Here is a 57,671-nt window from a genome sequence, read left to right as displayed (position 1 = left end):
CAACACGGCTCCGGCCCAATAGTCTCCGTTCAGCATCAGCCACAGGCTTGCGGAAATCCAGACCGCTACCGTCCCGAAAGGGATCAGCGCGAAAAACGTGGTAAATGCGGCGAGAAGGACCGGCGCCCTGATGCCGACAATCCAGTACCCTATTCCGGCCATGACGCCTTGGGCTATAGCCGTCAGTACAATGCCGTAAACGACCGCCTTGACGGTCACTTCGGTGGTGGAAAGGTACTCGTCGGCGCGTTCGCCGAGAGCCAGCAACAACCCTTGACGCACCTCATAAATCAACCGGTGCCCGTCGCGGTAAACGAAAAACATCAAGAATACGGTGAAGAAAAGCTTCGCGCCCAGGTAGCCGACGCCTTCCAACATGCCCACGACTCTACCGGAAAGTCCGGTCAGCCAAGGCAATACATACCGGCGCATCAAGCCCTGCAAGTCCTCGAATTGATCGAATATGAACTGTAGCTCGGCGCCGAGAATGGGAATCTTGCTTAACCATTCGGGCAACTCCGGTTTCTGGTCCAGCCAGGCGGGGAGTCGCTGGAAAAACTCGACCATTTCGGCCTGAAGAATAATGGTCAGGCCGATAAACGGAATGATCAGCAAGGCGGCCAAAAGCAAAGTCATGGTAAGCGCGCTGAGGCTGCTCCGTCCTTCCAACAAGCGCGTTAGGCGAACGTGGAGAGGCCATGTCGCATAAACCAAGATCACGGCCCAGCCGATCGGCTGCAGGAAAGCGCTCATGACCTGGAAGATCAAGAACACCAGTACGGTCAAAAAGACGCCTAGCGTGATAAAGCGCAGAACTCTGTCGATGGTTAGTCTCCCCGACGTGATAGAGGCGGTTCCTTTTCCGTCAAACCTGCCTGTTTGGCTGAAGCCATATGCCCAAAAACATTGCGATACTCAGAAGCTCATGTAGGGCGGAATAGCGTACTCGCGTATTCCGCCGTTCCAGTCGGCGCATTACGCTAGCGCTAATGCGCCCTACGAAGGCTTCTGATAGCCGCCTTCGCAGCACGATACGCAGAAGCGTTTCTTTTCCCCGTCGAGTCGAAGCGCCGTCAACTCCCCTCCCCACAGGCAGCCGGTATCGATCCCGTAAACATCATCGTCGGCATAAAACCCTAAGGTCGACCAATGGCCGAAAACGATTTCGGCCCCGGCGCTTTTCCGTCCCGGCACCTTGAACCAAGGCATCAGATGAGACGGTTGCGTCCCGGGACCGCCTTTCTCCTTGAAATCGGTACGCCCGTAGCGGTCGCAGTACCGAACGCGCGTAAAACAGTTGGTGATGAAACGCAGCCTGTCCCATCCCTGCAAGGTCTCTGTCCAAAGATCGGGTTGATCGCCGTACATATGCCGAAACAGCTCAACGAAATCATCGCCCTGCAAACAGCTTTCCACCTCCTTGGCATAACGTTCTGCATCCTCCGCACTCCACTGGGGCGGCAAACCGGCGTGAATCAAGTAAAATGCTCCGTCTCGAAACAATAACGGACGGCGGCGCAACCAATCGACGAGGATGTCGCGATCGGGAGCGGTGAGGACATCGGAAAACGTGTCCTTGCGCTTTGTCCTCGACACGCCGTGTGCCACGGCGAGAAGATGCAGGTCGTGATTGCCGAGCACGGTAACGGCCCTGTCCCCCAAGGATCGGATAAACCGTAGAGTCTCCAGCGATTGCGGGCCGCGGTTGACCAAATCGCCCGTGAACCAGAGCCGGTCCTCAGCCGGATCGAAACGGATCTGGTCCAGAAGACGTTGAAGCTCGGCGAAGCAACCCTGTACGTCGCCAATTGCGTATATCGCCATCGATCAGTGCAAGGTTCGCGGAATGGCCAGGGTGAACGACGGTATTTCGGCATCGAAATGCTCACCGTCATCGGCAATCATTTGATATTCGCCTCGCATCGTGCCCACCGGCGTTTCGATCATGGCGGCGCTGGTATAGCGAAAGGATTCGCCCGGAGAAAGATGAGGCTGTTCACCCACTACCCCTTCCCCGCGGACTTCCTGTATCTTTCCGTGCGCATCGGTGATGATCCAGTGCCGGGATACCAATTTCGCGGGCACGTCGCCGGCGTTCCGGATGGTGATGGTATAGGCGAACACATAGCGGTTCGTCTCCGGGGAGGATTCGGCTTCCAGATAATCGGTTACGGCGTCGATATCGATACGATACTTGTTGTTCATGGCTTGGACTATGGTTACAGACGATTGTTTTTTTGCCGATAGTTTAAACGGAAGAGAGTTCTTCAAGCACCTTTCGCAACCGCCGATGCCCCGGGTACCAGGCCCAATGCCGTTAAGTTAAGCCGTCATGCCGGCAGGGAAAGGTCCGACTAAAGCGACCGTTTGCGATTGGAATGCCGGCATCCAGAGTACAGGGATGTGATCCGAGCCGATGCCATCCTTGGCTTCTAGATTCCGGCAATCCATGCCGGAATGACGAGGTGGGGCTTAACTTAACGGCATTGGTAGCAGGCCCCTCACCAGGCGGTGTGCTCAGCACTATCCGGCAATTTGAGGGAATGTCTTTCCGACCGAACCAAGTTTCGCTATGTTAAAAAAAGCCATGCTCGTTCTTGCCCTGCTCGCGTCGACAACCGTTCTGCAAGCGGAAGATCCGAATCAGGCACTGTTCGCCGCGGCCGCATCCGGGCAGCTGGAACGGCTGGATTCGCTGCTCGCCCAGGGCGCGGACGTCAACGGCAAAAACGGCGCCGGCCGCACGCCGCTGATGGCGGCGGCATTTTCGGGCAATGTCCGCGTGATCAGAAAGCTTTTGAGTTTCGGCGCCGATCCCGATGCAGCGGACCAGCGCGGGGTGACCGCGCTCATGGAGGCTGCCGCGCAAGGCTACGAGGATGCCGTCAGGGCGCTGATCGCCGGCGGAGCGGACGTTTCCGCAAAAGAAAATTCAGGACTCACGCTTATCGATCGAGCCAAGAAAAGCGGGCATATGCGGATCGCAGCGATATTGGAACAAGCCGCGATGGTTAAACCCGTCTCGGAAGGCAAAACGGATGACGGAACGTCCGCGAACAAAAACCCGGACAACGTCAAGAAATAACGGACCGAACCTAAGAGGACAGGATCGTGCACATTCATATTTTGGGCATCTGCGGGACATTTATGGGCGGTTTGGCGATCATGGCCAAACAAATGGGCCATCACGTCACCGGCTCCGACCAAAACGTTTATCCCCCCATGAGCACCCAGCTCGAGGAGCAAGGAATCGCGCTCATGAAAGGATACAGCCCGGAGAATCTGGACCCGGCGCCCGACCTGGTCGTGGTAGGCAATGCCATCTCCCGCGGCAATCCGGAAATAGAAGCGGTGCTCAATCGGGGACTCGCCTACACGTCGGGTCCGCAGTGGCTTTATTGCTATGTGCTGAAGAACTCCTGGGTGCTGGCCGTGGCCGGAACGCACGGCAAAACGACCACATCGAGCATGCTCGCCTGGATACTCGAAAGCGCGGGACTCAAGCCCGGCTTTCTGATCGGAGGCGTCCCACTCAATTTCGGCTTGTCCGCGCGTCTGGGCGACGGCCGGTTTTTCATCGTCGAAGCCGACGAGTACGATACCGCTTTTTTCGATAAACGTTCCAAGTTCGTCCATTACCGGCCGCGCACGACGATTCTCAATAACCTGGAATTCGACCACGCCGACATTTTTCCCGACCTCGCCGCAATCCAGCGGCAGTTTCACCACTTGATACGCAGCATTCCGGGAAACGGGCTCATCATCGCTCCGGAGACGGACAAAACCCTGGCCGAAGTCCTGCAAATGGGTTGCTGGACGCCGGTCGAGAAAACGACTTTGGAAGTAAATCCCGAGAACGCCGTTTGGCGTGCTGCTCTGTTGGCACCCGACGGCAGCCAATTCCAGCTTTACCACCAGGGACGGCCCAGCGGTGTCGTGGAATGGAGCCTGACCGGCCGCCACAACGTGATGAACGCGCTTTCCGCCATCGCCGCAGCTCACCATGCCGGCGTAAGCCCCGAAGAGGCCGCGGCCGCGTTGAGCATGTTCAAGAATGTCAGACGCCGACTGGAAGTACGCGCCCGCATCGACGGAATCACCCTTTACGACGATTTCGCCCACCATCCCACCGCCATCGCCACGACGCTCGAAGGCTTGCGCGCGCGTGTCGACAGCGCCCGCATCATCGCCGTGTTGGAACCCAGGTCCAACACCATGCGCATGGGCGTTCACGCCGATACGCTTGCCGATTCCTTGAAGGCTGCCGATCAATCCATCATTTTCCAACCCGAAGACCTCGGTTGGGACGCCGAGCAGGCAATTCAGGGAGCCGAACACATTAGCGTATGCCGCTCGCTGGATTCAATCGTGGAGCGACTGGCGAAAGACGCCCGCCCCGGCGACCATCTGGTTTTCATGAGCAACGGCAGCTTCGGCGGGATTCACAAAAAGGTCGAGGACGCTTTGCGCGCGGCTATGTAATGTACGCACCGCGCGCATTTGCCGCTCAGTGCCAAAACGGCTTGGCCTATCGGAAGTGTAAGGGTAGGAGCCGCAACCGGGTGCGATTCGGATCAATGGTGAGCAACGCACCTTCTTCCAGCTCGGCCGTCATTTGCAACAGGGCATCGCTAACCGGCTTGCCGATTGCGCCCGGGCTGACATCCTCGGCACGAATTTGCACGACGCTGGGTTTCTCGCCGTGGGTTGCCGCAAGAATCGCGCTGAAGTCCAGGTCGTGCGTGAGCACCACGTAGCCGTTAGCCTTGGCGAAGGCCATGATTTCCGCGTCCGGGGCATTGGCTGCGCCCAGTGTAGACCAGTGCGCCGCCTCGAAGCCCGCGTCAGCCAACAGGCTGACCCAGCGCGGTGACAGATTCATGTCGACCAATAACTTCATGCGCTCGCCAGCGTAATTTCCCGTTCTTCCGCACGCCACGCGGCGTAGCGTAGCGCCTGTAGGATATCCTCGCGTTCGAGGTAGGGATAATCCGCGAGGACCTCTTCGATGCTGTGCCCAGCTCCGATTTGGCCGACGATCATACCGACCGTTACCCGCATGCCACGGATGCACGCCTTGCCGCCCATGACGCCGGGTTGCTGAGTAATGCGGTTTAGTGATTCCATGTTCATCTCCTCATCTTAATTTATTGCGAGACTAGGCTATTGAGACCAAATTTCAAGAACTATTTTCGAACATGAACCTATGCGTTGCGCACGTTCCCCGGCTTAAGGTCATGGCGTAGAATGCTGGTCCAGGATTAAATATGCAGAAATCAGTATTGGAATTTACTCCATGAGAACCACGTTATTGACCCGGCCTATAAATATTGGCCGGGTTAATCCGGGGCAGGGATGCCCCGGCGCGGCGACAAGCCGCGTGAGCCCAGGCCGGGCGTGTACCGGGCCTGGGCGGCGGCCCGAAATACCAGGAGGGTATTTACGGGCCTGATTAATAGATATCGACGACCGCTTGCTGAGTGAGGCCAATGAACATGTCAGTTTGACTCGTTTGATCGAGGAAGGTCTTTCGATGCGACTGCGCACTTCGCAACGTTCTGGCAAGATGCGCCAGGTATTGCCGGTCTACGCCGGACGGGGTGGATTGCGGCCGACGATACGCGACACATTGACCCAGCGCACCCTACTCGAGGCGGCAGATGAAGCGGATTCGGCCCAGTGACGCCCGATGTCAATGTCCTTTTGGCCGCCTCTAGGCAGGATCATCCGCACCATCAGTCGGCCCTGGCTTGGCTGGAGATGCCCTAGCCAAAAGCGTCGAAGGGCAATCGTTGGCCATTTTGCCGGTGGTGGCTTCGGGATTCCTGCGCCTAGCCACGCATCCCAAGGTTTTTAGGTTTTTGTGGAGCCTACGCCCCTTGATGCGGCTTTGGCTTTCCTGCGTGCCGTGCTGGATTCGCCAGGGATGGTCCTACCTTCGTTGGGCGACGAATGGCCAGAGGTCGAGCAATTGTGCGTGCGACACAATCTGACCGGCAATGCGGTCCTGGATGCCTGGATTGCCGATGCAGCGCAAAGCCATCATTTGCACCTGGTGACTTTCGACAAAGGCTTTAAAGGCTTTCGTAAATTGCTGAAGTCCAGCATGGTGACGGTGCTCAAGGCGTGAGGTATCAGTACACAAATGCGTTCAATACGTTCCCTGCATGGCTTGTGGGTCCGCGATTCTTGGCCGCCCGGTGGGTTTGTAGGATGGGCTCAGATACGACAAATCAGCAGGACGACCGATTACTAGCCTCATTCCTGACGCTCATCCTTCGGGCCGTGCCTCGCACGTTCCAATCGACCAAAGCCATCTCAGGCTTTCGGCGCAGGGCAAACGTCGTTTACCACATTCGGCTCCCGGCGAATTGGTACGCGGCAAGCAGCGCGAAAAACACCGGACGGGGATTGTGCGGCATGAACCGCACCCGCATGGTTCGCGGTACATGGCTCGTAGATCGGTAATTCTTTGCCGACGACCGTATCTGAGGGCAAATGACCTTAAGGAGCTCTGAACAAGTGGATTCCGTTCATGCCCCTTCGATAGGCTCAGGAGAGCGTTCGACAAGTCTGTCCTGAGCCGACTCGAAGGACTTAATCAGAGCTTCCTTAAGGATCAAGAGCAGCCGTGTAGAGTATGGCACCAGGCTCGCTGCCCCGAACTGGAGGTCCTGGTTACCGTCATAAAAAGTATAAAAAAGGTTCTATAATTATTCTTTTTCTGCTATATCCCCAATATGGCTTTCGAATATGACCAGGACAAAAGCTCTGCTAACAAGCACAAACACGGAATTGATTTCGATGAGGCGCAAACTTTGTGGGACGATCCCGATCTTATCGAGATTCCAGCGAAGACAGTGGACGAACCGCGCTATTTGGTCATAGGCATGATCGGCGGCAAGCATTTGTCAGCGGTCGTCACCTATCGAAACGAGAACATCCGTCTGATTTCCGTCAGGCGCTCCCGGAAAGAAGAGATAGAAATCTATGAAAGCTTCGGATTTTGACGAGAAATTTGATGCAGGCGAGGACGTGACGGCCATGCTCGACCTTGAAAAGGCGCGCCGCCCCGGCCTGGAGCAGAAGCGCGTCAATGTGGATTTTCCCGTCTGGATGGTGCGTTCGCTCGATCGAGAAGCGCATCGGCTAGGTGTGACTCGTCAATCCCTAATCAAGCTCTGGCTAGCGGATAAGTTGCAACACCACTAAGAGCCTACCAGGCCGTTCGCCCTGAGCCTGTCGAAGGGCCTGTCCTGAGCCGAGTCGAAGGGTTTTTGGGACCTACCGGGATAGGCTCTAAGCCGTCGAAGAATAGCCAAATTTGCTTTGAGCCACCGAAAGACTGCCCTGCCTGGTCAATTTGGTACTGGGATTCCTTTGTCACCCCAACCTAAGCACTTCCGTCGTTGGGCGACGAATGGCCGGAGGTCGAGCAATTGTGCGTGCGACACAATCTGACCGGCAATGCGGTCCCGGATGCCTGGATTGCCGATGCAGCGCAAAGCCATCATTTGCACCTGGTGACTTTCGACAAAGGCTTTCGTAAATTGCTGAAGTCCAGCATCGTGACGGTGCTCAAAGCATAAGGTATAAGGTACGCATACCCCGTATGGCTCGTAGGTCGGCAATCCTTTGCCGACAAATGTGTTCAAAAGGACACACAATTGTCAGGGGCGAAGTGCAATCATTCGTGATTTTTATATGACAGGGCTATCCCAAAACTGGACGCAATGAAGCCTATTTCCGTCATCATCGTCAACTTTAACGCTGGCCATTTTCTTTCCGACTGTGTGCGCTCGGTGCTTGCATCCACCGTACCGATCGAAGCAATCGTCGTCGACAATCGGTCCACCGACGACAGCATGGATATTCTGCGCCGTGATTTTCCGGACGAAGATCGGTTGAAAATCATCGAAAATCAGGAAAACCTCGGCTTCGCCAAAGCGAACAATATCGCCCTGCCTGTCGCACAAGGCGACTATCTCCTATTCCTGAATCCGGACTGTCTGATTCGGCCCGACACGCTCTCCAGAATGCTAACCGTGATGGAGCAGCACCCGCAGACCGGAATGGCGGGCTGCCTGATCCTCAACCCGGATGGCAGTGAACAATCCGGCTGCCGGCGCGCCGTTCCGACGCCGTGGCGGACGTTTGTTCGGCTTACTCGGCTGTACAAGTTCTCGAAGTATCATCCAAAACTAAATAGCTTTATCCAGACAGATGTTCCCCTGCCGACCGAACCGGTCGGCATCGAAGCCATTTCCGGCGCGTTCATGCTGGTGCGACGCGGCGCCCTGGAAAAGGTCGGGCCTCTAGACGAAGGCTATTTCATGCATTGCGAGGATTTGGACTGGTGCATGCGATTCCGGCAGGCGGGATTCCAGATTCTTTTCGTACCCGACATCGAAATCCTGCACGTCGGCGGCGTTTGCAGCGCCTCGCGGCCGGCCTTGGTGGAATACTACAAGCACAGAGGGATGGTTCGCTTTTACAGAAAGTTCTTCCGCCATCAATATCCGACCGGTCTCATGTGGCTCGTTATGGCGGGTATCGGTATTCGGTATTTCATAAGATCGTTGGCCGTTATGATCAGTCCGAAAAAGAAGGGCGACATTGCCGACTCCTCGAATACACATCCTGAACCGGTCGAATCGGTCGAACATCCTCTCCCTAACCGGCGGGCAATCGTCACCGGAGCCACCAGCTTAATCGGCGATTTTTTGTTACCCGCTTTGCTTCGAGCCGGTTTCGAGGTTCACGCCATAAGCCGCAAACCGCCGATCCGGCCAGCTCATCGGCATGTTGTTTGGCATCGACAGGACATCAGTAGCGGCGGATTCGCTGACACCTACGGGGCCGAAATATTGATCCATTTAGCCCCTTTATGGACGTTGCCGCCTATACTGGACAGCCTCGCCGGAAGCGGAATAAAGCGCATCGTTGCCTTTAGTTCAACGAGTCTTTTTACGAAAGAGAACTCGGGTTCCGATCAAGAGCGGCAGATGGTAAATAAACTGAAAAAGGCCGAGGAAGATTTACAAGCTTTTTGCACAAACCGGCATATCGATTGGACGATCTTTCGTCCCACGATGGTCTACAGGTTGGGAAGGGATAAAAACGTCACGACCATTGCCCGTTTTATCAAGCGATTCCGGTTTTTTCCCTTGGTCGGAACCGGAGATGGATTACGCCAGCCCGTTCACGCAGAAGACTTAGCGCTAGCCTGTCTCGATGCAATAGATAATCCGAAAACATTCAACAAGTCTTATAACCTGAGCGGCGGAGAGATTCTTAGCTATCGGGATATGGTAAATCGAGTATCCCTACATATCGGAGCAAAATGCAGGATTATCCATATCCCTTTACCACTTATGCGATTTGCCCTAGGTTGGTTATCCAATTTACCTGGTTATGAGAAAGTGACGCCAGAAGCCGCGAACCGCATAAATTCGGACATGTGCTTTGACCATTCCGATGCAACTTTTGATATTAACTTTACACCACGCCATTTTCTAAAATATTGATTACATCGATCCAAGCATTTATGACAGATACCACATTATTTGTCAGGCTTATCCACTAATGACCACTTTATTGACGAAATTAGCAATCTTGTTTCGTAGCCTGAACAATTCGAGCGGTGCCAGAAGTCCCTTATCCATTATTCCTCTGATATCTAAAGACTTGACCTTCCGAGTACGTTGAATGGCTTTACGCTTTTTCAGCATGGCTGGAATGCCTTTTATAGCGTCTATTTTTGCATTTAATATCACTCGGCCCTGACCAAGAAGAGCAAACCAAATTATACTTGAGATATTCAAAATCAGATGTTGTGGAAGATAAATCCAAAATAAAACAGATGGCATATTTTTTATATATGTCCATACGATATTGCGATGGCCATGGTAAACCGAGAAGTCACTGTGCTGGCCCGTTGAAGCTGAACCAACGTGTGCAACTACAGCATCAGGTACATAAAGGCAGCGATATCCGGCAAGACGCATGCGGAAACCTAGATCTACATCCTCCACATAGCAGAAATAATCCTCATCAAAGCCACCCACATCTAGGAAGGCATCTTTATGATAAAGCGCCGCAGCCGCACAAGGAGAGAAAATCTCTTCGGGTTCCGCATAGCTATCTATTGCTGTAGACCCATGCCCCCGCCGCCACACTAATCCACTCGTATGATACGCGTCCCCGACACCATCTAGCAGTTTTGGGTTATTAGCGACTACTAAACGGCTTCCGAAAAACGAATATTCCGGATAATTAATTGTTGCCTTGAGTAGATTATCGAGCCAGTCCGGCTCCGGAAATGCATCTGGATTTAACAGAGCGATCCAATCGCACTCCTTGTCTTTTACTAGCTGGGCTGCCACATTATTCCCACCAGCAAAACCTTTATTTTCGCCCAAACAAATGATTTCAGCAGATTCCAGCGCAGATTGAGCGCTCACTAGAGAATCGTCAAATTCGCCATTATGTATAACTATCGTGCGAAACTCCTGGAATGTCTGCTTTTGGAGCGACGATAGGCATTTCCTTAAGAGGGTACCGGAATTCCAGCTGACGATGATGACAGCGATCTTAGACATAGAATCCATAATATGGAATTTGCTCAGCTATTGAAGAGCAAAGGAGTTCTCATGTTCACGGAGCCTCGGCATGAGACTACTTGATCTGCAAACCCGAATCTTCAAAATCAGCTATCACGCGCAGAACGGGTGGTAGCTGATTTGGTTCCTCTCCTTAGGGGCATGCCTTATAAGCGGCGAGCGTATCAGCCATTGACCCCATAAATCGGGCTTGACCGCCATCAAGATAAAGACCGCGATTACAGACACGCTCTAGCAAATCAAGGTTGTGTGAGGCCAGCACCAGAATGCGTGACTTGTCTACCAGTGCGCTCATGTGCGCCTCCGCTCTAGCACTGAAGGACTGGTCAGTCACGCTCAGCCATTCATCGAGCAGCAATATGTCAGGTTCGATGGAGATCGATAATGCGAAATTAAGCCGCATCAACATGCCCGACGAATAGGTGTGAACGGGCATAGCGAGATAATCTCCAAGCTCGGATATGGCCGCGACCTTCTCGGCGAATGCCTCATGATTGTGCCTGGCGACGCCAAGCAGAATGGCACGGGACCGAATGTTCTCGTATCCGGTAGCGTAAGGATCAAGTGCAACGGATGGATCGATAATCGCCGAGATACGGCCCTTGGCGCTCACATGCCCTTGTTGTGGTCGATAGATTCCAGCGAGGATACGCAACAAGGTCGATTTACCCGAACCATTAGCGCCGACAATACCTAGCCGGTCGCCCTCATGCAAATCGAAAGAAAGTGAAGAAATCGCCTGAACGACGAAATGATTACCCGCATCGCGCCCAAGCCGACCACCCGTGCCAAAGGAGATTAGCTCTTTTTTGAGGGACTGTCCGCCTACGCCATAGACTCGGAAAGCCAGCGAAACGGCTTCTACGGTAAGGTGCGTTCTAGACATTCTTACACCAAATAGGGAACGCGATGGCCAGCGCGGCGCATGAGCCATGCTGCGACAAATGCGGAAACGAGATTAGCGGAAACAAGGAAGCCCCAGGTAAGCATTTCCGGTGCGTGGCCAAGGAGAGGTGCGCGGATCGCTTCAATCATGTGATAAAAGGGATTGGCCTCAGCGAGAATTGCCTTGCGCGCCAGCATGTCTTTCAAAAACATGATCGGGGTAATAAACATAACCACTTGCACGATGCTGGTCACTATATGTGGTACGTCGCGAAAGCGTGCACAGACGATGGCGAGTAACAAGCCCATCGTGAACAGCAGGCTAAAGACGAGCAAGAGCCCTGGCAGAACGAGCAGTGTGTTGAAATTCGGCCAAATACCGAAGGCGATAGCGACGATGAGATAAACGATGAAATTATGCGCCATGAGCAGACCGTTACGTGTTAGCACCCGCAGCACATGGATCCCGAGCGGTAAGGGCAAGTTACGGATGATCTGAGCATTTGTAGTAAAGGCGGTACAGGAATCTGTCATTGCTCCAGCGATGAACCACCAGGCGAGGAAACCGGTCGTCACATGTGGCATATAGACATCGAGCGGCAAATCGAAAACCGTCGCATAAATGAGGGACAATGTAGCAACTAGAATGCCTAAATTAAGCACCAGCCAAAGCGGTCCTAAAAGCGAACCACGATAGCGCGAGCGTATGTCCTGACGCCCAAACCACAGCCAGACCGGCCAATGCATAAGAGCGGAGAAGAGTGATGTAGCAACAGACGGCATCGAATGGAACCTCGGGTCAAATGCGACCGGCTTTGAACAAAAGGCGGTTGAACCCACGCACCGAGACCGGAAGTGCTCTCGCCCTCAGATCCTCGCCCATCGCGGCAAGCTCTTCTTCCGAGTAACCACGCGCCAACCGAAGGATATCGGCAATCTGGTATGTTCCTCGAAAGGCAAGATCGCGTTTTATGGGCATGTTCAGGAGTTGATTGGCGACAAGACCAATAGTGTGCGTCGGATTGCCTAGTTCGCAGCTTTTGATAAGTAATTCATTCAAAAAATGTTTGATCCAATCGAAGGAAATGTCCTGTCTGTCAACAGAGCGACCGGTCTCAGACACAATGCCTAGGAACGTTCCAATCCTCCTTAACTGCTCAGGATATTGCATAACAAGCTGAGCATTTAAGAACAAGACAGACATGAGAGAGGTCATGTCCTTCGTATTAGTCTCATCAATCCGTTGGGAAAGAGATCTTGAGGTCACTACAGAAAATGGCAGGGAGGCCGCTTTCGTCAAAGCTCTACTCAAGCCAAACTCTCCCTTAACGATTGTGTGATGGCGGCCATCGAAGGGTAAATAGCTGTCCCAGTATTTCCTGAAGTGCACGCTGTTCAGCGCATTATTGTCGAGCATGATAAGAAACGATTGCGCATGATAAACCGGTACATAACTTTCATATAGGCATGCCCAGTGTTTGCCGCAATTCGTCACACTCTCAATCAACGCGGTCGTATGCTTGTTGAAATAGAGACTGTCGTTGACAAGGATGAGATTCTTTACCCTTCTTGCGAGAATCTGCCGCCTTAGTAAGGCCAGAATCAATGCTTTCCATACGCCAAAATCGCGGCCACGCATTTCACGGGGAATGATGTGAACTTGCGGAAACTCTTCTTTGAGCCACGCCGCGACCTCGTCCTTCGCGACGGCAACAACGACGGTGTAATGATTAGCAAGAAGTGCTTCTACAAGGTGGCGTATTGAGAATTGAAGGATATTAGTAGGGTGCGGCGTGACGAACGCGAGCCGTTCCGCTCCTGTCTCCTCAATCTTGTGGAAGAGGCCATCATAATTTTTCCGTTTACCGAAAAATACACGAGGTAAATCGGTGAGATATGACCAGATATCAAAAAGAAAGCAAATAGACACAAGCACGACGCGAAGGATAAAGCCCCTCATAGGATTTTGGTCTCAGGAAACGGTTATAGATCTAACGAGACTGGAGAAAAACCCTACTTTTGAGCAATTTCGGGTCGGTAACTCGTTGGTTGCACATAAACTGAATTTTCGAGTTAAGCGTTTCTCTACACTCTCAACATGTATCTATCAATCTCGCTTGGAAAAAACATATTAAAGCCTTTTACCAGAGATTTGTTTGATGTTTATTGGTGTTCTTTAGATGTGAAGATAGAGGTCCAATCAGGCAATACTGCTTCTGCTTGTGCTCGCGCAACCTTCCATAAAGAGATAGCTTCGCGACAGATGTCGGCATTCGAATCAAGGTTCAGCTGCAAAAGGGCGCGGCGAAAAATTCCCATCGCTTCTTCGGGTTTATTCATTTGCAAGATCGCTACACCGGCTTGTACCATGGCACGCAAAGCGAGAATCTTTGGCCTAGATGTATAGGCGAGATAAGGCCGATCTTCCGTTGGCCCACGTTGCACCCGCTCGAAAAGCACAAACGCAACTTCACGATCACCAGCAATCAACTTTGCACAGGCTTCCTCGAACACCGCGGGCCAATATAGCGATGCCGCCTCCTGTGAAAAAAGAGGAGCAACCCGTTGCGCATCTTCGCATAATGCGGCGGCGCATGCGAAGGCCTCAACTGCGTCCATGGATTCGATAGCATGGCCATGGCGGGCAGCCATTGCAGCGTAAAACAAAAAACAGGGAAGAAAGAACGGGGCAATTTGTGTGTATTCCTCAAACGAGGCGCAGCGGAGCAAAGTTTCGCGACACGAGTCCAAATCAGTAACATCGAGTCCGTATTCTTGCTTTATGCCGAAAACGATTTGTTTCCCAATAGGCAATGATTCTTCAAAATAGCCGTCATTAATCAACTCCTTAAATATACGATATGAAAAACCGAGACCAAGTGCACCACTATTAGTATTGGCAACTTTTTTGCGCAGGTATGTTATATAGCACTCTCGTTCACCCTGACTGTCGGTACAGAGTATCAACGGTGTATTTGAGGCAAAAGCAACTAGTTTTTCGTTTTCGACTCGTACTTCATGATAGGCAAATCCGCTTTTGTGCAGCAACTCTGTAAGAGCATGTTGGCTAAAAAGCCCTCTGTGCATACCAGGGCTTAGTGCCGCTAACATGATACTGCCAACATTATTCTCTTGGATAAAATCCGCATGCGGTGTCGTTAAAATAAGCACGCCATTATTTGCAAGATAGCCTTTGATGTCACGTAGGAATGATAGTGGATCGTCAGTATGTTCTATAACTTCCGATGAATTAACTCGATCAAAACGACGCCCCTTGATTTCTTCGATTTCTTCGTTCAGATACTTCGGATAGATTGTCACGCCAAGCAAGGATTCGCCAATCTTACCATAAGCTCCAGCTTCGAGACCAACTCCTTCGCCTCCAATAATTTCCTTCCAATAATCGAGAGTAAAACCGAATCCACAACCGACATCAAGTAAAGTCATATGCGCGGACGGATTTGTCTGCTGAATATTGCGTACCATGCTATCAATACCAGCTCCGACATGCAGATAATAGTCGGTGTAACAGACAGGAATGTAGGCATCTGCAGCGCTAGCCTCGTCGCAGAGATAGTCTCCAAATTTATCTGCCTTGGCAGTCAGTGAATTGCATCTTTTGCATTTATAAAAGGCAACGCAACCGAGTGATGGAACTACATGTGGCACGGTAATCACATGTGGCATGAACTCTTTTATGCCACAAGCAAAACACGTTAATTCTATTGCCGCGCCATCGCTCCATATAAATGAATAGGTATTATCAACCGCACTTGAACATCCCATATTTGTACTTAACTTTTCTGAATAATTCATTGCATTATTTCCGTTCGCGTCACGGGTTGTTTGGCCCCGATTTCAAAAAGCAGAGAATTTGTCCGTACGGTCGAGTAATCATATTAGATAGATTCTTCTGTTAGACTGGTAAGCTGAACCAATCATCGATTATCGGGCGCAATGCTTCAATATGAGGTCTATACTCCACATTGTCGGTGAGAATGTCAGCAAGAACTTGAAGTTCCTGCAAAAGCAACCTAGATTCTTCCGGCCTTCCTTCGAGATTTCGCAGCAGGGCAGCCTCGATGAAGAAATATAAGAGTGGATTTTGTGGTAGGCGCGCTCCGAGTAATTTTTGCCCATCACGGAGCCGCATCATTATTCCAGAAATAGTAGTTGCGGCGGCGCCGTACTTCCGTTCGATCAGCGCATCCAGTCGACACTTTGTGGATCGAGCATCGTCGAGATTCCCATCATTCATGAGCCGCACTGCGGCTGAAAGAAGGGGTATTTCGCCTTCGACGCCTTCGATGCGTTCTCCGGTATCGGTGAAGCGTAATGGACTATCGATATCCGCGAGTCTCTCATTTGCCAACTGTCGCCAAGTCGAGTAATCCTTTAGCGTATAGACTCTATAGATGCCTTGATCCATGCAAGGACCGCAGAGTAACGCCTTGGCACGCCTAGATTGAATTTCCGTAAATGACGAGGAGAGGTAGTCATGCGCGACGTTGTTAGCCCGATCAAACGATGAGCAACAAAGCTTAACAGCACCGTCTACATCGATATCAATCCGGTTTTCAACCAGTTCACAGGTAGTACTATCCTTTGCATGCGCCGAAGCAATTTTCAGCTGATCAGATATGGGCACCAACAGTTTTTCGACGATGTCACTATCGGCCTCAGGTAAATCACCCCGGGTTGCTTTAAGCATATTCTCAACAGGCATGTAGTAAGCAATGCCTGGTATAAATGTGAACCGCAATTCCTCGCACAACTGAGCCATAAAGACAATATCGTCGCCAGAATTGTGTGTGTAACAGTGGTAGTGTAGGAATACTTTGGTTCGGTAACCGTGGCGTGTAATGAGGTCAGAGAGAGTGCGTAAGTTTACTTTGACGTCCTCAATGTCGCCGTTTGTGTGGCTTTGTTTGTAGTTGTCTTGAAAGAAACCCGAAAGGCTGACGACGAATTCGTCGGGACCAGCGGCAATTGCAGATTCTAGGTTGCGCGTGAAGTTCAGGTTCGAAGACAGTCCGACCCGGAAACCAGCCTGCCGGCTCATTGAGACGAGTTGGCCGATCTTAGGGTGTATTAAGGGCTCACCCCAACTATAGAGTGCAAGAAATACATCGGAGTAGCGACCCAGCAGTTCCGCTTGAAGTTTCTCAAGAATCTTGCCGAACAGAGCTACGTCCATCGTCCCACCAATCGATCCCGCGACACGAGCCTTACCAAAATTGCCAACTGGGCACGACGGGCACCTCAGATTGCAGGTGCCGACGACTTCTAGGTTAACAGTAAACTGTCCTAGCATAATATTAAATCTTTCCAAGCTGGACGTTGCATCGCCCTATGTATTCAGCCAGTCAACTCTTGTTGAATTCAACCCAGGAAAGCCGCAGCATCACTTCATTAGGTTCTGTAACTTAAGACCCCACTACTAAACGGTAGGTTGGGTGGTGCAAATCCTTTGTAGTCCCACTCCATAATGTTGTTTCCAAGCGTGCCTCGCAACCGCGCTATATCTTGGGCCCACCATTGTGGTAGCACTCCAAAATAATGATTCAACGCACGAGCCTCTCGCTCAGACCAATCTGCAAGCCACTCGATAACTCGGGAATCCACCTGGACCGGCTTATCCGTACTATTGACCGGCGGCAAGAACCCACCCGATGGCAAAACAAAACCAGAAACTAGAAAATCTGCTAAAGAAGAAATGAATTCGTCCTGATGATTTACGATATCGTCAAGGAATCCGACGAATATCCGATTTTCAGGTATATGGTTAACCCATTTTTTTAAGTTTTCATTCGAACTAGAGTGCGCAAGCATACCTTCGAAAGAACAGCGTACACCATAGTCAACATCTCTGCCGTTCAGAAGCTTTTGAAAAAGTTTCCAATCAGATATTAGTTTCGCCACGGGTTCCTTATGTTTATTTCCCCAGCAAAAATGCGAAACCAGGCGGCTTAAAGGATTGCGAAGCAGGAAGATAATCCGCACATGTGGCATCTTCTGCGACAAAAGACTAATTATTTCATCTGGGCACGCATCATACGTAGGGGTTATGTCTACAAAGCTTTTTGGTGAAGGCCAGCGAAATAGTTCGTCATACCAACTCCAGTCGCGATCGCCAAAAAGGAAAACTCTCCACCATTTAAGCTCTGTTATTGTCGCTTCACACAATGGATATCCCTTGAGAGCATCGAATTGGTCAACAAGAGCGTTCAATTCGGGTCGCCAGATGGCTTCACTGAGACCTAGAAAAGCCTGATTTCCACGATTTACGTCGAAGTTTAGGCGTTGATCTATGGTTGTTGCTCCAACTTGTCCATACACGTCAAGAAAGTGCAGTTCCTTAACCGGTGCGCGCCATATATCGGTAAAATAGCGGAAAAGTTCATACAGCCAAGTCGTTCCGGCTTTCATTTGGCCGATGCAGATAATCGGGAAAGGCTCTTTTTCTGATACCACTTCATACTCCGGCTTTGTATCCGCATACGGGATTTCATCCTGGTTAACTCGGTCCTACTGGTATGCTTCAGCTACCGCGTCCCATGCCATCTGTTCGTCCCAGTCTTCGACATAGTGCGCTGCGGAGTCTGTATTCACTCGCATCAAAGGTTCGGAAAACTCCGTCTGCGTCGCCAGCTCGAGGGTGCATTCTAGACCTAGACGTGGGCGCATTTCTGCCGCAAAGCGTTTTGCAAAAGCACCTTGCGTTTCCACATAACCACTCGGATTGAGCTTAGCCGTAGCGGTGCCAGAAGCGACTTCACCAAGATATCGCACATACGTCTTCGCAAGGAGTCCGACGAGGATGTTGTCGCGCACATAATCCGGGGTGTTGACGCGCGCGGTCTCTCCAGCCTTCCAGGTGCGCATTAGATACGCACAAAAGCGCGGTTCCTCCAGGGGACCAAAGGGATTCGGAATTACAAATTTATGGAAGGACAGTCCGATTTCATGGCAGCGGTGGTGTACGACAGCCGCGGTTAGCCCCTTTGACAGTCCGTAGGATGAGAAAGCAACAAGGGGAGTATTTCCCGCCCCTTCGTTCGGCTCGAAAACGCTGCCGGTGAGCACGACGCCTTTGAGGCCGCCTCCGGCAAGCGTCGCGAGCACACTGCGCAGATTCGCTGTGTTCTCAGCGAGCGCGCCGGCAATATCGAAATCGGGACTGCGATAATCGCCGACACGGGCGGCGTGATGGCACAAAAGGTCGTAGCCGCCGGTCCGCACCAGATCCACAAAACGCGTACCGCCGAAAGCGCAATCGCCGACGGTCTCCGCAATGGTCATAAGACGCCGCACCCGCTCGGCCCGCGCGCCTTGTGTATATGAATCGAGATTGCCCCTTAGCGGCGCCACGACATGATACCCTGCCTCCGAAAGCGCCTTGGCAAACCAGTAACCGGTGAACGAACTGGCGCCGGTTAGCAGGATTTTCATTTGAGACCCCGCATGAGTTCGATGCCGTGAAACTCTGGGTCGAGGTCCGGCCAGTTCCGGTCCTTATCTGAAATTTCCACCGGCTGTATCGGCCACTCAATATTGATCGCCGGATCGTTATAGCGCAGACCGCGCTCATTCTCAGGCGAATAGAATGCACCCGACAAATAGAAGGCTTCGACGTCATCGGTTAAAGTTACAAAAGCATGTGCGAATCCACGCGGCACGTACATCATGAGACGATTGTCTTCATTGAGTTCAGCGCCGAACCATTTGCCGAACGTGGGCGAACCCGCTCTCAAATCGACAATGACATCATAAAGCGCCCCCTTTATGGCGCGCACCACCTTGACCTCCGCCGCGGGAGGCAACTGATAGTGCAACCCTCGCAGGGTCCCCTTCTTGCTGCTTCGTGAATTGTTAATCTGCACGAACTGTGTTTCGAGACCTGCGTCGCCAAATTCTTTTTCGCAAAAAACGCGGGCGAAAAAGCCTCGGTCGTCGCCGCGTTTTTCCAGTTCTATCAGGTAAGCGCCTTCGAGTGGGGTTTTATGGAACTTCATAGGTTTAGACTCCTTTCCATCGCAAATCCGCGCCGAGCCGGTTCGCAGCCATGTGCCGGCGCAGTGTATTGAGCCGCATGAAGGGCGACTCGCGGAAATTCCGGTCGGCGAATTTCATCTGCTGCAAACCGGCGCACAAACGCTCGATGGATTCGTCCAAGGAAACTTGCGGGATGAAGTCGGCCGCGAGCGACTTAAACAGCGAGAAATCGACCTTATATGAGCGTTTGTCGGGTGGTGCATCCTTGTTGATGCTGACAGAAGTTCCGGGCACATGCCGCGCCACCGCCTCAGCCAGGTCCTTGACCTGGTAATTGCTCTCGTCCCGCCCGGCGTTGACGGCCAGAAACGCACCTCCGTTATCCGCAGAGCGCTGGACCGCCCATGAAATAGCACGCGCCATATCCTTGACGTCGATAAGCGGACGCCAGGGTGAACCGTCGCTCAAAACCGTGATCTCTCCCGCAGTCACCGCACAGGCGACGAAGTCGTTCAATACGAGGTCTAGCCGCAGCCGGTCCGACATCCCGCACGCGGTGGCAAAGCGTAGGCTGGTGAAAACCATGCCGTTAAGATCGGCATTGGCGAGATCAGCTTCGGTGCCGATCTTCGAGCGCGCATAAGCTGTGAGTGGATTGGTCGGGTCGGTTTCCTTGCGTGCTCCGCCTTCGGCATAGCCATACATCGAGCAACTCGACGCGAAGACGAAATTCTTAACTCCGGCTTCGGCGGCAAGCTTAGCGAGACGCACGCTTGCCCCCCTGTTGACCTCTTCTGTGACCGTCTCGAATTCCTTTCCCATCGGATCGTTCGAAACTGCCGCGAGGTGAACAACAGCATCGACTCTGTCTAGCAGAGGAGACGGAAACTCCCGTACATCGCCGAAAATTTGCCGATCAAGTAACGACTCGGGTAACACGCTCGCATTGGTCAAACAATGTCCAAAAAAACCGGCATCGAAACCAACGAGTTCAGCTCCAGGGCATGTTTGGCGCAAATAACGAACTAAAACAGGGCCGACATAGCCCATATTGCCTGTGATCAAAATTCGCATAAGATATTCTCTTGAATTAGAACGCGCTTCAGCGCTTCACTACCAGATTTTCCAAGGCGCTTTGCCTGATGCCCATAATTCCTCAAGGTGTCGTTTGTCTCGGAGTGTATCCATGGGTTGCCAGAAGCCATGGTGGAAATAGGCGCCGAGTTGCCCCTCTGCTGCCAGACACTCCATCGGCTCGCGCTCCCAAACGGTATCATCCCCTTCTATGTATTCACCAACCTTGGGTGAGAGAACGAAGAAACCGGCATTAACCCAACCCCCATCACCAACAGGTTTTTCCTGAAAGCCTGTAACGCGATCTCCTTCATATTTCACGGAGCCAAAGCGACCAGGCGGCTGTGCAGTCGTAACGGTCGCAAGCATACCGTTACGCTCATGGAGTTCGATAATAGCGCTAACATCAACATCACCTACTCCATCTCCATATGTCAGGCAGAAGGCATCATCACCCTCCACATAGGGCAAAATCCGTTTTATGCGTCCGCCGATCATAGTTTTTTCACCAGTATCGACAAGCGTGACTGTCCATGGCTCAGCATTAACCTGATGAACTTTCATTGCGTTTTGACGCAAATCGAAAGTCACATCGGACATATGTAAGAAATAATTCTGAAAATACTCCTTAATTACATAGCCTTTATAACCTAGACAGACGATAAAATCCGTAACTCCATGATGAGCATATATCTTCATGATATGCCAAAGAATCGGTTTGCCACCGATCTCGATCATTGGTTTTGGCTTGATATCAGTTTCTTCCGCAAAGCGCGTCCCAAGGCCGCCAGCTAACAATACGGCTTTCATAGGTTTCCTTTGTCTTTTTCTACTTTGACGTTATTTATTTACGGATTTGCAAACAATAATAGTGATTTCGAATAAATCACCACAAGCAATCACGGTATCGTAAACAACCGGGACGTGATGTCGCCCTAGCTGCAGAACCTTACTCGCTTGATTGATAAGTAATATTACTTACAATTAATTCTGCAAATGCCAGAGAGCTGGTAAATGCGGGCGAAATTGCATTGAGCACATGCAACGAATTGTCTGTCTTAACTAATATATAGTCCATTTCCAGCTTTCTAGTTTTTATATTCACAAGCTGCGGTCGAATACCAGCCTTAGCAGTCGGGATCATGTCTTCCATTTTCAACGATGGCATTAGCTTTTGCGCCGCCACCAAAAAATTCTTCTTACTGTATTTACCCAACTCCATGCGGGCCAGTTTGCGGAAGTTGCTTTCATTGCGCAAATACATGCCTGCGAGTTGATAGCCGATTTCCAGAGATTCAGCTAGGTTGATGCCTCGCACTATTCCGTAATTTTCGCGCCCGAAGGCAGGAATGGCCGTAGGGCCGACATATACATTCCCATCGATTACGCGCGTGAGGTGTACGCCGAGAAAAGGCATGGATATATCGGGCACGGGGTAAATGTTGGCACGAACCTTGGGATTGGCTGCGCTGCTCAATTTCCAGTAAATACCCTTGAACGGAACTAACGCGTACTCCTGAGCCAAACCGAAACCCTTGGCGACGGTATCGGCATAAGCACCGGCACAATTGATCAAGTAACCATAGCTAATGGCTCCAAGCGTGGACTGCAGCTGTCCTTTGCCCTGCTGACCAGTGATCGCGCAGTTAAAGAAGAATACAACGCCCTGTTGCTCTAGTTTTTCTCTTAATCGTTTTAGTACCGCAGCACTGTCGATAACGGCCGTCGTAGGACAGTAGATGGCTGCCGGACCCGCAGCAGCATATGGTTCGAGTTCCCGTAGCTGCTGATGACTGATGCGTTCTGCAGGGATGTTGTTATCCTTGGCATTCGACATCAGTTTGTTGACTGTTGGTAACTGATCCTCTGACGTAGCAAGAATCACTTTGCCACATTGATTTACCGCGATGCCTTCAGCTTTTGCGAACTCGATCATGCGCCGTGCGCCATTAGCACATACTTTGGCCTTGAGAGTATCGCTGCCATAGTAGATGCCACAATGCATAACACCGCTGTTTCGTCCGCTGGCATGACGACCAGGTGCGTCCTCTTTTTCAAGAACCGCGACATGCGTGCGAGGTTGACGTTTGAGCAGCTCGTAGGCCACCGTGAGGCCAACGATGCCGGCTCCAACAATAACAAAATCGAATGTTTTCCCTGACATTTGAAGGTGCGATTAAACGTTAAACTAACTGCTGTTTCGAATCATGGAGTGGAATGCCTACCCCTCAAATGCTAAATCTAGTGGGTAAATTTGCTTGAAATTTACTGATGAGGAGTTAATGGAAGCTAGAATGCTATCTCTTCAAAGCAGATATGTACGCGGCTGAGGCTTTAGCGTGATTCTATCAAATTCTACCAACTGTGAACCAAATGTTTTCCTCATTGTCTAATTTTGGTTCTGGATTCGGATGTGAAAAACGGTCGATGTGCCAGTGTATGCAATTAGGGAGGATCAGGGAACTGAACGACTTTCCGTGAGCCATCCGCTTTCGATCTCTGGTTCGTTATTACGAGCGTCCGCCACACGCGTTGTTCGTTGTTTTCTCGTTCTCGCCTCCCTCATACTGCCAATGGCCATTCCGCTCTAATTACGCCCATTCCCAACAGTAAGCAAGCTTGATGTGAACCACGACTCATACGGCCCTTGGAAAGGGTAAGCGGCGTCTATTACTCAGTTCTTGAAGAGGATTTTTAGAGCGCGCATCCCCTTCGGCCTTCTTCTCCGATAGACGTATTTCCGGCTTTACACTACGTTTACAAAGCTGAAACGCAAACCTCTGCCCTGCCTTTCTTTTTTACCAACTTAGATGGAGACCTCTGATGTTTCGTCGGTCGGCGCTGCTGGTCTTTCCTGTCCTGCTGTTTACGGTCATCGCCCTGGCCGATCCGCTACCGCCGGGTTCGGTTCCCGCCCCCCCTGAAGCCTTGGACTAACTGGGTGTTGCATGGACAGGAAAATCGCTCCTGTCCGCAAGTACACGGCAGCTCGGAAGAGCGGCGCTGCGTTTGGCCGACGAGTCTCGAATTGGTGTTGGATGATCGTGCCGGCCGGTTCGCGTTGAAGGCTCGCGTTTACGCGGAGAGCTGGTTGCCGCCTCCGGGCGGTGTCGAGCATTGGCCGCAGCAGGTAGAGGTGGATGGAAAAGCGGCCGTTGTCGCAACCGCCGATAATACCCCCGGAATCCACCTCGCTCCGGGGGAGCATACCGTCAAAGGCCGGTTTGTTTGGGGTCGGAACCGGTTTCCGGGCGGTCCGGGTTGGGTGAGGCGTTGGACTCGGCGGCGTATCAACAAGGCGTCCAGTGACGGACTTGTGAAGTATGCTGGCCATCAATGTCTGATAGGGATTCCCTCTTCCGCGGCATTAGCTTGAACATCTTCAAGGTCACGGGATGAGATACGTATATTGACACGCTTGTCCTTGGCAAGCGAAGCGGAGGCTATCGATGCATAGCACGCGATTTCATCCTTGAGATTGGGCACGGATCGCCACTCTTCCCTTTCGAAGGAAGCCAGAATTTCTTCTTCGAGTTTGCTTTCTTTATCCATTTCAAATGTCCTCTGTCAGATATTTGCGGGTCGCTTTCTGATGCACGCGTTCTGCGAAGTCGCAACGACTGGGCAGGGGTATCTCCGAGGATGAAGTCTTACTTTCGAGGGTGAATGCTGCAGGTTAATCCGTCGACGGTGGGCGTAATATCGCGGGGTTCCACCGGATGGAGAAAGCCGGGCGAGACAGTCCAACGATGGCCATCGTCGGTCACCACGGTTACGCTTTTCTTATTGTAGCGTACCAGCGTTCCCGTAATACGGCGAAAGTCGTCGGTATCGAAGCAGACGCGGGCGCCGATCGAGAACTTCAGCATGGTGGCGTGCGCCCGCATCTGCTGGAGAAAGCGCAGGCGCTCGACGATCCGGCGGTTGAGGTCGATGAGTTCGGCCTCGGTGAACTGATCAATGTCTATGGTCATGGAGGGTTACGGGATTCGGTGTGAAGCGACGGTTCTGAGGTTTGGGGTTGCCACCACCAGGGTAATCATTCGTCGAGTTGCCGATGAGGCCCGTAGGCAACCGGATCAGGATATCCCTCATATCGGCTCTGCAGAAAATTACGCTTAGGGAAACTCTGGACAAGCTGATGCCGTTGCCGTTGCCGTTCATGGTTCGACAGGCCCACTACAAACGGAATCAACGCTTTACCGTTCGTCCTGAACCCGTCGAAGGACCTGAGCAGAACTTCCTCAAAAATACGGAGCAAACCATGACCGCTCAACGCAAAGCTTCGTCCGGCGTTGTTGCGAACAACACCTGTTCCGACCAGCGCAGCAGGGTATCGCCGTCGGCCTGCTCGATGAGTCGACGATGTTTCTTGCTGAGTGGACCGAATTTGCGGGTCATCAGACGAAGCAACAATTCAGCCTGTCCTTCCTGCCTGCCTTCTTGTCTTCCTTCCTGTCTGCCTTCCTGTCTGCCTTCTTGTCTTCCTTCCTGTCTTCCAATAAACAATCCTTGCTGCCGACCTTGTTCGATGTAACGGTCTATAAAAGTGGGCATATAGTCCTCCAGGTTGGCAATGTCGGTGAGCAATTCGCGAATGTCGTTTTCTTCCAATATTGGATTCGCTTGCACATAGTAGCGCAATACTACTTCCAACATTTCAAGAGTGGTATCTCGATTCAGGATTTCCCGAACTAGGGGAAGAATGCCTGCCAGCGCCTGCTTCGGATTCGGGTCAAAGATGTGCTTGAGAGCGAGGAGCACCAGGCGGCTCAGCACCGCGTCGCGGACTTTCGCCGGTTCCGGCAGGGTAAGGTCGCACAGCTCGTAGTGGAAATCCGGCACATAGAACGCTAAGTCTTCGTCCAGCACGCCGAACAGGGCATGGAAACGGTCCGGTATCTGCCAGCGCTGCTGGCCATGATAAAGCACCAGCGGCACGATAGGCGGCAGATACTCGCCGGGCTTTTGCTTACGGTGCAGCTCCCAAATACGCACTTGATAACGCAGCAATTGGAGGGCCACCCAGGTGTCCGAATGACTTTTGTGCTCTACCAGCAGATAAATCTTGATTTCCCGATTGCGATGGCGGGCGCTGTACAGCAGGTCGGAAAAATGATGACGCAGGGCTTTTTCCACGAAGCTGTCCTTAGCGATGGCGAGACTCGCCCAATCGATGCGGTCCGCAACGGCTGTGGGCAGATAGTTCCGCAAAAAGCCCTCCGCCACGTCGCGACGGGAGAAGGTTTCGCGGAAAAAACGGTCATGTGGATCGGTAAGGGGCTGGGCCATGGGGCGGTATTATAGCGCTCGCGCGGAATGGTGCTCAGACCCCATGCGCGACGCTTTAATCGCGATCCTTCCGAGCCACATTGGTCGCCAAAGGATTGCTGACCTACGGCTGTTTGAACCAGTAACGATCCACCGGCAAAGCCGGTGGCTTTCGACGGCTGACCCTTCGAAGGGGCCTGACCGCCGTCGGATAAAAGCCATCTCGTCACCCCGGCAGGGAAGGGTGGCTTCGGTGCTCCAATCGCAAACGGTCATCCCAGGAGCGCTGGGATGACCCTTCCAATCGCAAACGGCCTGGCCGGGAGCGCCGGCCACGCCCTTCCCGAAGACACCGTTTGCGATTGGAGTGCCGGGGTCCAGTGACCACGGATGGTTTCGACCGCTCACAATCTCTGTGAACTGGATTCATGCCGCACACTCCCTGTGCGGCACCCTACGGGCGCTTCGCGTGCAAATCGGCCTCGCCACGCTACGCCGTCCCACTTCGCTCGCGAGTCCTGGGCAGTCCTTCCCTGGCCTGCCCGCTCGCCGCATTGCGCCTCGCCCTGCCGATTTGTCCGGCACAAATTTGCCAGGAGCAAATTTGGACGTGCGGAGCACGGTCCGTAGGACGAACCCCAGGGATGGGGTGAGCAATCCCTGCCGGAATGACGGCTTAACTTAATGGCATTGCGGCAGAGCCGGGGGTTTTCCCGCGATAAATAAGCCCTCACCCAACCATATCCCAACGGGAGAGGGTTCTTTCGGAGCTTTCCCCAACGCACTTCGGTCTTCTTCCTCGATAGACGTGTTTCAGGCGTTACACTACCTTTACAAATCTGATAAATGCAAACTCCGCCCCGCCTTCCTCTTACCAATTTAGATGGAGACCCTTCATGTTTCGTCGATCGGCGCTGTTGCTCCTTCCGCTTCTGCTGTTCACGGTCATCGCCCTAGCCGATCCGCTCCCGGCGGATTCGGTCCCCGACTCTCTCAAACCCTGGACCGACTGGGTCTTGCGCGGCCACGAGAATCGATTTTGCCCACAAGTACAAGGCAACCCGGAGGAACGGCGCTGCATTTGGCCGACGAGTCTCGAATTGGTTTTGGACGATCATGCCGGCCGGTTCGCGTTGAAGGCTCGCGTTTACGCGGAGAGCTGGTTGCCGCTTCCGGGCGGTGTCGAGCATTGGCCGCAACAGGTGGAGGTGGATGGAAAACCGGCCGTTGTCGCAACGGTCGAAAATAGCCCCGGAATCCGCCTCGCTCCGGGGGAGCACTCGGTCAAGGGCAGTTTTGTTTGGGACCGCCTGCCGGAAAATCTCGCGGTGCCCACCGACACCGGCATCATTTCTTTGATCGTCAAGGGGCAATCCGTCCCCTTCCCTGCCTTCAACCAACAGGGACAGTTGTGGATCTACAGCGAGGCGTCCGACGATACGGGGCCAGCGGCGAGAGCCGAGACCGTCGACGTGCAGGTTTACCGGCGGATCATGGACAACACCCCGCTGCGCGTGGTGACGCATATCGATCTTGATGTGTCCGGCAGACAGCGCGAGATCGTTCTCGATGGAGCTCTACCGCCCGATTCGATTCCCTTGCAGGTTTCATCTCCCCTGCCCGCCCGTCTTGAGCCAGACGGCAAGCTGCGTTTGCAGCTTCGTCCGGGGCACTGGACCGTTCAACTCGCCGCCCGCTTTCCGGGGCCGGTCGAGTCGCTTCGGCGGCCTCTAAGCGGCGAGCCCTGGCCTGCGGAAGAAATCTGGGTTTTCGACGCTCGGCCGCAATTGCGCGTGGTCGAAATCGAGGGCGTTCCCGCCATCGATCCGCGCCAAACCAATCTTCCGGATGAATGGAAGTCGCTTCCTGCCTACCGGATGGAATCCGGCACCGCGATGGATCTGCGGCTCATACGGCGCGGCGATCCGGAACCGGAGCCCGACAGCCTCACCTTACACAGGCGCATCTGGCTGGATTTCGACGGTGGCGGCTATACCGTGAACGATCTCGTCGGCGGACGTATGACCCGAGATTGGCGGCTGAACGTTCGGCCGGGCGTCGATCTCGGCCGGGTCGCCATCGACGGCGAGCCACAATCGATCACGCGCGAGGACGACACCGGCGCGGTCGGCGTCGAGGTCCGGCGCGGGGCGGTCGATCTTTCCGCCGACAGCCGGATCGACGGAATCCGAACGCTCTCGGCGACCGGCTGGAACAAGGATTTCCGAAGCGTGAGTGCCGAACTCAATCTTCCTCCTGGATGGCGTTTATTCGCCGCGACCGGCGTGGATCACGCACCGGGCACCTGGGTCGCGGAATGGACGCTGCTCGATCTGTTCGTGGTGCTTATCACGGCCATGGCGGTAGCGCGATTGTGGTCCTGGCCGTATGCCGCCTTTACGTTGGTTGCCCTGGCGCTCCTCTGGCACGAGCCGGGCGCGCCGCGTTACGTCTGGCTCAACATTTTGGCGGCGGCGGCCTTGCTGATGGTTTTGCCGGAAGGAAAGATCGCTTCGGCCGTTCGTATTTACCGGAATCTGGCCGTGCTGGCGCTGATTCTGATTGCCATCCCATTCATGGTCGATCAGGCCCGATTCGCGCTTTATCCGCAACTGGAACAGCCCTGGATCGCGATGCCGTCGACGACCGCCCCTTCCGAGTTTCGAAGACAGGCAGAAGAGCCCGTGGAAGCGCCGCAAACCATGGAGTCGTATGCACCCCGGTCGAAGCTGTATAAGCGAGGCGCGCCTCCGGCTGCTCCGTCCGCGGCGGATTTAGGCGGCAGAGCTTTCAAGGAGACCGATCCCAATGCGATCACCCAAACTGGTCCTGGTCTCCCGGAATGGCAGTGGAAATCGATTCCGCTCGGCTGGAGCGGTCCCGTTCTCCGCGATCAGGAAATCGGCCTGGTGCTGCTCTCACCGGCGGTCAATTTGCTGCTGAACTTTCTGCGTATTGCGGTGTTGATCGCGTTGGCCGTGCTGTTTCTGGGCGGACGGCCACGTTTTCGTCCCTTTGCCCCTCATGCGGCCATGCCGCTGTTATTGCTTCCCTTGCTCTTGTTCATACCGGATGCCAAGGCGGATTTTCCCGATCCGGCTTTGCTGGAGGAACTGAAGACGCGCCTGCTCGCACCTCCGGATTGCCTGCCGCAATGCGCCGAGATCCCGCTGCTCAAAATCGAAGCCAAGGGCTCGCAGTTGCGGCAAACCCTGGAAGTCCACGCTCAGGAACTGATCGCCCTGCCCTTGCCGGTAAACGCCGCACAGTGGACGCCCTCGAAAGTCGAGGTCGACAACGTGCCGGCGGAGGGTTTGTTCCGCAATCGGGATGGCGCGCTCTGGCTGGCCCTGATGCCGGGCCGTCATGTCGTCACGCTTTCCGGAATCTTGCCCTCGCGCGATCAGATGCAAATCCCTCTGCCGCTCAAGCCCCGGCGAGCCGAGGCTTCGGGCGAAGGCTGGCGGATCGAAGGCATTCGCGAAAACGGCGTTCCCGACGTTCAATTGCAACTCGTGCGGGTCTCGAACGGCGACCGGCCCGCGGAGGCACTGCCGGCGCTGGAATCCCGGCCTTTGCCGCCGTTTTTGGAGGTCGAGCGCACGCTCAAGATCGGCTTGGACTGGCGCGTGGTCACGGTGGTGCGCCGCGCTTCGCCGCTGGATCGTCCGGTGGTCGTCGGCATTCCGCTCATCGAGGGAGAGTCGGTCGTCACGCCGGGACTACAAGTCGACGGCGGCAAGGTAATGGTCAATCTATTGCCGGGTCAGCATGCAACCAGCTGGGAATCGGTTCTGGCGAAAAGGCCCGCTATCGGTCTAAAGGCTCCGGATACCACCGAGTGGATCGAGATCTGGCGCGCGGACATCAGCCCGATCTGGCACATGCGTCCCGAAGGACTCGTGGTCATCCACCACCAGGACGCGGAAGGCAACTGGCTGCCGGAATGGCGTCCGTGGCCCGGCGAATCCGTTACGCTTCACTTGACTAGGCCTCAAGGCGTACCCGGCAATACGCTGACCATGGACCGCAGCCGGTTGGAATTGAATCCAGGGCTGCATGCCACGGACGCCACCCTGACGCTTAGCCTGCGAAGCTCGCAGGGCGGGCAGCATACGGTAAAACTTCCCGAGAATGCCGAACTTCAATCCGTGACCATCGACGGCGCGATGCAGCCGGTCCGGCAGCAAGAACGGCTGGTTTCGCTGCCGATTCATCCGGGCGAACAGACCGCGACTCTGGTGTGGCGCGACGGAACCGGGATTCGTAGCCGTCTGGTCTCCCCCGAAATCGATCTCGGCGCCCCCAGTGTGAACAGCGCGATTACCTTTTCGCTGGGACACGACCGTTGGGTGCTGTTGGTGGGCGGGCCCCGTCTCGGCCCGGCGGTGTTGTTCTGGGGCGTGCTCATCGTGATCCTATTGCTTTCGGTGGCATTGGGAAAACTGCCGTTGACGCCGGTCAAGGCTTGGCAATGGTTTCTGCTGTTGATCGGCCTCAGCCAGATTCCGGTGGTCGGCGGCATTATCGTGGCCGGCTGGTTGCTGGCCTTGGGGTGGCGGGCGAGTGCCGGACAAAAACTGGACGATACCCGATTCAACCTGCTCCAAGTCGCACTCGCCGTTCTGACCTTGGCCGCCCTCTCTCTTTTGCTGGAGGCGGTTCGGCATGGACTGCTGGGACTGCCCGACATGCAAATCGCCGGCAACGGCTCCGGTCCGTACGAGTTGAACTGGTATCAGGACCGCAGCGGCCCGACGCTTCCCCGTCCCTGGATCGTGTCGGCGCCCCTCTGGGTTTATCGGATGCTGATGCTGGCCTGGGCCTTGTGGCTGGCCTATGCGCTGCTGGATTGGTTGCGCTGGGGATGGAATTGCTATGCCTCGGGAGGCTTATGGCGCCCGCGGAAAAAGAAGGAAAAAGCCGAGCCGGCGAAGCTGGGGGAACCGGGACAGCCTGGTTGATACAGCTATTTGCCTATGGTTCCGAGTTGCCGGGAACGGGGCTGAAACCTTAGAGCGTTTTTCACCGCCATATAGCGGCGTGGAATTGGTCTGATTCGTAGGTTGGCAATCCTTTGCGGACCATCTTGTCGGGAAAGGATTCCCGACCTACTTCGAACGGTTACGCTGGGTCCTAAGTACATTCCGCAAATATTTACGGAATCTCGATAGATTGGCTTGATTGGCGGGGTTGTCCTGCAGGTTGCCTATGCCGCAAGACTTCCCTGAATGTACTTAGAGCGTTTTCCATCCCGGTGTACGGATTCGTGCCAGGAGGGGGGAACGTAGGTCGGCAATCCCTTGCCGACGTATCGGCTCGGCGAAGGGCTTTGTCGGAAGGGCAGCTCTGGCGCTCCCAGAGATGCCGTTTGCGATTGGGAAGGGATTGCCGACCTACATATCCGAATCCCTTACACCGACTCGGAAAACGCTCTAAACTCCTGTTTGGGACCCCATATCTTGAAGCTAGAGCTTCTGAGGTAGGGCTCCGCAGCGAGAGCTTGGGAGCCAGGAAAGACCGGGGTTTCGTAGGGTGGGTTAGGCGCACTCCGGCGTCGACCGGCCGTGGATCACGGCGCTTCGCGTGCGCCGTAACCCACCGGAGCAACGTTCGATGGCCTTGCCGCTTCGCTTTGGTGGGTTACGGTGCGCGCCTGACTCGCCGAGCGACACGCGGATGGATGGACGCGCACCTAACCCACCCTACGATCGGCAGGCAGGTTTCGGGACGTCCGTCTTAGCGGACGCATTACGAACCTTCTTCACCATGCCATTGCCCCCGCGGACAGTTGGCAACCCCGCCCGGCCCTTTTCGGTCATAGTGTCCACCGCCAGCCAGAAACGCTTCAGGATCGCGTTTCTTTCCATCATGATTTCGTGGCGTGCTCCTTTCAATAGCTGCAGCCGTCCGTTCGGCAGTCGGCGCGCGAAGCGTTTTGCCGCGTCGGCATCGACGATCCGGTCGTCGTCGCCGATCAGGATGGTCACGGGCACGTCGATGGACTCGGGGATTCCGCGAGCATTGAGCTTGGCGATCGAGGCGAATGCCGAACGCACCCAGCGATACGTCGCGCCGCGGCGCTCCAGCAGCGGATTGGATTTGACGAGTTCCGGCAAAACCCGGAAGCGTTCGGGATCGCTGGTCAGGGCATTGCCTTCAAACCGCCGCAATGACGGGAGATGATGCCGTTCCCCGGGGGCCTGTAAGTCCGCGAATCCCATGCCGGCGACGGCGCCGACCAGTATGGGCGCGAACCAGCGCGGCCAGCCCTTGGTTTTGAGGTCGATCATGGGCGCGCAAAGCAGTGCGCCGTCGACTTTCAAGCGCCGTTCGGCCATGAACCGCAAGGCGACATGCCCGCCGGTGGAATGGGCGATGACATATCGGTTGGCTTCCGGAACGCACCACACTTCCCGGATGAACAAGGCGATGTCTTCCAGATAATCGTCGAAGGATGTCACGTCGACTTTTTTCCGACCTTTCGAGAAGCGGTCCGACATCCCCTGTCCGTGCCAGTCGAACGAATAAACATAAAGGCCCCTGGCGGTAAGGCCTTCGACGATTTCGCGATATTTCTCCAGACATTCGGCGCGGCCCTGAAGCAGCAGCACGGATCCCCGTTTCAACGCATGGGCGGGGCGAGCGATACCGTAGCGGATGGTCGCTCCCTCGGCCGTCCGCAAATTCCCGACGAAGTCGAATGGCGTGGCGAACGGAAACGTACGCGTTGATCGCTTCGCCGGATGGGCAACGAATAAAGGTGGCTCTCCGTAGGAAGGAAATGATGTCGTGGCCACGATGATTCTTCCGCTGTTCGAGTGTCAAACTAGTGTTAAGGTAAAAGCCTGCCACAAGCCTGAATGACGGACCGGTGGCAACCGTCCCTATAAATGAAAATTAACCCGCCGTACCCCGGCGCCAGAAAAGGTGCAGTCTCATGGACTCCATTCACAGAAACCGTCTGAGTTCCGAAACCAGTCCCTATTTGCTGCAACATGCCGACAATCCGGTCGACTGGTACCCTTGGGGCGACGAGGCGCTCGAAAAAGCCCGCAAGGAAGACAAACCGATCTTGCTGTCCATCGGGTATTCGGCCTGCCACTGGTGCCACGTGATGGCTCATGAATCGTTCGAGGACGAGGCGACCGCGGCGGTGATGAACGAGCTGTTCGTCAACATCAAGGTGGATCGCGAGGAACGGCCGGATTTGGACAAGATCTATCAGCTAGCGCATCAAATTATCGCCCGCCGTCCCGGCGGCTGGCCGCTGACCATGTTTCTCAATCCGCACAATCAGTTACCGTTCTTCGGCGGCACCTATTTCCCGAATACCGCTCGCTATCAGTTACCGGCATTCCGTTCCTTGCTGGCCCAGGTTGCCGAATACTATCGCCGACACAAACAAGATCTTGAGGACCACGGCAAGTCTTTTGCCGACATCCTGCAATCCATTAGACAAGCAGAAGGCTCGGAAGCTCCGGATGCCGGTGTCCTTATCCGGGCGGAGCGCGAGTTGGAAGCCAATTTCGACAGCGTCAACGGCGGATTCGGCGATGCGCCGAAGTTTCCCCAATTGTCCAATCTCGAATTTCTGCTGCGTTTATGGGGCCAGAACCCGAACGAGCATGCATCCGCTCTTCGCATAGTGACGACGACGCTTACCAAGATGGCGGAAGGCGGGATTTACGATCACATCGGCGGCGGGTTCGCCCGCTATTCGGTAGACACCGCTTGGGAAATTCCCCATTTCGAGAAAATGCTGTACGACAACGGCGTTTTTTTGTCTCTGTATGCCGAGGCTTGGCGAGCGACCCAAGATCCATTGTTCCGGAAGGTCTCGGAGGAGACGGCGGAATGGGCCGTACGGGAGATGCAATCGCCTGAAGGCGGTTTCTATTCGAGTCTGGACGCGGATTCCGAGGGTGAGGAAGGCAAGTATTACGTTTGGAATCGGGCGGAAATAAAAGACCTTCTTTCGTCCGAGGAATATGCCGTCGTGGAGCTCCATTACGGTCTGGATCGAAGCCCCAATTTCGAGGGCCATTGGCATCTGCACGTGGAAACACCGCTTCGGGAGGTGGCCGCCCGTTTGAGCACCGATCAGGCGGAAGCCGAGCGCCGACTGGCATCCGCGCGCGCTGCCCTATTCCAGGCTCGCGAAAAGCGGATCAGGCCGGGACGCGACGACAAGGTGCTGACGGCCTGGAACGGCTTGATGATCAAGGGACTGGCTTCCGCCGGCCGGTTGCTGGAGCGGAAGGATTGGATCGACGCGGCGGACCGGGCCTTCGAGTTTCTGCGCCGGGAGCTATGTGTCGAGGAAAGCCGGCTGCTGGCGACTTACAAGGATGGCAGAGCCCATTTGAATGGGTATTTGGACGACTACGCGTTTCTGCTCGACGCCGGTCTGGAACTCCTGCAATGCGAGTGGCGAACGGAGCGCCTCGATTGGCTCTCGAAGCTGGCCGACCAGCTTCTCGCCCGTTTCGAAGACCGGGAACAAGGCGGATTTTTCTTCACCTCGGACGATCACGAAGAACTGATCCAGCGGCCGAAAACGCTCATGGACGAATCGATGCCTTCGGGTAACGGCGTTGCTGCGTTGGCCTTGCTGCGCCTCGGCCATCTGGTGGGCGAGTACCGCTACACCGAAGCCGCGGAACGTACGCTGCGGGCTGCCATGCCGTCGGTGCGCCAATATCCCCATGCCCACGGTGCCTTGCTGAATGCCATGCTGGATTGGCTATATCCGCCGCAATTCATCGTGCTGCGAGGAAGGCCGGAAGCTTTTCGGCCTTGGATCGATGCGGTCCGTGATACGCCGGCTGCCGGCGCGCAGCGCCTGGTGTTCGCGATACCCGCCGAGGAAAAGTCCTTGTCCGGCACTTTGGCCGAACGCAAGGCGGAGACGGGGGAAATTGCTTATGCGTGTTCGGGCATGACATGCCTCGCACCGATCCGCGCCTTGCCGGAGTTCAGGGATTTTCTGAGAATGCCTATCAGGACGACGTTATAGAGCGGGCTAGGTCTAATCGGATATGGTTTTTTGCTGGTGGACGAGCATTGTGTAGGTCGGCGATCCCTTGCCGACGGAGTTGCATGTCGGGAAGCTGCGTCGGGAAAGGATTCCCGACCTACCTCGCTGGTGGACAAGTATTGCGTAGGTCGGCAATCCCTTGCCGACGGAGCCGCATGTCGGGAAGCTGCGTCGGGAAAGGATTCCCGACCTACCTCGCTGGTGGACAAGTATTGCGTAGGTCGGCAACCCTTTGCCGACGGAGCCGCATGTCGGGAAGCTGCGTCGGGAAAGGATTCCCGACCTACCTCGCGGTGCCGGTTCGTAGGTCGGCAATCCCTTGCCGACGGAGGCGCATGTCGGGACGCTGCGTCGGGAAAGGATTCCCGACCTACCTCGGGCGCTACGCCAAACCGGAAAATGCTCTAGCATGCCCTTGCGTGGACCCAGCACCAAACTTATCGGGAGTGTGTCATAAGCACGTTTTCGTCAAGTGAAGAAAATTAGGAGCAACCCCCATACCGTTTCATCGATTGCCGAGCTCAAGCCGAGGTCCGCCGCTGTCTATCGGCCCGATGCCGAGACGGAATCGCCGGTGGAGGAGCGGCTTTACGTTCGAGGGGATGAATTTTTCATCGATCTGGTGCGCGACATCAACGCGGCCGTCCGGGAGGTTCAGCTCGAGACCTATATTTTCGAACTGGACGCCGTCGGGCGCGCCTTCATTGCCGCGATGAGCCATGCCCATCAGCGGGGTGTCAGAGTCCGCTTCCTGGTGGATGGCGTGGGACTGCCGCTTGCCGGAGGCCGCTTGCTCGCCGCGCTCGAGGAGTCGGGATTTCCGTTCCGGATATTCCATCCGATTCCATGGTTTTTCCGTCATTGGCGGCACATGGCGGGTGGCCGGGCGGTGCCGCCGCGATTCTTGCAGCTATTGACCCGGCTCAACAACCGCAATCACCGGAAGGTCTGCACAATAGATCGAAGGATCGCCTGGATCGGCAGTTTCAATGTCTGCGCGCTACATCTTCCGGTCGCGCACGGCGGCGAAGAATGGAGGGACACGGCGGTTCGCATCGAGAACATCGACACCCGGCCGCTCGAACAGGCGTTCCGGCGCGCATGGAATCCTTGGCGCTGGCATCCTCTCCGACACCGAACGTCACTGCGGTCTCCCTTCCGTCTGAACGACACCCGGCGCCAGCGCCGCGCGCGCACGAGGGAGCTCCTGCGGCGGATCGGCCGAAGCAAGCGGCGAATCTGGATCACCAACGCGTATTTCGTTCCGGACGAGCGTCTTCTGCACGAGATCAACCGAGCCGCGGAGCGAGGGGTCGACGTTCGCATCATTCTCCCGTCGATATCCGACATCTTTTTCATGCCGTGGACCTCGGCGACGTTCTACGGCAGTCTGCTGGATCACGGGGTGAAAATTTACGAGTATCAGCCGGGCGTTCTGCACGCCAAGACCATCATTATCGACGAGTGGATGACGGTGGGTTCGAGCAACATGAATTCGCGGAGTCTACGGCACGATCTGGAAGTCGATTACGTGCTGCGTCAAGCCGGTACGAAGGCGGCCCTGGCGTCTGCGTTTCTAAGGGATTTGAAGCACTCCAAGGAAATATCGCCCGAGGCTTACCCGAACCGGCCGTTATGGCAGCGCTTTCTGGCACATTTGGTTCTGTTCGCGAAGTATTGGATTTGAAAGGGCAGTCGTCGGCAAAGGATTGCCGACCTACGTCTGCGCCGCCAATTAGGTCGGGAATCCTTTCCCGACGCAGCGTCCCGACATGCGGCTCCGTCGGCAAGGGATTGCCGACCTACGAACCGGCACCGCGAGGTGGGTCGGGAATCCCTTGCCGACGCAACGGGTTCGTCGGTAAGGGACTGCCGACCTATATCTACACCTATAGGGTGCAGCGGGTGGACGAACCGCACCGATCACGACCGGCGAGATTCCTTGTCGCAGAAAATTGGTCGGCGCGTTTCGCGCACTTCCAGGAGCCGGGCTTACACGCTACCGCAGCGAGCGGCTCATTCCTCTGAACGTACCTTAAGCCATTCGGCGATCGCCGGCGGGATGTCCTTCTGCGAGCGGCTGCTGACGTAGATCCCGATGTGGCCGCCCTTGAAAACGATCGTGCCGTAATCCTTGGTGCCGACGTATTTCTCCAAGGGAATGGAAGCCGACGGCGGAACGAGATGGTCTTCGGTGGCGTAGACATTCAGCACCGGCATCTTGATCTGCTTGAGATCGATGGTCCGCCCGCCGATTTTCAAGGTTCCCTTGATCAACCGGTTTTCCTGATAGAAGCATTTGATGAACTGCCGGAACAGTTCGCCGGGCTGATCCGGACTATCGAAAATCCACTTCTCCATGCGCAGGAAATTCTTGAGGCGGTCCTCGTCCTCCAGAATGTCTGCCATATCCACGTATTTCTGGCCGGTCAGCCGGAACGGCTTCAAGGACAGGAAGCTCCAGTTGAGCAGCTCGCCGGGAATATTCCCCAGGGTATCGACCATGAGGTCCACATCGAGATCGCGATACCAGTGGCTCAATGTGTTGTCCGGCGTGTGGAAGTCGACCGGGGTCACCATGGTGATCAAATTGCGCACCCTTTCGGGGTGCAGGGCCGTATAGCACAGGCTCAGGGTGCCGCCTTGGCAGATCCCGAGCACGTTGATGCTGGGCAGGTCGTGCTGTTTGCAGACGAAATCGACACACCGGCGTATGTACCGGTTGACGTAGTCCTCCAGGTCGAGAAACCGGTCGGCTCCATCGGGATAACCCCAATCGATCAGGTAAACGTCGACGCCTTGATCGAGCAACCCGCGGATGATGGAACGGTCTTCCTGAAGATCCGTCATGTAAGGACGGTTCACCAAGGCATAAACGATCAGCAGCGGAACGGTCGAGACTTGTTCCCGCCGCGGGCGATAACGGTAAAGAACGAGTTTGTCCTCCCGGTAAACCGGATCCTTGGGGCTCGCTTCCACGTCGACTCGGCCGATCTTGCTGAGCGTGGTCATCCCGTTCGCGATTCGGCGGTTGAATTCAAAAAGCTCTTGAGTAATCTGTTCCGGGCGTAGCATCGCTCGCTCCTCGATAACTTAGGTAGATGTCTTGGCCCTCGTTCTGCGTGGCGCGCTGGGTGTTTCGCTCTTTTCGCCTCGCGCTTGCCCGCGCAGGTTTTCCAACTCGCGCTGCAAGGCCGAAACTTCGGCCCGAAGCTCCAGTACGCCGGATTCCTCCAGCGTCTGTTCCAACTGCCAAACCCGCCGCTGCAACTGATGAACGCGGCGGTGACTGGTGTCCAGCTCGCGGCGCGTCGGCATGTTGAATGCGCTGAGGGTCTCCTCGACCATCTTCTGTTCCTGGCGTTTTACGGCAAAGACAGCGTTGGTCAACAGGGTTTGAGCCTGGGTGAATTCATCCGAAGTCGATATATCGGTGTAGGCCTGTTCGCTACAGTCGATCCACAAGTTGTAAAGGGCGCGCAGACTGTCGAACGATTCTCTTTTTTGGGCTTTTTCGTAAAGCTCGTTGGCGAACAGATCGATGGCTTTCGCCGTTATTCCCGAAAGGGACAGAGCATACGCCTGGAGAGCCTGATAATAATCGAGCCATAGCAAGCCCCAGCGTTGCAGCTCTTCCTGCCATTCGCGGGTATAGCCGATGGTCGGCATCGACAGGAGGCCAACCATGCCCTGGTGCAAGGTTTCCGGGCCGTATGGGGAGCCGAATCCGCGTACCGCCTTCTCCATGTCGCCCGGCAAGATCGAGAACGCCGAGCAGACGCGGCGCCAGTTGTCCAAAGGCATGCCCCAGAAGGTGGCGAACCCGGACCAGGGATCCTTGGCGGCCCGAAGCTGCTCCCCGAATTGTTCGTGCATCTGCCTGACGCTGCGGCTGAGCGCATCCCACTGGCTTTCCGCGCCTTGAGCGGCCCCGTAGCTGTTGGAAAGAATCTTCCACAATCCCTCTCCCATGCGGAAATAGGCTTTATTGGCGTCCAGCAGCTTTCCGATCGATTCGCGGGAGTGTCCCGGTATCAGGGGCATCCAAAAGGTGCCCCATAGATCGAAAAGGCGTGACCACGAGTCGGCTGGCGCTTTCTCATCCGTCGCCCCGGGTTTGGATTCGAAGGTTTGCCGCGAAAGTTCGAGCCAGAGATCCCAGCTCTTCCGTTGCGTAGCGATCCAGAAATCGCCCCAGTCGAACGGACCGGGTCCAGCTTCCGGGCCTGCTCCCTCGGAAACCGCTCGAGGTTCTTCGATCGCCTTACGGGAAAGATCGGACCACGACTCCCAGTACTTGCGTTGCGTGTCTAGCCAGAGACGAGCCCAGGCATCCACTGGGGAGGAAGATTGATCAGTCATTCGAGTCTCCGTTGGTCGGATTTGTTACGGCATGACGCCGTGTCGATACTATACCAGATCAATGTTGCGACGCAGCATTGTAAACCGGAGGTGAACCGCTTGTTTCCTCGCGGCGAAGACGTGATCGAAGCGTTTCGTTTTCGATACGCATAAAAACATCTGGTCTGTCGTTTGCCAGTACGAAAATCGTCATTCAAAGACATCCGACCTGTGTTTTGCAGGCACGGTTCCCGAATCGGATCACTATTACTTTTTACACATCAATGCTCTTGCTGAATGTAAGTATTCCGGCCTATTGATCGGCTTGTCCCGCTCCGGTATGGTGCAGTGCACCACTGATACTGCCGGATTCCCAGCGTGTTTAAACCCTTGTTAAGGAGCTTGTGATGAACACTCGTCAAATGTGCGATCAATGGTTCGAGATCAACCGCGCGGCGTTCGATCCGTTGATGCGTTGGAACGAAATCGCCCTTCAGGCGGCCGAAAGGATGGCCGGTAATCGGCAAGTTTACGATCAATGGTTCGAGATGAACCGTATAGCGGTCGACCCGTTCATGCGGTGGAACGAGATTGCGTTACAGGCCGTCGAGAAAGTCGCCAAATGCAATTTGGCCATGGCTCAGGACTATTTGGAGATGGGAACGCGCCAGGCGCAATTGAATTGCGAAACGAGAGATCCCGACAAATGGAAGGACGGGGAACGGAAACTGATTTCCGAATTCGGTCAAAAGATCGCGGACCACGCAGGAGACTATCTGCGAGTGGCGAAGGAAACCCAGGACGCATTCAACGAGTGGGCCAATCAGACGGCGAAAGAAACCGCGGAGAGAGCGGCGCGCGCGGCCGAAACCACCGCGCGGGCCGGCGGCGAGACTGCCAAAGCCGCGGCCGGCGCCGAAGGGCAACAGGCACCGCGAGGAGCTCAGAAAGGATGAGTTACGGTTTGGATTGAGCGCATTTCCATCAGACCGTAAGGCGACGGGCCGGTTGTCCGCCCTCCGACACCGGCCCTTTCCTATTTCAAAATTCAGTCTCAACAAGAGGTCAATCAATGCAAGATGTAGTAATCGTAGGCGCCGTGCGTACGGCGATCGGTAAATTCGGCGGCACTCTCGCCAATATTCCGGCCGTACATCTCGGAGCCAAGCTCGTCCTGGATCTGCTTTCCAAAACCGGCCTCGAGCCGCAGCAGATCGACGAAGTCATCATGGGACAGGTGCTCACCGCCGGTACCGGGCAAAATTCGGCCCGACAAACGGCGATCAAGGCCAATCTTCCGGTCGAAGTGTCGGCCACCACGATCAACAAAGTATGCGGGAGCGGCCTCAAGGCGGTACAACTGGCCGTGCAGTCGATCCAGTGCGGGGACTCGGAAATCGTGATTGCGGGCGGTCAGGAGAACATGAGCGCGGCCCCTCACCTGCTGCCCAATTCGCGCAACGGAGTCAAAATGGGCGACTGGACGCTCATCGACAGCATGATCGTGGACGGGCTTTGGGATGCCTTCCACGACTGCCACATGGGCTGCACCGCGGAAAATATCGTCGATCAGTACGGAATATCCCGGGAAGAACAGGATGCTTTCGCCGCCGCCTCCCAGCAAAAGACGGAAGCCGCGCAAAAGGCGGGGAAATTCCGGGACGAGATCGTGCCGATCGAAGTTCCGCAGCCCAAAGGTCCGGCCATCGTGTTCGATACCGATGAATTTCCGCGTGCGGGCACCACCGCCGAAGCGCTGGCAAAGCTGAAACCCGCCTTTCGGCCGAACGGTACCGTCACGCCGGGCAACTCGTCCGGTATCAACGACGGGGCGGCTGCGGTGCTGGTGATGTCCGCGCATATGGCCGAGCGATACGGTTTGAAGCCTTTGGCCCGTATCGCGGCCTTCGGCACCGCGGGTGTCGAGCCGGCGATCATGGGAACCGGTCCGATTTCGGCGACGCGGCGTTGTCTCAACCGGGCCGGATGGACCATCGATGATCTCGATTTGATCGAAGCGAACGAAGCTTTCGCGGCCCAGGCGATCGCGGTCAACCGCGAACTTGGATGGGATACCGACAAGCTCAACGTCAACGGCGGCGCCATAGCGCTCGGGCACCCGATCGGCGCGTCCGGCGCGAGGATTCTGGTCACCCTGTTGCACGAAATGCGCCGCCGCGACGTACACAAAGGCGTCGCCACGCTTTGCATCGGCGGAGGTCAGGGCATCGCCGTCGCCGTGGAGCGGTAGACGGAGATTGGCGGTCGATAAGCCATATCGGCTTTGTCAGGATTTGTACAACTGCTGGGAGAAGCCGGACCTGAGCACATTTGTCGGCAAGGGATTGCCGACCTACGATTTTCATAATTTGTAGGCCGGGGCAAGGGGGCAGCCGATCCCGGCATTTCCGAATGGTTCGGTCCGGCCCGGCCCAGCTTTATACCTAGCACGGAGGATTTTCTCATGAATGGACGAGTGGCCGTCGTAACCGGGGGAACCGGAACTATCGGCACCGAAATATGCAGGCACCTGGCCGCGATGCCTAGCCGCGTCGTTGCCCTTTGCCGTCCGCGGGCGCTAGACTGTATCACCGACGCGTGGGAGGCGGCGCGCAAGAGCGAAGGCTACGAGATGCACGCCATGGAATGCGATGTCACGGATTTCGGGCACACCACTGCCGTGTTCGAAGACATCGCGCGCAAGTACGGCGGGGTAGACGTTCTCGTCAATGCCGCAGGCGTCACAAGCGACGCAACCTTGCGCAGAATGACGCCCGAGCAGTGGCATACGGTGCTCCGTACCAATCTCGACGGCGTGTTCAACACCACGCGCTGCATCATCGAAGGAATGCAGGATCGCGGCTTCGGCCGCATTATCAACATCTCCTCGGTGAACGGCCAAAAGGGCCAGTTCGGCCAGGCGAACTATGCCGCCAGCAAGGCCGGAATTCACGGGTTCACGATGTCCGTCGCTCGCGAAGTCGCGAAAAAGGGAGTTACCGTAAACACGGTATCGCCGGGTTATATCGAATCGCCGATGATCATGAGCGTCCCGGAAGAGCATCGCGCTAAAATCCTGGCGGAAATCCCGGTCGGCCGGTTCGGTCGGCCCTCGGAAGTCGCCCGGCTGATAAGCTTTTTGGCGGGTGATGAGGCTGGATTCATCACGGGAGCCGATTTCTCGATCAACGGCGGCCAACATATGGGGTAGGCCGCATGACAACCCCGGAATATGAGCAACGCATACAACGAACGCATCATCAAGAAATATCCCAACCGGCGCCTATACGACACGGCCATCAGTAAATACGTTACGTTTGGGGACATCCGCGGACTCGTAAGAGACGCTATCAAGTTCCGGGTGGTGGACGCGAAAACCGACGAGGACATCACCCGGAGCACTCTCTTGCAGCTGATCCTGGAAGAAGAGGAAAAAGGCCAGCCGATCTTCACCACCGAGATTCTGGAACAGATCATCCGGACCTACGGCAATGCGATGCAAGGCTTCATGACGGCCTATCTCAAGGAAAGCATGGATGTCTTTCTAAAGCAGCAAAAGCTGATGCAGGCCCAGATGGCAAATCTGATCAAGAACGCTCCCTTGTCCGTGTTTACGGAGTTGACCCGGCAGAACCTGAAGCTTTGGCAAACGATGCAGGACGGCTTTTTCTCGGCATACGGACTTGATAAAGCGAGCGGGACTAACGATGGAAAGGACGAAGAAAACAAACGCCCTTACCCTCTTCCAGAGGGAGAGGGGACTAAAGGCGATTCGGCGTAAGTCCTTTACGGTATGGCTCGTGGCAATGCGCGCCTAACCCACCCTACAGCGGTAGGTCGGCAATCCCTTGCCGACAAACCGGTCACCCGTCAGCCGATCCACACGCTCTTGATATTGGTAAATTCCCGCAACCCAAAAATACTCAGTTCCCGCCCGTAGCCCGAATCCTTCACGCCACCGAAAGGCATGCGCGGATCGCTCTTGACCATGCCATTAACGAAAGCGGCGCCGCATTGGAGTCGCCGCGCAAAGTCTTCGCCCCTGGCCCGATCGCGTGTCCAAACCGATGCGCCGAGGCCGTAGCGATGCCGGTTTGCGATTTCAAGCGCTTCCTTCTCATCGCTCGCCCGCAACACCACGGCGACCGGTCCGAACAGCTCTTCCTCGTATGCCGGCATTCCGGGTTGTACCCGATCCAAGATCGAGGGCCGGTAAAAATAACCCGGTCCTTCGATCGGCTCGGAGCCTGAAAGAATGACCGCTCCCTGCCGAACGGATTCGATGACCGCGCGATGGACTCCATCGCGGAGATCGCTCCTCGCCATCGGGCCGATCTGGGTTTCTTCCCGTGCAGGGTCGCCGATCGCCAGCGCGTCGACTTTTGATTTGAGCAACGCCAGGAATTCATCCGCGATGGATTCGACCAGAATGAAGCGCTTGGCCGCGATACAGCTTTGGCCGCAATTTTGGAACCGCGCGGTTACCGCGGTCGTCGCGGCGAGTTCCAGGTCGGCGTCGGCCAGAACGACGAAGGGGTCCGAGCCTCCGAGCTCCAGAACCGTCTTCTTGAGGCTTTTTCCGGCCAAGGCCGCTATCCGCCGTCCCGCCAGTTCGCTCCCGGTCAGGCTGATCGCATGAACTCGCTTATCTTCGATGACTTTTTCGCTTTGGGCGTGAGAGATTCTGAGCCACTGAAAGACGCCGGGCGGTACTCCCGACTCCAGGAAAACCTCCTCGATCGCTTCGGCGCACTGGGGTACGTTGGAAGCGTGCTTCAGCAAGGCGCAGTTGCCCGCCGCCAGTACCGGCACGGCGAACCGGAATACCTGCCAGAAAGGAAAATTCCAGGGCATGATGCCCATCACCGTTCCGAGGGGCTGAAATGCCACGTAACTTCGGCTTGCGTCGGTCTCGACCGGTTCGTCCTGCAAAAAACTTTCGGCATTTTTAGCGAAGAACTCGCAGACCCACGCGCATTTTTCGATTTCGGCGCGCGCCTCGCGAATCGGTTTTCCCATTTCGAGGGTGATTTGCGCGGCATAAGAATCCGAACGGTTTCGCAGCGCGGCGGCGACTTTTTCCAGCCGTTCGCAGCGGTCGGCGATTCGAGTCGATTGCCAGGCCGGCGATGCGTCCGCCGTCAGTCGCAAAGCCTGTTCGAGTTCGCTGTCGGTCCACGAGGCATAGCGCTTGATCATCTCGCCAGTTGTCGGGTTGATGCTTGTGAAGTCCATCGTTCTCCTCGCTGATAGGGAGTGAGAGCGGCGTGTTATCCAAAGGCTCTTGGAATTCGCACGCCTAATTCGGGGTTTGTCCCAGTATTGGACCAGCGGTATGCGCGAGAGTTATGGTTTACGGCTAGGCCGGAAACGCTTCGCTCATTCCGGTCTTCTGGCGAGTCAGACACGTTTGTTGGCAACGGATCGGTGACTGGGTTCTGTAGGCCGCGATAAGGGGCCAGGTGCTGTAGGTCGGCAATCCTTTGCCGACGCCGGGAAGGAATTCTCGGCCTGCGGCATCCAGTGGATGCTACGCCAAACCGGAAAAATTCTAGAGCAGGACCGCCGTGAACAAGTCTCCGGCGAACCGCGGTTACTGGACCAAAGCCAAGAGAACGCCGGCCGCCACCGCCGAACCGATGACTCCGGCCACGTTCGGCCCCATGGCGTGCATGAGCAGGAAGTTGTACGGATTACTCTCCTGCCCGACCTTGTTGGCTACCCTAGCGGACATCGGCACCGCCGAAACGCCGGCCGCGCCGATGAGGGGATTGACCTTGTTTTCGCTGAACTTATTCATCATCTTCGCCATGAGCACACCGGACGCGGTGCCGAAGCTGAAGGCGATGGCTCCGAGTACCAGAATGCCCAAGGTTTCCGGCCGCAAGAACTGCGCCGCGCTCAGTTTCGATCCGACCGAAAGCCCCAGAAAGATCGTGACGATATTGATCAGCTCGTTCTGTGCAGTCTTGCTCAAACGCTCGACGACGCCGCATTCGCGCATCAGATTGCCCAGGCAGAACATACCGATCAAAGGCGCGGCCGATGGCAGCAACATCGCGGTGAGGATCAGCAAGACCACCGGAAAAATGATCTTTTCCTTGCGGCTGACGATCCGAAGCTGCGCCATCTCGATCAAGCGCTCCTCGGACGTCGTCAAGGCGCGCATGATCGGCGGCTGAATCAGGGGCACCAAAGCCATGTAGGAATAAGCCGCCACCGCGATCGCGCCCAATAGTTCCGGCGCAAGCTTGGAGGCGACGTAAATCGCCGTGGGCCCGTCCGCTCCGCCGATGATGGCGATGGCTGCGGCATCCTTGAAAGAAAAGGTGAGGCCCGGAACCAGGTTCAGCGCCAATGCCCCGAACAAGGTTCCGAAGATGCCGAATTGCGCGGCCGCTCCCAAGAGCAGGGTCTTGGGGTTCGCCAGCATGGGCCCGAAGTCGGTCATCGCCCCGACGCCCATGAAGATGAGCAGTGGGAAAATTCCCGTTTTAATGCCGTAGTAAAGATACGACAGCAGCCCCCCCTCCTCTGCGATACCGGCTACCGGAATATTGCTCAACACGGCGCCAAATCCGATGGGAAGCAGGAGCAGCGGCTCGAAACCCTTGCGAATAGCCAGGAAAATCAGGAGAAAGCCGACGCCCATCATGAGCACCTGGCCAATCTGGAAATTGGACAAACCGGTGCTTTGCCAAAGCTGGATGAAACCCTCCATCGGTTACCTCATCCCAGGGTCAGCAAGACATCGTTGGCCGCGACGGTATCGCCGACCTTGACCGCGATGTGGCCCACCGTTCCGCCTACACGCGTGCGAACCTCGGTTTCCATCTTCATGGCTTCCATCACCACCACGACCTCGCTTTCCGTAACGGTCTGGCCTTCCTTGACGTTGATCCGAAGAATATGTCCGGCCATAGGTGCCTTCACCGCTTCCCCCGTACCGATGCGAACGGCGGGCTGCACGGTCGAACCCGCGACAGGTTGCACCGACGTGATGGCGCCTCCCGGAGCGACCTCGACGTGATAAACCCTGCCGTTGACCGTGACGGTATAGGCCTTGGCCCCGTCCGAGAATGCCGCCGCCTGCGTAACTTCGGCTCTCGGAGCTTCGGACTTCGGAGTCTCTTCCGTTCCCGGCGCCGGCTCGAAAGCCGAAGGATTGCCGCGGTTCTGAAGGAAGCGCCAACCGATCTGGGGAAACAGCGCGTAAGTCAGCACGTCGTCCACTTCGTTTTCCGTCAGATTGACCTTGTGCTCGGCAGCCATTTTCCTGAGTTCCGCCGTCAGCTTGTCCATTTCGGGCTCCAGCAGGTCCGCCGGCCGGCAAGTGATAGGCTCGGAACCTTCGAGCACCCGCTGTTGCAACTCTTTATTGACCGGAGCGGGCGTCGCCCCGTATTCGCCCCTGAGCACGCCGGCGGTTTCCTTGGCAATCGTTTTGTAGCGCTCGCCCGACAGCACGTTGATCACGGCCTGGGTCCCGACGATCTGCGAAGTCGGCGTAACCAGCGGAATGAAGCCCAAATCTTTGCGAACCCTCGGAATCTCTTCCAACACTTCGTCGAAGCGGTCCAGAGCCCCCTGCTCTTTCAACTGGCTTTCCATGTTGGTCAACATGCCGCCGGGAACTTGCGCCACCAGGATGCGGCTGTCGACACCCTTCAGGCTGCCCTCGAACTTGGCGTATTTCTTCCGGACCTCGCGGAAATAAGCGGCGATCTCTTCAAGAAGGCGCAGATCCAGACCGGTGTCCCGCTTATGCCCCTGATAGGTCGCCACGATGGCTTCGGTGGGGCTGTGGCCGTAGGTCATGCTCATCGACGAGATCGCGGTGTCAACATTATCGATGCCGGCTTCCACCGCCTTGACGATGGCCGCAGTGCTGAGCCCGGTCGTCGCATGACACTGCATGTGAATCGGAACCTTGACGGCCTTTTTCAGCTTCTTGATCAGTTCCTCGGCTACATAAGGCTTCAAGAGTCCGGCCATGTCCTTGATGCAGATGGAGTGCGCGCCCATGTCCTCCAGGCGTTTCGCCAAGTCGACCCACATCGGGATGGTATGCACCGGGCTCACGGTGTAAGAGATGGTGCCCTGGGCGTGCTTGCCCGCATTGATCGTCGCTTTGATGGCTCTTTCGAAATTGCGCAGGTCGTTCAACGCGTCGAAGATGCGGAACACGTCCACGCCGTTTTCCGCCGCCCGCTCGACGAACTTGTCCACCACGTCGTCGGCGTAATGACGATAGCCGAGCAGGTTCTGCCCGCGCAGCAGCATTTGCAGTCGGGTACGAGGCAGCGCCTTTTTGAGCGCGCGCAAACGCTCCCACGGGTCTTCGCCCAAATAACGAATGCAGGCGTCGAAGGTCGCTCCCCCCCAGCTTTCGAGCGACCAGAAACCGACTTGATCCAACTTGTCGCAAATCGGCAGCATGTCCTCGAGCCGCAAACGGGTAGCCAACAGGGACTGATGCGCGTCGCGCAGAACGACGTCGGTTATGCCTAAGGGGTTAGCCATGGAACAAACTCCTAAGTTCTTCTCTGTATGTTATTGATTCTGGTACCGGTGAATGGCCGCCGTTATGGCGGCTACGATTTCGGATTGATCCGACTCGACATCCGGGGCCTGGACAGAAGCGCCTGGAGCGTGTTCCGGTTCGGGTACGTAGCGATTGAGCAATTTCGATGTAATACCGATTACCCAGACCAGCAACGCTAAAAAGAGATACACGATCGTCATGCCGATCAGCATGAGCTTGATACCGGAAAGCAGCAATTCGGCTATTGAATATTCCATGTCTCGCAAAAGCTTTGAGCAAACGGACGAATGATAATGTGCAAACCGGCGAAAGTCGAACGGGATTGTCACGGAATTGCAGCAACTCCCGAGTCCCGGAGCGCTTGACTGCACAGGGATGCTCGGCCTTGCGAGCGAGGCGGGCTCGGGTGAGATTAATTCGCCGTAGGGCCGGCAGAACCGCCGCCGACGGCTTTCCGTTTGCTACGAGAATTACGGATTTCGGCCATGGCCCTATCGGTCGCGCCGACCGAGTGCTATCGGCAGAGGTTGCTTGAACCCTGGTACCCTGCCCCGCTCGTCCTCCGGCCAGAAATTCCGGTTTAGACAGTTTGGATTATTTCGCCAGAGCCTTGCCGGAATGCGGTTTACCGTGGGTATGAACTGCCTTGTCGGAACCGGGTTTGCCGTGGGCATGCGCAGTTTCGTCGGAGGCCGGTTCGTCATGGGTATGCAAGGTCTCCTCGGAGCCCGGTTCGTCATGGATATGCACGGCCTCCTCGGAATCCGGTTCGCGATGAGCATCCAAAGCCATGTCCGAGCCGGCTGGGCGATGCTCGTTACCATCATCATGATGGTGGTCGTCTGCGACCTGTAGACTTTTTACCCCGACACCATGCTGGTAAACCATCAATCCTCCCAAGTCCGCGGCAAAAACGATGCCGGCGAGGATGATCGCTCCCAGGAACAAGTGTAAAGCCTGACCCATGGCGGAAAATCGTTCCCTACCGAAGAGGCGCCAAATGGCCAGGGTCGATGACAAACCTGCCACTGTCAATCCCAGCCTTTCATGCCATTCCATGATGTCGTGTACGGCGCTGCCGTGGGGAACGGTGTCTTCCGCGATCAATCCGGCAACGGCGGCCGCGATGGCGCCCAAAGCCCCCAAATAAAGCATCCAGCTTGCAGCATGCCGCAGACCCGGCTGTCTTAGCACCACGCCTATGAGCTCGAGCAGAAAAAAACCGGTCAGAAAAGCGATCGGAAAGTGGACAATTAGCGGGTGCCAATTGGTTCCCAGCGCCTCGATGCCGGCAAACGGATTGCCGGAAGATCCGGACTCGAGCGTCCGGGAAACGGTGTCGAGCGCGCTCTCGACAACCATTAGGAATCCGCCGCCATTTCCGTCGCCGGCTCCGTGCACGGCGGGGGATATGAAGTGTCCGATCAAATCCGGACCTGGAAAATTGAACATGATCGCTTCCGAATACTGAGTTGAAGGTCAAATGGGGTCGTTGCCGAACTGTCGGAGACGTTTTCTTAGTCGCCCTTTCTTAAAACAAGTTTCGCAGAGAACGCCTGGAATCGAAACCTACCCCACTTTCGCTTCGTTTTTCCGTCCGCGATCTCCTTTCGATATGGAATCTGAAAAGCCCACACCGGGTATAACGTCGCGCTGGATCGCTCATCAGGTCAGGCCCGGCGCACCTGGGGCAATCAATGAACCGATGGCATACGTCACGATGCCGGCGATGCCGCCGATCAGCACCATGCGCAGACCGCCCAACAGAGCACTCCGGCCGGTGAAGAGACTCAAGCATGCCCCGATTGCAAACAAACTGACTCCGGCTGAGAGACCCGCGATCTGAACGCCTCTATGCATGTCGAACCCCAGGAGAAACGGGATGAGCGGGATGCTCGCGCCCCCTGAAAATGCCAGAAAAGAGAACAACGCGGCGCCCCAGGGCGAACCCAAATCGTCAGGATTTACGCCCAGTTCCTCGCGCGCCAGAAGATCCAGGGCGTTTTCCGGGTCGCTCATCATCTGTCGGGTGGCGCGGCGCGCCTGCTGCAAACTCATGCCGCGGGCCGCATAAATGACCGCCAGCTCCTCGACTTCTTCTTCCGGGAACATCGCGAACTCCGCCCGTTCGAGATCGATCTGGTATTCGAACAACTCCCGCTGCGACCGCATCGACACATACTCCCCCGCCGCCATGGACAAAGCGCCGGCCAACAAACCGGCGATGCCGGCCATCGCCACCATCCCGGTCCCCGTGCTCGCTCCGGCCATACCCAAGATCAAGCTAGTGTTCGACAACAGTCCGTCGTTGACGCCGAATACGGCCGCCCGCAGGTTGCCGCCGGCCACCCCTTTATGGCGCCGGCCTACATCTTCGGCGCTGGTGGGCATCGCATGGCGTGTCTCCAGCCCTTGGCCCGAATAGGCGGAAAGCCCCCGGATCTTCATGCTGGCCAGAACCGGGCGCAGGGCCTTCGGGCCGAACGCCCGAACCAGGCGGCCGATCAATCGGGCCCGCGGCGTCGGCTTGAAAGGCGGCAACGCGGAACCTTCCGCCTTCAAACGGCTCTCCCAAAGCGCAGCTTGAGTGTCGGCCTGTTCGGCGAGCTTGCGAAACAAACGCCGCATCCGGCGATTGTTCTCGGCGGCGGCGATCACGCGATACAACCAGGCTGATTGCTTTTCCTGAAACCAACTGTTGAGAAGGGACATGGGTCTGGAATGATGGGAATATCGGTGTGGGACGGGCGTCGGCGTAAAACCTTGTTCGTTGCACAGCCTCCATGGGCATAATACCGACTCTGAGGACGAGAAGACATCCGGGATGTATCTTCGTTTGAAGGCCGAGTCATCACTCGAGCTCAAGCCGGTCGATCGTCCCGATTTGAGTGCGGGATTCACAACAGGGAGACAAGAGCAATGAGCTTTACCGCAGACCAGATTCACGCCGGCCAGGCCGTCTATACCCGACCTATCCTGAAAATCTACGACCTTGCCGTGCTCGGGCTATCCAACCGACTGATTTGGAAGTGCCCAACTCAGCGACTCGTAGAGCATTACAACAAACACGTCACGGCGAATCATTTGGATGTCGGCGTCGGCACCGGCTATTTTGTGGATAAGTGCCGCTTTCCGATGCTGGTACCGCGCGTTGCACTGATGGACCTCAACGAGACCTCGCTGGATTTCGCCTCCCGGCGCATCGCCCGATATCAGCCGGAAACCTATGTCCGCAACGTCCTGGCACCCATATCCATCGACGAGCCGAAATTCGATTCGGTCGGGATCAATTACCTGCTCCACTGCCTTCCGGGGCCCATCGAATCCAAGGCGGTCGCTTTCGATCACCTCAAGGCGCTGATGAATCCCGGTGCGGTCCTGTTCGGTTCGACCCTGCTCCAGGGCGGCGTTCCGCGAAGTCGATTCGCGAAGCGCCTCATGGACATCTACAACAAGAAGGGAATCATGTCGAACGCGCACGACAGTCTGGACGGACTGAAGGCGGCGCTTAATCAGCGGTTTCGCGAGGTTTCCGTCGAGGTCGTCGGATGCGTGGCTCTTTTTTCAGGGCGCGCTTGGGGCTGATGGCGGTTGGCCATCTCTACCCTGGCGCGACGGGCAAGAAGGAGAGACCTAACTTCCGCCAGCGTAGCCCGGATGAAGCCTTGCTGAATCCGGGATGATCGGTGCTCCGACCTTCCCGGATTTCACTGCGTTGCATCCTGGCTACTTACTGAGTACTAGCGAGCACTCAACAGATCCTCGGCAGTTGTTCGCCGCTCGGAAGGTCGAGTACGCGGACGATGCCGTACGGGTTGCGCAGGCCGACTCGCCCTTCGCCCGCCGCGCCGACCCGCCCGATGAGAGACGCATCGCGTCCCAAAGGATGGGCGTGCAGCACATCCATCGCCCGGCCTACGGCGCTCGCCGGAACGAAAAGGACCATGCGGCCTTCGTTGGCCACGTAGAGCGGGTCGAAACCGAGGATTTCGCAGGCGCCCCGCACCGGCGTGGCGACCGGTATGGCGTCCTCGTTCAGCTCCATGTCGAACCCGGCATCCCTGGCTAGCTCCAGCACCGCCGCCGCCAACCCGCCGCGGGTCAGATCGCGCAGGCAATGCAGCTCGACGCCGGCCGCCAGCAATTGCATCACGAGGCCGGACAGGTCCGCGCAATCGCTTTCGACGGCGGTTTCGAAGCCCAGCCCTTCCCGCTCGGCGATGATCGCGACGCCATGGCGGCCGATGTCGCCGCTCAGCAGGATCGCATCGCCTTCCCGAATGCCGGCGGGGGCTATTTGCAGGTCATGTTCGATCAGGCCGATGCCGCTGGTCGCGATGTACAGCCCGTCCCCCTTGCCGTTTTCGACCACCTTGGTGTCGCCGGTGACGATCGCCGTTCCCGCCGCCTGCGCCGCGGCGTTCATGCTGGCCAGAACGCGCGCCAGATCATCGACCGGAAAACCTTCCTCGATCACCAGCGCGGCGCTCAGGAACAAGGGTTTCGCACCGCTCATCGCGAGATCGTTCAAGGTGCCGCACACCGCCAGCTTGCCGATGTCGCCGCCGGGGAAGAACAGCGGCTTGACCACGTAGCCGTCGGTGGTGAAGGCCAGCCGCTTACCGCCCACGTCCAAGACCGCGCTGTCGTGGCGCTGGTCCAGGTGCGGGTTGGCGAAGGCCGGGCGCACCAGGCGCTCCAGCAATTGCTGCATCAGCCGCCCGCCTCCGCCATGGGCCATGACGATCTGGGCGTACTGGCCTATGGGCGCCGGGCAAATCAACCGGGTGTCGTCGCTCATGGCTTCAGGCGGCATCGCGGCGGTAGCGGTAATAAGCGGCGCAGGCGCCTTCCGACGAAACCATGGTTGCGCCCAGGGGATGTTCCGGGGTGCAGGCCGTGCCGAAGGCGGGACACTCGAAGGGTTTCAGCCGCCCGGTCAAGACCTCTCCGCTGCGGCAGGGACCGGCGCTGGCAGTCTTCCGAACAGATAGCTCGAAGCGGCGCACCGCATCGAAATCGGCAAACTCGGGACGCAGTCCCAGGCCGCTGTCTGCGATGGCGTCCAGGCCGCGCCAGCTCAGTGTGACGGGTTCGAAAACTTGCTCCATCAGCGCCTGGGCCGGTCGATTGCCCTCCCGGCTCACCGCACGGCCATAGCGGTTCTCAACTTCGGCGCGCCCCTCTTCCAATTGCTCCACGCAGCTCAGGACGCCGCGCAGGATGTCCAGGGGCTCGAACCCGGTCACCACGATGGGCGCGCGAAAACGGGCGGCTATGGGCTCGTATTCGGTGTAGCCCATCACCGCACAAACGTGGCCCGCCGCCAGCAGACCGTTGACCCGGTTGTCGGGCGCCGATAACAAGGTTTCCACCGCAGGCGGCACCCTCACGTGGGCGACCAGCAAGGAAAAGTTCTTGATTCCGAAGCGCTGAGCCTGCAACACGGCCATCGCAGTCGTCGGCGCGGTGGTTTCGAAACCCACGGCGAAGAACACCACCTGGCGCTCCGGATGTTCGCGGGCCAGATTCAGCGCATCCAGGGGCGAATAAACCATGCGCACGTCGCCGCCGCGGGCCCTGACCGTCAACAAGTCGTGTTGCGAACCCGGCACCCGCAGCATGTCGCCGAAGGAACAGAAGATGACGTCGGGCCGGGCCGCCAATTCCAGCGCCTGGTCGATGATGGCTTCCGGGGTCACACAAACCGGGCAGCCGGGACCGTGGATCAGGCTGAGCGACGGCGGCAGCAAGCGGTCCAGGCCGTGCTTGACGATGGAATGGGTCTGCCCGCCGCAGACCTCCATCAGAGTCCAAGGCCTGGTCTGCCGGCGTGCGATGGCGTCGGCCAGGGCCTTGACCGACGCGGCGTCGCGGTATTCGTCAAGATATTTCATCGGTTATGCCCTCCAATGCGGCAATCTCCTTCAGCACCGCCTGCGCTTCGGCCTCGTCCAGGCGCGAAATCGCGAAACCGGCGTGAACGATGACATAGTCGCCAACTTCGGCTTCCGGTACATAGGCCAGGTTCACCACCTTGACCACGCCGCCGAAATCGACCCGACCGGATCGCAGCAAGGGATCGTCGGCCTGTTCGATGGAGAGGATCTGACCGGGTACGGCTAGACACATGTGAGAAGCTCCTCGGAAAATGTCGCGGCAGCGATCTGGCCCAGCGCCAGGCCGCCGTCATTGGGGGGTATCTGCTCCGGCCAGTATACCCGCAAGCCGGCATTGCGGAGCCGCTCTGCGCACAGCTCCAGCAGCAGGCGGTTCTGAAAACAGCCGCCGGCCAGGGCGACGGTGGAAATTGGTTCGGCAAGCGCGACGTCGGTAATGGCGGCCGCAAGGCTGGCGTGAAACCGAAAGGCGAGAACGGTCGCCGGCACGCCGGCCGCGTGGTCGTCCAACAGCGCCCGGAACAAGGGACGCCAGTCCAGCCGTTTCGGCTCGCCGTCGATCACGGGCATCGGATAAGTCGTCCCGTCGCCCTCCCCGCTTTGCTCCGCAGAGGCCTCCAGCGCCATCGCCGCCTGCCCCTCGAAGCTGACGTCCTGACACAGTCCCAAAAGACTCGCGGCCGCGTCGAACAAGCGCCCCGCGCTGCTGCACCCGGGCGACCGCGTGCCGGTCTGCAGCAGCCGCAATAACGCAGTCAGATCAGCCGGTTTAAACCGCGGTTCCAGCATGGCCGGCAAGTAGTCCGGCGTTTGCTCGCCGTGCAGGGCGTACAACACGCTTAGGGCCGATCGCCGCGGGTCCTTGATCGCGCGTTCGCCGCCGGGAAGGCACAGCGGCAGCAGGCCGGCGATGCGGCGATGACCGTCCGGGGCGATGCGCAGGAATTCCCCGCCCCACAGCGTGCCGTCTTCGCCCAGTCCCAAGCCGTCCCAGGTCACGGCCAGAAGCGGCGGCTTCAAACTATGCTCGGCCATGCAGGCCAGCGCGTGGGCAAGATGGTGAGGCACGCGCCGCAGCGGCAGCCCGGCGGTTTCGGCCCAGCGGCCGGCGGCGTAATCGGGGTGCAGATCGCATGCGACCGACCGAGGCGGACGGCCGAACAGGCACGGAAGCAGACCGGCGGTGGCGCGATGGCGATCCAGTGACTCCGCCGTATCGAGATCGCCGAGGTGCTGGCTCAAGATCACGCGCCCGCCGTCCGCATAGGCAACCGTGTTCTTGAGATGCCCTCCGGCGGCCAGGATCGGCGGCGTATCCGCATCCAGAGTCACCGGGCGCGGCACATAACCTCGGGCGCGTCGCAACATCAGGGGCTTTCCGTCGGCGATGCGAAGCACGGAATCGTCCAAAGGCTGCCGTATCGGCCTGTCGTGCACCAGGAAACCGTCGGCGATGCCGGCCAGGCGTTGTTGAGCCTCCTCGGGCGCGATGCAGATCGGTTCGTTGCCCCGGTTGCCGCTGGTACAAACCAGCGGCGCGCCGAAATCCCGCGCCAACAGATGGTGCACGGGCGAGGCCGGTAGCATTAGCCCCAGGTGATTCTGCCCCGGCGCAATGCCGGATGCGATCGACCCGGACGCATCGCGGCGGCGCAGTAGCACGATGGGCGCTGCCGATGACGTCAGCAGCCGCGTTTCAGCGTCGGTCACATCGCAAAGCTCGCGTGCCGCCGCGAGGTCAGCCACCATCAGCGCCAGCGGCTTGTGGGGCCGGTGTTTGCGTTCGCGCAGACGCTGCACCGCTTTTTCATCCGCCGCATCGACCAGCAATTGGAATCCGCCCACCCCTTGAAGCGCCAGCACCTGTCCCTGCCGCAAGCGCTCGACGGCTTGCAACATCGCCTCGTCGCCATGCGCTAGCGTGCGACCGGCGGCGTCCCAGAGTGCCAAGGTCGGGCCACAGTCCGGACAGCACGTGGTCTGGGCATGAAAACGCCGGTCCGACGGGTCGCAGTACTCTTCGAGGCAGTCCGCGCACAGGGGAAAACCGGCCATGGCGGTGCGTTCGCGGTCGAACGGCAAGGCGTCCAGGATGCTGTAGCGGGGGCCGCAGTGGGTGCAGCTGACGAAGGGATAACGGAATCGGCGGTCGCCGGGATCGAACAGTTCCCGAAGACAGTCCGGGCATGGGGCCAGATCCGGCAGAGCGAACGGAGCGACTGCGCCATCCGCACGGCTCGCCGCGACCCGGAAATTTCGCTCGCCGACGGCGGGAACGCTTTCTACGCTGCAATCGACGATGTCGGCCTGCGGCGGGCATTCGCGCTTCAGACGGATTTCGAATGCCGCCAAAGCCGGCGCGTCGCCTTCCGCCTCGATGATGACCCCTTCCGGGCCGTTGGATACCCGGCCGGCCAAGTCCAGTTCCCGCGCCAGGCGGTACACGAAAGGCCGCATACCCACGCCCTGCACCAGACCGCTCAGCGTCAGCCGCCGGCGCTGCCGTCCGGCCTCGGCGGCAACGCTCAAATCCGCGCCCGAATCGCCGCGGCCTGACGCTCCAGTCCCGCCAGTCGTTCGGCCAACAGCGCCTTGCGGCGTCGTTCCAGCCATCCGTACCACTGGTCCATCCCTTCCCCCGTAGTGGCCGAAACACGGATCGTTTCCACGTCCGGATTGACCTGCTGCAAATAGCCGAGGCAGCGCTCGATGTCGAAACGCAGATACGGCAACAGATCGATCTTGTTGATCAGGACCAGATCGGCGCGATGGAACATGTCCGGGTATTTCAGCGGCTTGTCCTCGCCCTCGGTGACCGAGAGGATGACCACGCGGGCCGCCTCTCCCAGGTCGAACAACGCCGGACAGACCAGGTTGCCGACATTCTCGATGAACAGGATGCCGTAATCGGCGGGCTTGAGATCTTGCACGCCATGGCCGACCATGTGAGCGTCCAGATGGCAGCCCTTGCCGGTGTTGATCTGCAACACCGGAACGCCGGTGGCGCGTATGCGCTCCGCATCGTTCTCGGTCTGCTGGTCGCCTTCGATCACGCTGACGTCGAACCGCTCCTTAAGATCCGCGATGCTGCGCTCGAGCAGCGTGGTCTTGCCAGACCCGGGGCTCGAAAGCAGGTTCACGGCCAGAATGCCGTGGCTTTCGAAGAAGTTTCGGTTGCCGCGGGCATGGGCGTCGTTGCGGCCGAGAATGTCCTGTTCGATGCGAACGATGCGCTCCTGGCTGAGACCGTCAATACTCAGTCCGGCAGCGCCTTGGCCGTGGTGATGATGGTGATGACCATGGTCATGGCCGTGATCGTGGGTATGCTCATGCTCCGAATCGTGGGCGTGAGCGTGATGGTGCTGATCGGCTTCGCCGCAGCCGCAAACGGTACACATGCTTATTCCACCTCCAAATCGAGAATTCTGAATTCCTCGCCCCCGGTCACTTTCAGGCGATGCCCGCCGCATGTGGGACACGGGTCGTAATAGTGCGCGATTTCCACCGTACGATCGCAAGTAAAACACCAGGCCAGGCCCGGCGTATCGATGAATTCCAGTTCCGCTCCTTCGGCGATCGTATCCAGGCTCACCGCTTCGAAGCCGAAGCCCAAGGCTGCACGATCGACCCCCGCGAGAGGACCGACCAACAATCTGACCTTGCGCACCCGCGCAAAGTGCTGCTTGCCCGCTTCGGTCTCCAGGATATCGACGATGCCTTGGCAGAGGGAGAGTTCATGCATAGCGAATAGAAAACAATAACCTGATGAAGCAAAAAACGAAGCCCTGAAAAACCTCGACCCATGGGGAAAGAATTCTACTCGCACACGGCCGCTTTGACAGCGGCCATCGCTTGAGACAGAGGTTGCTCGTCTTTTTTTCCGGAGTTCGCCCGTCTTATCGAGCAGGGGACATATGTCCAGATTGACGCCGCCCTTCCCTAGGCGGTGCGTTGACGACGGATTAATTCCAAATCGCTTTCAATAAGGCATTAATTTT

At 56.7% G+C, this 57,671-nt stretch carries 51 protein-coding genes (1 of these 51 running past the window's edge); 16 read left to right on the top strand and 35 right to left on the bottom strand.

What is annotated here, in order from left to right; all coding sequences use genetic code 11:
* The 3 genes from B2A78_RS22520 to apaG form a co-directional block, all read right to left on the bottom strand.
* Positions 1 to 786: the 5' portion of an AI-2E family transporter gene (locus B2A78_RS22520; protein WP_139841112.1), read on the bottom strand. The gene continues 222 nt to the left of window position 1, outside the view; 786 of the gene's 1,008 nt are visible here — the first part of the coding sequence; its start codon is at positions 784 to 786; its stop codon lies off the left edge, out of view.
* A gap of 210 nt (positions 787 to 996) precedes the next feature.
* Positions 997 to 1,824, bottom strand: coding sequence for a symmetrical bis(5'-nucleosyl)-tetraphosphatase (locus tag B2A78_RS22510; RefSeq protein ID WP_077732295.1), 828 nt, complete (start codon positions 1,822 to 1,824; stop codon positions 997 to 999).
* Positions 1,825 to 1,827: 3 nt separating this feature from the next.
* Positions 1,828 to 2,205 carry a Co2+/Mg2+ efflux protein ApaG gene (gene apaG / locus B2A78_RS22505; RefSeq protein WP_077732294.1) on the bottom strand — a complete coding sequence of 126 codons (378 nt, stop codon included), beginning with the start codon at positions 2,203 to 2,205 and terminating at the stop codon, positions 1,828 to 1,830.
* A gap of 367 nt (positions 2,206 to 2,572) precedes the next feature.
* On the opposite strand from apaG, the gene B2A78_RS22500 reads away from it, so the two are divergent.
* Complete coding sequence (locus tag B2A78_RS22500; RefSeq protein WP_077732293.1) at positions 2,573 to 3,085, top strand: ankyrin repeat domain-containing protein; 513 nt, start codon at positions 2,573 to 2,575, stop codon at positions 3,083 to 3,085.
* A gap of 26 nt (positions 3,086 to 3,111) precedes the next feature.
* On the top strand, positions 3,112 to 4,482 hold the full coding sequence (gene mpl, locus B2A78_RS22495; RefSeq protein WP_077732292.1) for a UDP-N-acetylmuramate:L-alanyl-gamma-D-glutamyl-meso-diaminopimelate ligase: 1,371 nt from the start codon (positions 3,112 to 3,114) through the stop codon (positions 4,480 to 4,482).
* 46 nt (positions 4,483 to 4,528) lie between these two features.
* Here the strand turns inward: mpl and B2A78_RS22490 are convergent, their stop codons facing one another.
* On the bottom strand, positions 4,529 to 4,900 hold the full coding sequence (locus tag B2A78_RS22490; RefSeq protein ID WP_077732291.1) for a DUF5615 family PIN-like protein: 372 nt from the start codon (positions 4,898 to 4,900) through the stop codon (positions 4,529 to 4,531).
* Positions 4,897 to 5,127, bottom strand: coding sequence for a DUF433 domain-containing protein (locus B2A78_RS22485; protein ID WP_077732290.1), 231 nt, complete (start codon positions 5,125 to 5,127; stop codon positions 4,897 to 4,899). Before B2A78_RS22485 ends, B2A78_RS22490 begins: the two co-directional genes overlap by 4 nt.
* Positions 5,128 to 5,533: 406 nt before the next feature.
* On the opposite strand from B2A78_RS22485, the gene B2A78_RS22480 reads away from it, so the two are divergent.
* The 6 genes from B2A78_RS22480 (at position 5,534) to B2A78_RS26445 (ending at position 9,527) form a co-directional block, all read left to right on the top strand.
* Positions 5,534 to 5,683, top strand: a complete 150-nt coding sequence (locus B2A78_RS22480; RefSeq protein WP_205780877.1) for a hypothetical protein — start codon at positions 5,534 to 5,536, stop codon at positions 5,681 to 5,683.
* A 243-nt stretch (positions 5,684 to 5,926) separates the two neighbouring features.
* Entirely contained in the window at positions 5,927 to 6,130 is a 204-nt protein-coding gene (locus B2A78_RS26450) for a PIN domain-containing protein (RefSeq protein WP_205780876.1), read from the top strand.
* Between the two features lie 610 nt (positions 6,131 to 6,740).
* A complete protein-coding gene (locus tag B2A78_RS22470) occupies positions 6,741 to 7,010 on the top strand; it encodes a BrnT family toxin (RefSeq protein WP_077732288.1) in 270 nt (89 codons plus the stop codon).
* The gene (locus B2A78_RS22465; RefSeq protein ID WP_077732287.1) at positions 6,991 to 7,212 is read left to right on the top strand and encodes a CopG family antitoxin; all 222 of its coding nucleotides are present in this window, start codon (positions 6,991 to 6,993) and stop codon (positions 7,210 to 7,212) included. The genes B2A78_RS22470 and B2A78_RS22465 overlap by 20 nt, the downstream gene beginning before the upstream one ends.
* A gap of 197 nt (positions 7,213 to 7,409) precedes the next feature.
* Complete coding sequence (locus B2A78_RS22460) at positions 7,410 to 7,589, top strand: PIN domain-containing protein (protein ID WP_086135718.1); 180 nt, start codon at positions 7,410 to 7,412, stop codon at positions 7,587 to 7,589.
* 144 nt (positions 7,590 to 7,733) lie between these two features.
* The gene (locus B2A78_RS26445) at positions 7,734 to 9,527 is read left to right on the top strand and encodes a glycosyltransferase (protein WP_205780875.1); all 1,794 of its coding nucleotides are present in this window, start codon (positions 7,734 to 7,736) and stop codon (positions 9,525 to 9,527) included.
* Between the two features lie 48 nt (positions 9,528 to 9,575).
* Here the strand turns inward: B2A78_RS26445 and B2A78_RS22445 are convergent, their stop codons facing one another.
* The 15 genes from B2A78_RS22445 to B2A78_RS22375 all read right to left on the bottom strand — a co-directional run bounded on the left by B2A78_RS22445 (position 9,576) and on the right by B2A78_RS22375 (position 25,868).
* Positions 9,576 to 10,601: a glycosyltransferase family 2 protein gene (locus B2A78_RS22445; protein WP_240502638.1), complete on the bottom strand. Its 1,026-nt coding sequence runs from the start codon at positions 10,599 to 10,601 to the stop codon at positions 9,576 to 9,578.
* Between the two features lie 154 nt (positions 10,602 to 10,755).
* On the bottom strand, positions 10,756 to 11,508 hold the full coding sequence (locus B2A78_RS22440) for an ATP-binding cassette domain-containing protein (RefSeq protein WP_168175525.1): 753 nt from the start codon (positions 11,506 to 11,508) through the stop codon (positions 10,756 to 10,758).
* Positions 11,509 to 11,510: 2 nt separating this feature from the next.
* Positions 11,511 to 12,290 (bottom strand): ABC transporter permease, encoded by a 780-nt coding sequence (locus tag B2A78_RS22435; RefSeq protein ID WP_077732284.1) that lies wholly within the window; start codon positions 12,288 to 12,290, stop codon positions 11,511 to 11,513.
* A 16-nt stretch (positions 12,291 to 12,306) separates the two neighbouring features.
* Positions 12,307 to 13,467, bottom strand: a complete 1,161-nt coding sequence (locus B2A78_RS22430; protein WP_077732283.1) for a hypothetical protein — start codon at positions 13,465 to 13,467, stop codon at positions 12,307 to 12,309.
* Between the two features lie 203 nt (positions 13,468 to 13,670).
* Entirely contained in the window at positions 13,671 to 15,323 is a 1,653-nt protein-coding gene (locus tag B2A78_RS22425; protein WP_077732282.1) for a class I SAM-dependent methyltransferase, read from the bottom strand.
* A gap of 100 nt (positions 15,324 to 15,423) precedes the next feature.
* Positions 15,424 to 16,821, bottom strand: a complete 1,398-nt coding sequence (locus tag B2A78_RS22420; protein WP_077732281.1) for a radical SAM protein — start codon at positions 16,819 to 16,821, stop codon at positions 15,424 to 15,426.
* Positions 16,822 to 16,919: 98 nt separating this feature from the next.
* Complete coding sequence (locus tag B2A78_RS22415) at positions 16,920 to 17,981, bottom strand: sulfotransferase domain-containing protein (RefSeq protein ID WP_077732280.1); 1,062 nt, start codon at positions 17,979 to 17,981, stop codon at positions 16,920 to 16,922.
* Positions 17,982 to 18,035: 54 nt separating this feature from the next.
* On the bottom strand, positions 18,036 to 18,959 hold the full coding sequence (locus B2A78_RS22410; protein ID WP_077732279.1) for an NAD(P)-dependent oxidoreductase: 924 nt from the start codon (positions 18,957 to 18,959) through the stop codon (positions 18,036 to 18,038).
* A complete protein-coding gene (rfbC, locus tag B2A78_RS22405; RefSeq protein ID WP_077732278.1) occupies positions 18,956 to 19,522 on the bottom strand; it encodes a dTDP-4-dehydrorhamnose 3,5-epimerase in 567 nt (188 codons plus the stop codon). The genes B2A78_RS22410 and rfbC overlap by 4 nt, the downstream gene beginning before the upstream one ends.
* Positions 19,523 to 19,526: 4 nt before the next feature.
* Positions 19,527 to 20,576 (bottom strand): SDR family oxidoreductase, encoded by a 1,050-nt coding sequence (locus B2A78_RS22400; RefSeq protein WP_077732277.1) that lies wholly within the window; start codon positions 20,574 to 20,576, stop codon positions 19,527 to 19,529.
* A gap of 39 nt (positions 20,577 to 20,615) precedes the next feature.
* Positions 20,616 to 21,386, bottom strand: a complete 771-nt coding sequence (gene rfbF, locus B2A78_RS22395; RefSeq protein WP_077732276.1) for a glucose-1-phosphate cytidylyltransferase — start codon at positions 21,384 to 21,386, stop codon at positions 20,616 to 20,618.
* Between the two features lie 139 nt (positions 21,387 to 21,525).
* Complete coding sequence (gene lhgO / locus B2A78_RS22390) at positions 21,526 to 22,740, bottom strand: L-2-hydroxyglutarate oxidase (RefSeq protein ID WP_077732275.1); 1,215 nt, start codon at positions 22,738 to 22,740, stop codon at positions 21,526 to 21,528.
* A 1,169-nt stretch (positions 22,741 to 23,909) separates the two neighbouring features.
* Positions 23,910 to 24,128 carry an antitoxin gene (locus B2A78_RS22385; protein ID WP_205780874.1) on the bottom strand — a complete coding sequence of 73 codons (219 nt, stop codon included), beginning with the start codon at positions 24,126 to 24,128 and terminating at the stop codon, positions 23,910 to 23,912.
* A gap of 98 nt (positions 24,129 to 24,226) precedes the next feature.
* Positions 24,227 to 24,550: a hypothetical protein gene (locus B2A78_RS22380; RefSeq protein ID WP_077732274.1), complete on the bottom strand. Its 324-nt coding sequence runs from the start codon at positions 24,548 to 24,550 to the stop codon at positions 24,227 to 24,229.
* 298 nt (positions 24,551 to 24,848) lie between these two features.
* Complete coding sequence (locus B2A78_RS22375) at positions 24,849 to 25,868, bottom strand: Rpn family recombination-promoting nuclease/putative transposase (RefSeq protein ID WP_077732273.1); 1,020 nt, start codon at positions 25,866 to 25,868, stop codon at positions 24,849 to 24,851.
* 875 nt (positions 25,869 to 26,743) lie between these two features.
* On the opposite strand from B2A78_RS22375, the gene B2A78_RS22370 reads away from it, so the two are divergent.
* Positions 26,744 to 30,811 carry a hypothetical protein gene (locus B2A78_RS22370; protein WP_077732272.1) on the top strand — a complete coding sequence of 1,356 codons (4,068 nt, stop codon included), beginning with the start codon at positions 26,744 to 26,746 and terminating at the stop codon, positions 30,809 to 30,811.
* A 741-nt stretch (positions 30,812 to 31,552) separates the two neighbouring features.
* On the opposite strand, the gene B2A78_RS22365 is transcribed toward B2A78_RS22370, so the two are convergent.
* The gene (locus B2A78_RS22365) at positions 31,553 to 32,647 is read right to left on the bottom strand and encodes an alpha/beta hydrolase (RefSeq protein ID WP_168175524.1); all 1,095 of its coding nucleotides are present in this window, start codon (positions 32,645 to 32,647) and stop codon (positions 31,553 to 31,555) included.
* Between the two features lie 140 nt (positions 32,648 to 32,787).
* On the opposite strand from B2A78_RS22365, the gene B2A78_RS22360 reads away from it, so the two are divergent.
* Together B2A78_RS22360 and B2A78_RS22355 are read left to right on the top strand one after the other, a co-directional pair.
* The gene (locus B2A78_RS22360) at positions 32,788 to 34,866 is read left to right on the top strand and encodes a thioredoxin domain-containing protein (RefSeq protein WP_077732270.1); all 2,079 of its coding nucleotides are present in this window, start codon (positions 32,788 to 32,790) and stop codon (positions 34,864 to 34,866) included.
* 493 nt (positions 34,867 to 35,359) lie between these two features.
* Positions 35,360 to 36,574 carry a phospholipase D-like domain-containing protein gene (locus B2A78_RS22355; protein WP_077732269.1) on the top strand — a complete coding sequence of 405 codons (1,215 nt, stop codon included), beginning with the start codon at positions 35,360 to 35,362 and terminating at the stop codon, positions 36,572 to 36,574.
* Positions 36,575 to 36,903: 329 nt separating this feature from the next.
* Here B2A78_RS22355 and phaC read toward each other — a convergent pair whose 3' ends face one another.
* A complete protein-coding gene (gene phaC, locus B2A78_RS22350) occupies positions 36,904 to 37,962 on the bottom strand; it encodes a class III poly(R)-hydroxyalkanoic acid synthase subunit PhaC (protein ID WP_077732268.1) in 1,059 nt (352 codons plus the stop codon).
* Positions 37,963 to 37,980: 18 nt separating this feature from the next.
* Positions 37,981 to 39,249, bottom strand: a complete 1,269-nt coding sequence (gene phaE / locus B2A78_RS22345) for a class III poly(R)-hydroxyalkanoic acid synthase subunit PhaE (RefSeq protein WP_077732267.1) — start codon at positions 39,247 to 39,249, stop codon at positions 37,981 to 37,983.
* Between the two features lie 386 nt (positions 39,250 to 39,635).
* Between phaE and B2A78_RS22340 the strand changes: the two genes are divergently transcribed.
* The 4 genes from B2A78_RS22340 (at position 39,636) to phaR (ending at position 43,009) form a co-directional block, all read left to right on the top strand.
* Positions 39,636 to 40,184 carry a phasin family protein gene (locus B2A78_RS22340; protein ID WP_077732266.1) on the top strand — a complete coding sequence of 183 codons (549 nt, stop codon included), beginning with the start codon at positions 39,636 to 39,638 and terminating at the stop codon, positions 40,182 to 40,184.
* Between the two features lie 116 nt (positions 40,185 to 40,300).
* Positions 40,301 to 41,479, top strand: coding sequence for an acetyl-CoA C-acetyltransferase (locus B2A78_RS22335; RefSeq protein ID WP_077732265.1), 1,179 nt, complete (start codon positions 40,301 to 40,303; stop codon positions 41,477 to 41,479).
* Between the two features lie 213 nt (positions 41,480 to 41,692).
* Positions 41,693 to 42,439 carry an acetoacetyl-CoA reductase gene (phbB, locus tag B2A78_RS22330; protein WP_077732264.1) on the top strand — a complete coding sequence of 249 codons (747 nt, stop codon included), beginning with the start codon at positions 41,693 to 41,695 and terminating at the stop codon, positions 42,437 to 42,439.
* A 21-nt stretch (positions 42,440 to 42,460) separates the two neighbouring features.
* Positions 42,461 to 43,009: a polyhydroxyalkanoate synthesis repressor PhaR gene (phaR, locus tag B2A78_RS22325; RefSeq protein WP_077732263.1), complete on the top strand. Its 549-nt coding sequence runs from the start codon at positions 42,461 to 42,463 to the stop codon at positions 43,007 to 43,009.
* Positions 43,010 to 43,098: 89 nt separating this feature from the next.
* Here phaR and B2A78_RS22320 read toward each other — a convergent pair whose 3' ends face one another.
* The 6 genes from B2A78_RS22320 to B2A78_RS22295 form a co-directional block, all read right to left on the bottom strand.
* Entirely contained in the window at positions 43,099 to 44,463 is a 1,365-nt protein-coding gene (locus B2A78_RS22320; protein ID WP_077732262.1) for an NAD-dependent succinate-semialdehyde dehydrogenase, read from the bottom strand.
* Between the two features lie 358 nt (positions 44,464 to 44,821).
* Positions 44,822 to 45,949, bottom strand: a complete 1,128-nt coding sequence (locus B2A78_RS22315) for a sodium ion-translocating decarboxylase subunit beta (protein ID WP_077732261.1) — start codon at positions 45,947 to 45,949, stop codon at positions 44,822 to 44,824.
* 8 nt (positions 45,950 to 45,957) lie between these two features.
* Entirely contained in the window at positions 45,958 to 47,751 is a 1,794-nt protein-coding gene (gene oadA / locus B2A78_RS22310; RefSeq protein ID WP_077732260.1) for a sodium-extruding oxaloacetate decarboxylase subunit alpha, read from the bottom strand.
* 30 nt (positions 47,752 to 47,781) lie between these two features.
* Positions 47,782 to 48,030 (bottom strand): OadG family protein, encoded by a 249-nt coding sequence (locus B2A78_RS22305; protein ID WP_077732259.1) that lies wholly within the window; start codon positions 48,028 to 48,030, stop codon positions 47,782 to 47,784.
* Between the two features lie 337 nt (positions 48,031 to 48,367).
* Positions 48,368 to 49,225, bottom strand: a complete 858-nt coding sequence (locus B2A78_RS22300; RefSeq protein ID WP_077732258.1) for a DUF2231 domain-containing protein — start codon at positions 49,223 to 49,225, stop codon at positions 48,368 to 48,370.
* 213 nt (positions 49,226 to 49,438) lie between these two features.
* Positions 49,439 to 50,485, bottom strand: coding sequence for a VIT1/CCC1 transporter family protein (locus tag B2A78_RS22295; protein ID WP_077732257.1), 1,047 nt, complete (start codon positions 50,483 to 50,485; stop codon positions 49,439 to 49,441).
* A 207-nt stretch (positions 50,486 to 50,692) separates the two neighbouring features.
* On the opposite strand from B2A78_RS22295, the gene B2A78_RS22290 reads away from it, so the two are divergent.
* Entirely contained in the window at positions 50,693 to 51,358 is a 666-nt protein-coding gene (locus tag B2A78_RS22290; protein ID WP_077732256.1) for a class I SAM-dependent methyltransferase, read from the top strand.
* Between the two features lie 166 nt (positions 51,359 to 51,524).
* On the opposite strand, the gene hypE is transcribed toward B2A78_RS22290, so the two are convergent.
* Genes hypE through hypA form a run of 6 tightly spaced genes read right to left on the bottom strand, consistent with a single transcriptional unit; the run spans position 51,525 to position 57,415 of the window.
* Positions 51,525 to 52,556, bottom strand: a complete 1,032-nt coding sequence (gene hypE / locus B2A78_RS22285) for a hydrogenase expression/formation protein HypE (RefSeq protein WP_276205416.1) — start codon at positions 52,554 to 52,556, stop codon at positions 51,525 to 51,527.
* Positions 52,557 to 52,578: 22 nt separating this feature from the next.
* Entirely contained in the window at positions 52,579 to 53,670 is a 1,092-nt protein-coding gene (gene hypD / locus B2A78_RS22280; protein WP_077732255.1) for a hydrogenase formation protein HypD, read from the bottom strand.
* Positions 53,657 to 53,905 (bottom strand): HypC/HybG/HupF family hydrogenase formation chaperone, encoded by a 249-nt coding sequence (locus B2A78_RS22275; protein WP_077732254.1) that lies wholly within the window; start codon positions 53,903 to 53,905, stop codon positions 53,657 to 53,659. The genes hypD and B2A78_RS22275 overlap by 14 nt, the downstream gene beginning before the upstream one ends.
* Complete coding sequence (gene hypF, locus B2A78_RS22270; RefSeq protein WP_205780872.1) at positions 53,896 to 56,202, bottom strand: carbamoyltransferase HypF; 2,307 nt, start codon at positions 56,200 to 56,202, stop codon at positions 53,896 to 53,898. Before hypF ends, B2A78_RS22275 begins: the two co-directional genes overlap by 10 nt.
* Positions 56,199 to 57,071, bottom strand: coding sequence for a hydrogenase nickel incorporation protein HypB (hypB, locus tag B2A78_RS22265; RefSeq protein ID WP_077732252.1), 873 nt, complete (start codon positions 57,069 to 57,071; stop codon positions 56,199 to 56,201). The genes hypF and hypB overlap by 4 nt, the downstream gene beginning before the upstream one ends.
* Positions 57,072 to 57,073: 2 nt before the next feature.
* Positions 57,074 to 57,415 carry a hydrogenase maturation nickel metallochaperone HypA gene (hypA, locus tag B2A78_RS22260; protein WP_077732251.1) on the bottom strand — a complete coding sequence of 114 codons (342 nt, stop codon included), beginning with the start codon at positions 57,413 to 57,415 and terminating at the stop codon, positions 57,074 to 57,076.
* Positions 57,416 to 57,671 lie beyond the last annotated feature (256 nt).

It is taken from the genome of Methylocaldum sp. 14B, assembly GCF_002005105.1.
GTDB lineage: Bacteria > Pseudomonadota > Gammaproteobacteria > Methylococcales > Methylococcaceae > Methylocaldum.
Note: the sequence above shows the minus strand (reverse complement) of the source record. Positions and strands in the feature narration are given on the sequence as shown.

Coding starts and splice junctions, on each gene's coding strand:
- B2A78_RS22510 (WP_077732295.1), bottom strand. CDS start 1,824: ATGGCGATATACGCAATTGGCGACGTACAGGGTTGCTTCGCCGAGCTT.
- apaG (WP_077732294.1), bottom strand. CDS start 2,205: ATGAACAACAAGTATCGTATCGATATCGACGCCGTAACCGATTATCTG.
- B2A78_RS22500 (WP_077732293.1), top strand. CDS start 2,573: ATGTTAAAAAAAGCCATGCTCGTTCTTGCCCTGCTCGCGTCGACAACC.
- B2A78_RS22490 (WP_077732291.1), bottom strand. CDS start 4,900: ATGAAGTTATTGGTCGACATGAATCTGTCACCGCGCTGGGTCAGCCTG.
- B2A78_RS22485 (WP_077732290.1), bottom strand. CDS start 5,127: ATGGAATCACTAAACCGCATTACTCAGCAACCCGGCGTCATGGGCGGC.
- B2A78_RS22480 (WP_205780877.1), top strand. CDS start 5,534: ATGCGACTGCGCACTTCGCAACGTTCTGGCAAGATGCGCCAGGTATTG.
- B2A78_RS26450 (WP_205780876.1), top strand. CDS start 5,927: ATGGTCCTACCTTCGTTGGGCGACGAATGGCCAGAGGTCGAGCAATTG.
- B2A78_RS22470 (WP_077732288.1), top strand. CDS start 6,741: ATGGCTTTCGAATATGACCAGGACAAAAGCTCTGCTAACAAGCACAAA.
- B2A78_RS22465 (WP_077732287.1), top strand. CDS start 6,991: ATGAAAGCTTCGGATTTTGACGAGAAATTTGATGCAGGCGAGGACGTG.
- B2A78_RS26445 (WP_205780875.1), top strand. CDS start 7,734: ATGAAGCCTATTTCCGTCATCATCGTCAACTTTAACGCTGGCCATTTT.
- B2A78_RS22445 (WP_240502638.1), bottom strand. CDS start 10,601: ATGTCTAAGATCGCTGTCATCATCGTCAGCTGGAATTCCGGTACCCTC.
- B2A78_RS22440 (WP_168175525.1), bottom strand. CDS start 11,508: ATGTCTAGAACGCACCTTACCGTAGAAGCCGTTTCGCTGGCTTTCCGA.
- B2A78_RS22435 (WP_077732284.1), bottom strand. CDS start 12,290: ATGCCGTCTGTTGCTACATCACTCTTCTCCGCTCTTATGCATTGGCCG.
- B2A78_RS22430 (WP_077732283.1), bottom strand. CDS start 13,467: ATGAGGGGCTTTATCCTTCGCGTCGTGCTTGTGTCTATTTGCTTTCTT.
- B2A78_RS22425 (WP_077732282.1), bottom strand. CDS start 15,323: ATGAATTATTCAGAAAAGTTAAGTACAAATATGGGATGTTCAAGTGCG.
- B2A78_RS22420 (WP_077732281.1), bottom strand. CDS start 16,821: ATGCTAGGACAGTTTACTGTTAACCTAGAAGTCGTCGGCACCTGCAAT.
- B2A78_RS22410 (WP_077732279.1), bottom strand. CDS start 18,959: ATGAAAATCCTGCTAACCGGCGCCAGTTCGTTCACCGGTTACTGGTTT.
- rfbC (WP_077732278.1), bottom strand. CDS start 19,522: ATGAAGTTCCATAAAACCCCACTCGAAGGCGCTTACCTGATAGAACTG.
- B2A78_RS22400 (WP_077732277.1), bottom strand. CDS start 20,576: ATGCGAATTTTGATCACAGGCAATATGGGCTATGTCGGCCCTGTTTTA.
- rfbF (WP_077732276.1), bottom strand. CDS start 21,386: ATGAAAGCCGTATTGTTAGCTGGCGGCCTTGGGACGCGCTTTGCGGAA.
- lhgO (WP_077732275.1), bottom strand. CDS start 22,740: ATGTCAGGGAAAACATTCGATTTTGTTATTGTTGGAGCCGGCATCGTT.
- B2A78_RS22385 (WP_205780874.1), bottom strand. CDS start 24,128: ATGGATAAAGAAAGCAAACTCGAAGAAGAAATTCTGGCTTCCTTCGAA.
- B2A78_RS22380 (WP_077732274.1), bottom strand. CDS start 24,550: ATGACCATAGACATTGATCAGTTCACCGAGGCCGAACTCATCGACCTC.
- B2A78_RS22375 (WP_077732273.1), bottom strand. CDS start 25,868: ATGGCCCAGCCCCTTACCGATCCACATGACCGTTTTTTCCGCGAAACC.
- B2A78_RS22370 (WP_077732272.1), top strand. CDS start 26,744: ATGTTTCGTCGATCGGCGCTGTTGCTCCTTCCGCTTCTGCTGTTCACG.
- B2A78_RS22360 (WP_077732270.1), top strand. CDS start 32,788: ATGGACTCCATTCACAGAAACCGTCTGAGTTCCGAAACCAGTCCCTAT.
- phaC (WP_077732268.1), bottom strand. CDS start 37,962: ATGCTACGCCCGGAACAGATTACTCAAGAGCTTTTTGAATTCAACCGC.
- phaE (WP_077732267.1), bottom strand. CDS start 39,249: ATGACTGATCAATCTTCCTCCCCAGTGGATGCCTGGGCTCGTCTCTGG.
- B2A78_RS22340 (WP_077732266.1), top strand. CDS start 39,636: ATGAACACTCGTCAAATGTGCGATCAATGGTTCGAGATCAACCGCGCG.
- B2A78_RS22335 (WP_077732265.1), top strand. CDS start 40,301: ATGCAAGATGTAGTAATCGTAGGCGCCGTGCGTACGGCGATCGGTAAA.
- phbB (WP_077732264.1), top strand. CDS start 41,693: ATGAATGGACGAGTGGCCGTCGTAACCGGGGGAACCGGAACTATCGGC.
- phaR (WP_077732263.1), top strand. CDS start 42,461: ATGAGCAACGCATACAACGAACGCATCATCAAGAAATATCCCAACCGG.
- B2A78_RS22320 (WP_077732262.1), bottom strand. CDS start 44,463: ATGGACTTCACAAGCATCAACCCGACAACTGGCGAGATGATCAAGCGC.
- B2A78_RS22315 (WP_077732261.1), bottom strand. CDS start 45,949: ATGGAGGGTTTCATCCAGCTTTGGCAAAGCACCGGTTTGTCCAATTTC.
- oadA (WP_077732260.1), bottom strand. CDS start 47,751: ATGGCTAACCCCTTAGGCATAACCGACGTCGTTCTGCGCGACGCGCAT.
- B2A78_RS22305 (WP_077732259.1), bottom strand. CDS start 48,030: ATGGAATATTCAATAGCCGAATTGCTGCTTTCCGGTATCAAGCTCATG.
- B2A78_RS22300 (WP_077732258.1), bottom strand. CDS start 49,225: ATGTTCAATTTTCCAGGTCCGGATTTGATCGGACACTTCATATCCCCC.
- B2A78_RS22295 (WP_077732257.1), bottom strand. CDS start 50,485: ATGTCCCTTCTCAACAGTTGGTTTCAGGAAAAGCAATCAGCCTGGTTG.
- B2A78_RS22290 (WP_077732256.1), top strand. CDS start 50,693: ATGAGCTTTACCGCAGACCAGATTCACGCCGGCCAGGCCGTCTATACC.
- hypD (WP_077732255.1), bottom strand. CDS start 53,670: ATGAAATATCTTGACGAATACCGCGACGCCGCGTCGGTCAAGGCCCTG.
- B2A78_RS22275 (WP_077732254.1), bottom strand. CDS start 53,905: ATGTGTCTAGCCGTACCCGGTCAGATCCTCTCCATCGAACAGGCCGAC.
- hypB (WP_077732252.1), bottom strand. CDS start 57,071: ATGTGTACCGTTTGCGGCTGCGGCGAAGCCGATCAGCACCATCACGCT.
- hypA (WP_077732251.1), bottom strand. CDS start 57,415: ATGCATGAACTCTCCCTCTGCCAAGGCATCGTCGATATCCTGGAGACC.